47 protein-coding genes and 1 pseudogene (1 of these 48 running past the window's edge) are annotated in these 57,671 nt (G+C 48.2%); 30 read left to right on the forward strand and 18 right to left on the reverse strand.

Features of this window, described 5'->3' with window-relative positions; genetic code table 11:
* Window positions 1-173, reverse strand: partial view of a hypothetical protein gene (locus IY568_RS09430; protein ID WP_125564233.1) — the 5' portion only. 73 nt of this gene lie to the left of the window's left edge; the window shows 173 of its 246 coding nt (coding positions 1-173); the start codon lies at window positions 171-173; its stop codon lies off the left edge, out of view.
* 176 nt (window positions 174-349) lie between these two features.
* On the opposite strand from IY568_RS09430, the gene IY568_RS09435 reads away from it, so the two are divergent.
* From IY568_RS09435 to IY568_RS09445, 3 genes are all read left to right on the forward strand, one after another.
* The gene (locus tag IY568_RS09435) at window positions 350-1,420 is read left to right on the forward strand and encodes a hypothetical protein (protein ID WP_194867412.1); all 1,071 of its coding nucleotides are present in this window, start codon (window positions 350-352) and stop codon (window positions 1,418-1,420) included.
* Window positions 1,421-1,756: 336 nt separating this feature from the next.
* Window positions 1,757-3,973: a flavin monoamine oxidase family protein gene (locus IY568_RS09440; protein WP_194867413.1), complete on the forward strand. Its 2,217-nt coding sequence runs from the start codon at window positions 1,757-1,759 to the stop codon at window positions 3,971-3,973.
* An 8-nt stretch (window positions 3,974-3,981) separates the two neighbouring features.
* Entirely contained in the window at window positions 3,982-7,665 is a 3,684-nt protein-coding gene (locus IY568_RS09445) for a serine/threonine-protein kinase PknK (protein ID WP_194867414.1), read from the forward strand.
* A 45-nt stretch (window positions 7,666-7,710) separates the two neighbouring features.
* Here IY568_RS09445 and IY568_RS09450 read toward each other — a convergent pair whose 3' ends face one another.
* A complete protein-coding gene (locus IY568_RS09450; RefSeq protein ID WP_125564241.1) occupies window positions 7,711-9,039 on the reverse strand; it encodes an anti-phage deoxyguanosine triphosphatase in 1,329 nt (442 codons plus the stop codon).
* Between the two features lie 305 nt (window positions 9,040-9,344).
* On the opposite strand from IY568_RS09450, the gene IY568_RS09455 reads away from it, so the two are divergent.
* Window positions 9,345-10,166: a glucosaminidase domain-containing protein gene (locus IY568_RS09455; RefSeq protein WP_228553241.1), complete on the forward strand. Its 822-nt coding sequence runs from the start codon at window positions 9,345-9,347 to the stop codon at window positions 10,164-10,166.
* Window positions 10,156-10,812 carry a DUF2987 domain-containing protein gene (locus tag IY568_RS09460; protein ID WP_125564243.1) on the forward strand — a complete coding sequence of 219 codons (657 nt, stop codon included), beginning with the start codon at window positions 10,156-10,158 and terminating at the stop codon, window positions 10,810-10,812. The genes IY568_RS09455 and IY568_RS09460 overlap by 11 nt, the downstream gene beginning before the upstream one ends.
* An 89-nt stretch (window positions 10,813-10,901) precedes the next feature.
* Here the strand turns inward: IY568_RS09460 and htpX are convergent, their stop codons facing one another.
* Entirely contained in the window at window positions 10,902-11,762 is an 861-nt protein-coding gene (gene htpX, locus IY568_RS09465) for a protease HtpX (protein WP_125564244.1), read from the reverse strand.
* A 327-nt stretch (window positions 11,763-12,089) separates the two neighbouring features.
* Between htpX and IY568_RS09470 the strand changes: the two genes are divergently transcribed.
* Complete coding sequence (locus tag IY568_RS09470) at window positions 12,090-13,985, forward strand: DUF294 nucleotidyltransferase-like domain-containing protein (RefSeq protein ID WP_125564246.1); 1,896 nt, start codon at window positions 12,090-12,092, stop codon at window positions 13,983-13,985.
* On the forward strand, window positions 13,985-14,692 hold the full coding sequence (locus IY568_RS09475; protein WP_125564248.1) for a 3'-5' exonuclease: 708 nt from the start codon (window positions 13,985-13,987) through the stop codon (window positions 14,690-14,692). Before IY568_RS09470 ends, IY568_RS09475 begins: the two co-directional genes overlap by 1 nt.
* 110 nt (window positions 14,693-14,802) lie before the next feature.
* On the opposite strand, the gene IY568_RS09480 is transcribed toward IY568_RS09475, so the two are convergent.
* From IY568_RS09480 to IY568_RS09520, 9 genes are all read right to left on the reverse strand, one after another.
* Window positions 14,803-16,380, reverse strand: a complete 1,578-nt coding sequence (locus tag IY568_RS09480) for a BCCT family transporter (protein WP_194867415.1) — start codon at window positions 16,378-16,380, stop codon at window positions 14,803-14,805.
* A 400-nt stretch (window positions 16,381-16,780) separates the two neighbouring features.
* Window positions 16,781-17,443, reverse strand: coding sequence for a CoA transferase subunit B (locus tag IY568_RS09485; RefSeq protein WP_010381523.1), 663 nt, complete (start codon window positions 17,441-17,443; stop codon window positions 16,781-16,783).
* A 10-nt stretch (window positions 17,444-17,453) separates the two neighbouring features.
* Window positions 17,454-18,152, reverse strand: coding sequence for a CoA transferase subunit A (locus tag IY568_RS09490; RefSeq protein WP_010381521.1), 699 nt, complete (start codon window positions 18,150-18,152; stop codon window positions 17,454-17,456).
* Window positions 18,153-18,186: 34 nt separating this feature from the next.
* Window positions 18,187-19,095: a hydroxymethylglutaryl-CoA lyase gene (locus IY568_RS09495; RefSeq protein ID WP_058795634.1), complete on the reverse strand. Its 909-nt coding sequence runs from the start codon at window positions 19,093-19,095 to the stop codon at window positions 18,187-18,189.
* Between the two features lies 1 nt (window position 19,096).
* On the reverse strand, window positions 19,097-21,040 hold the full coding sequence (locus tag IY568_RS09500; protein ID WP_194867416.1) for an acetyl/propionyl/methylcrotonyl-CoA carboxylase subunit alpha: 1,944 nt from the start codon (window positions 21,038-21,040) through the stop codon (window positions 19,097-19,099).
* 10 nt (window positions 21,041-21,050) lie between these two features.
* Complete coding sequence (locus IY568_RS09505) at window positions 21,051-21,833, reverse strand: enoyl-CoA hydratase/isomerase family protein (RefSeq protein ID WP_194867417.1); 783 nt, start codon at window positions 21,831-21,833, stop codon at window positions 21,051-21,053.
* A gap of 9 nt (window positions 21,834-21,842) precedes the next feature.
* On the reverse strand, window positions 21,843-23,450 hold the full coding sequence (locus IY568_RS09510) for a carboxyl transferase domain-containing protein (protein WP_010381513.1): 1,608 nt from the start codon (window positions 23,448-23,450) through the stop codon (window positions 21,843-21,845).
* A 9-nt stretch (window positions 23,451-23,459) separates the two neighbouring features.
* Window positions 23,460-24,635, reverse strand: coding sequence for an isovaleryl-CoA dehydrogenase (locus tag IY568_RS09515; RefSeq protein WP_010381512.1), 1,176 nt, complete (start codon window positions 24,633-24,635; stop codon window positions 23,460-23,462).
* 78 nt (window positions 24,636-24,713) lie between these two features.
* Window positions 24,714-25,106, reverse strand: a complete 393-nt coding sequence (locus IY568_RS09520; protein ID WP_010381509.1) for a MerR family transcriptional regulator — start codon at window positions 25,104-25,106, stop codon at window positions 24,714-24,716.
* Between the two features lie 395 nt (window positions 25,107-25,501).
* Here IY568_RS09520 and IY568_RS09525 point away from each other — a divergent pair, with 395 nt between their 5' ends.
* From IY568_RS09525 to IY568_RS09560, 8 genes are all read left to right on the forward strand, one after another.
* A complete protein-coding gene (locus tag IY568_RS09525) occupies window positions 25,502-26,680 on the forward strand; it encodes an acetyl-CoA C-acyltransferase (protein ID WP_010381507.1) in 1,179 nt (392 codons plus the stop codon).
* Window positions 26,681-26,748: 68 nt separating this feature from the next.
* Window positions 26,749-28,239, forward strand: coding sequence for a CoA-acylating methylmalonate-semialdehyde dehydrogenase (locus IY568_RS09530; RefSeq protein WP_049866069.1), 1,491 nt, complete (start codon window positions 26,749-26,751; stop codon window positions 28,237-28,239).
* A gap of 132 nt (window positions 28,240-28,371) precedes the next feature.
* Complete coding sequence (locus tag IY568_RS09535) at window positions 28,372-29,529, forward strand: acyl-CoA dehydrogenase family protein (protein WP_194867418.1); 1,158 nt, start codon at window positions 28,372-28,374, stop codon at window positions 29,527-29,529.
* A 12-nt stretch (window positions 29,530-29,541) separates the two neighbouring features.
* Complete coding sequence (locus IY568_RS09540; RefSeq protein ID WP_125564260.1) at window positions 29,542-30,318, forward strand: enoyl-CoA hydratase; 777 nt, start codon at window positions 29,542-29,544, stop codon at window positions 30,316-30,318.
* The gene (locus IY568_RS09545) at window positions 30,318-31,457 is read left to right on the forward strand and encodes an enoyl-CoA hydratase/isomerase family protein (RefSeq protein WP_194867419.1); all 1,140 of its coding nucleotides are present in this window, start codon (window positions 30,318-30,320) and stop codon (window positions 31,455-31,457) included. The genes IY568_RS09540 and IY568_RS09545 overlap by 1 nt, the downstream gene beginning before the upstream one ends.
* Window positions 31,458-31,468: 11 nt before the next feature.
* Complete coding sequence (mmsB, locus tag IY568_RS09550; RefSeq protein ID WP_194867420.1) at window positions 31,469-32,359, forward strand: 3-hydroxyisobutyrate dehydrogenase; 891 nt, start codon at window positions 31,469-31,471, stop codon at window positions 32,357-32,359.
* Between the two features lie 21 nt (window positions 32,360-32,380).
* Complete coding sequence (locus tag IY568_RS09555; protein WP_049866073.1) at window positions 32,381-33,142, forward strand: SDR family oxidoreductase; 762 nt, start codon at window positions 32,381-32,383, stop codon at window positions 33,140-33,142.
* A 300-nt stretch (window positions 33,143-33,442) separates the two neighbouring features.
* A complete protein-coding gene (locus IY568_RS09560; protein WP_010381499.1) occupies window positions 33,443-34,051 on the forward strand; it encodes a MarC family protein in 609 nt (202 codons plus the stop codon).
* A 122-nt stretch (window positions 34,052-34,173) separates the two neighbouring features.
* Here the strand turns inward: IY568_RS09560 and IY568_RS09565 are convergent, their stop codons facing one another.
* Entirely contained in the window at window positions 34,174-34,692 is a 519-nt protein-coding gene (locus tag IY568_RS09565; RefSeq protein WP_125564265.1) for a DUF2062 domain-containing protein, read from the reverse strand.
* Window positions 34,693-34,716: 24 nt separating this feature from the next.
* Between IY568_RS09565 and IY568_RS09570 the strand changes: the two genes are divergently transcribed.
* The 7 genes and pseudogenes from IY568_RS09570 (at window position 34,717) to tcdA (ending at window position 42,099) form a co-directional block, all read left to right on the forward strand.
* Complete coding sequence (locus IY568_RS09570) at window positions 34,717-36,927, forward strand: DNA internalization-related competence protein ComEC/Rec2 (protein ID WP_228553254.1); 2,211 nt, start codon at window positions 34,717-34,719, stop codon at window positions 36,925-36,927.
* 63 nt (window positions 36,928-36,990) lie between these two features.
* A pseudogene (msbA, locus tag IY568_RS09575) lies at window positions 36,991-38,732 on the forward strand (lipid A export permease/ATP-binding protein MsbA).
* Window positions 38,729-39,712, forward strand: coding sequence for a tetraacyldisaccharide 4'-kinase (lpxK, locus tag IY568_RS09580; protein WP_194867422.1), 984 nt, complete (start codon window positions 38,729-38,731; stop codon window positions 39,710-39,712). Before msbA ends, lpxK begins: the two are co-directional and overlap by 4 nt.
* Entirely contained in the window at window positions 39,702-39,899 is a 198-nt protein-coding gene (locus IY568_RS09585; RefSeq protein WP_010381495.1) for a Trm112 family protein, read from the forward strand. The genes lpxK and IY568_RS09585 overlap by 11 nt, the downstream gene beginning before the upstream one ends.
* Window positions 39,887-40,651, forward strand: coding sequence for a 3-deoxy-manno-octulosonate cytidylyltransferase (gene kdsB / locus IY568_RS09590; RefSeq protein WP_194867423.1), 765 nt, complete (start codon window positions 39,887-39,889; stop codon window positions 40,649-40,651). Before IY568_RS09585 ends, kdsB begins: the two co-directional genes overlap by 13 nt.
* A complete protein-coding gene (locus tag IY568_RS09595; protein WP_194867424.1) occupies window positions 40,638-41,303 on the forward strand; it encodes a TIGR01621 family pseudouridine synthase in 666 nt (221 codons plus the stop codon). Before kdsB ends, IY568_RS09595 begins: the two co-directional genes overlap by 14 nt.
* Before the next feature lies 1 nt (window position 41,304).
* Window positions 41,305-42,099, forward strand: a complete 795-nt coding sequence (gene tcdA, locus IY568_RS09600; protein ID WP_125564276.1) for a tRNA cyclic N6-threonylcarbamoyladenosine(37) synthase TcdA — start codon at window positions 41,305-41,307, stop codon at window positions 42,097-42,099.
* A gap of 25 nt (window positions 42,100-42,124) precedes the next feature.
* Here the strand turns inward: tcdA and IY568_RS09605 are convergent, their stop codons facing one another.
* The 3 genes from IY568_RS09605 to IY568_RS09615 form a co-directional block, all read right to left on the reverse strand.
* Entirely contained in the window at window positions 42,125-42,529 is a 405-nt protein-coding gene (locus IY568_RS09605; RefSeq protein WP_194867425.1) for a SufE family protein, read from the reverse strand.
* A 2-nt stretch (window positions 42,530-42,531) separates the two neighbouring features.
* Complete coding sequence (locus IY568_RS09610; protein ID WP_194867426.1) at window positions 42,532-43,755, reverse strand: aminotransferase class V-fold PLP-dependent enzyme; 1,224 nt, start codon at window positions 43,753-43,755, stop codon at window positions 42,532-42,534.
* Window positions 43,756-43,887: 132 nt separating this feature from the next.
* Window positions 43,888-45,174 carry a citrate synthase gene (locus IY568_RS09615; protein ID WP_125564282.1) on the reverse strand — a complete coding sequence of 429 codons (1,287 nt, stop codon included), beginning with the start codon at window positions 45,172-45,174 and terminating at the stop codon, window positions 43,888-43,890.
* Between the two features lie 412 nt (window positions 45,175-45,586).
* On the opposite strand from IY568_RS09615, the gene sdhC reads away from it, so the two are divergent.
* The 8 genes from sdhC (at window position 45,587) to sucD (ending at window position 55,422) form a co-directional block, all read left to right on the forward strand.
* Entirely contained in the window at window positions 45,587-45,964 is a 378-nt protein-coding gene (gene sdhC, locus IY568_RS09620) for a succinate dehydrogenase, cytochrome b556 subunit (protein WP_081694265.1), read from the forward strand.
* Entirely contained in the window at window positions 45,955-46,302 is a 348-nt protein-coding gene (gene sdhD, locus IY568_RS09625; protein ID WP_125564284.1) for a succinate dehydrogenase, hydrophobic membrane anchor protein, read from the forward strand. Before sdhC ends, sdhD begins: the two co-directional genes overlap by 10 nt.
* Entirely contained in the window at window positions 46,303-48,075 is a 1,773-nt protein-coding gene (sdhA, locus tag IY568_RS09630; protein WP_010381483.1) for a succinate dehydrogenase flavoprotein subunit, read from the forward strand.
* Window positions 48,076-48,085: 10 nt separating this feature from the next.
* Entirely contained in the window at window positions 48,086-48,805 is a 720-nt protein-coding gene (locus IY568_RS09635; RefSeq protein WP_010381481.1) for a succinate dehydrogenase iron-sulfur subunit, read from the forward strand.
* Window positions 48,806-48,888: 83 nt separating this feature from the next.
* The gene (gene sucA / locus IY568_RS09640; protein WP_138536452.1) at window positions 48,889-51,702 is read left to right on the forward strand and encodes a 2-oxoglutarate dehydrogenase E1 component; all 2,814 of its coding nucleotides are present in this window, start codon (window positions 48,889-48,891) and stop codon (window positions 51,700-51,702) included.
* Between the two features lie 10 nt (window positions 51,703-51,712).
* Window positions 51,713-53,197: a 2-oxoglutarate dehydrogenase complex dihydrolipoyllysine-residue succinyltransferase gene (odhB, locus tag IY568_RS09645; RefSeq protein ID WP_194867427.1), complete on the forward strand. Its 1,485-nt coding sequence runs from the start codon at window positions 51,713-51,715 to the stop codon at window positions 53,195-53,197.
* A gap of 186 nt (window positions 53,198-53,383) precedes the next feature.
* On the forward strand, window positions 53,384-54,550 hold the full coding sequence (sucC, locus tag IY568_RS09650) for an ADP-forming succinate--CoA ligase subunit beta (protein WP_010381475.1): 1,167 nt from the start codon (window positions 53,384-53,386) through the stop codon (window positions 54,548-54,550).
* Window positions 54,550-55,422: a succinate--CoA ligase subunit alpha gene (sucD, locus tag IY568_RS09655; RefSeq protein ID WP_010381473.1), complete on the forward strand. Its 873-nt coding sequence runs from the start codon at window positions 54,550-54,552 to the stop codon at window positions 55,420-55,422. The genes sucC and sucD overlap by 1 nt, the downstream gene beginning before the upstream one ends.
* A gap of 429 nt (window positions 55,423-55,851) precedes the next feature.
* On the opposite strand, the gene IY568_RS09660 is transcribed toward sucD, so the two are convergent.
* A complete protein-coding gene (locus IY568_RS09660) occupies window positions 55,852-56,193 on the reverse strand; it encodes a hypothetical protein (protein WP_194867428.1) in 342 nt (113 codons plus the stop codon).
* A 196-nt stretch (window positions 56,194-56,389) separates the two neighbouring features.
* Window positions 56,390-57,460 carry a DUF3083 family protein gene (locus IY568_RS09665; protein ID WP_194867429.1) on the reverse strand — a complete coding sequence of 357 codons (1,071 nt, stop codon included), beginning with the start codon at window positions 57,458-57,460 and terminating at the stop codon, window positions 56,390-56,392.
* Window positions 57,461-57,671: the final 211 nt, after the last annotated feature.

The raw sequence follows: 57,671 nt of genomic DNA on the forward strand, positions 1-57,671 counted from the left end.
CCGTCTCTGTTCTCGGTCAGATCAGCCAAGCCGATACTGTCTTGCCCATTCCGCTCAAAAGGCCTGAAGTGCCTGTATATCTTCATAGTGAGCAAACCAACAATAAATGGCAGTACAACTACCGCCACGATTAATATCACCAAATACCAAGCTTCCGGTACCGTATTTCTCATTGTCTAAGCAACCTGATTAAAATAGGTACATTAGCAAAGAATCTCCTGGCCATAAAGCACTTCCACGTAATGGGTCGTAATGGCAAAAAAGTCAATTTTCGACTCTACTCTGATTGGGTGCTATTTGGCACCTACAACCACAGAGCAAAGCAAGTTACGCGTTAAGGAGCACAAACATGTCACATGTTACAATTAAAAGGGTCATGGGGTTTGGAGGGGAAACGCTGGCTGAGTATCGGGCTCAGCAGATGAAAGAGCCGCGCTGGCAATATGTTACTCAAGGTGTGTCCGATGCTGATTTGGATAACAACTTTGAGTTTTTAAACGGGGCAGTGCTTGACCGTAAAGTAGGCACACACCTATTGCAAACTACGACCGGATTGTTTGGCCCAATTCGGACAGGCACAATTGTTCACCTTGATCCAAATGCAGCGAACCAAGTGATTCAAAGCGACAGGGCACCACTTAACCCAGAGGGGGATCTCATCACGCGTCTTAACCAGCTTCACGATGTGCGCACCGGTAAGCCGCCAGGGGCCGACAATGCGTTGGCGGTAAGTGGTTTTTGGACTGCTGCGACGGACGGTGCGGGGATCGCTGGCCTGGACGGCGCCTCTAACGTGTTTGGTAGTACAGGCCAGCTTATACTCAACTCTGAATGTGCCGGCGAGCCGGTATCGCTTACATTTCCATTGTTGCGATTTGGCTCAACTGAACAAGAGCAATGCAATTACCTTGAGACGCTCGCTTACTATGGTGGAACGTTACTTCAGCCGGGCGAGCAGTTTGACTTAGGCTTCACGCAGGATTTGTGGGGCATTCAGTACGATCAGAAACTACCTGAGTATGTGACAGAGTATGAGTTTAGCCCAACTAAAGGTGGAGGCTTGTTTGTCGAGCATCATCCTTTCCCCCATATCTGGCTTCCGGCGACAGGCATCGACCCGGCCTTTAAAGAACCGACAGTTTCCAGAATATTGCTAGGTCGCAGGCTCAATTGCAGTCACGAAGATGGCTATTATCGCACCGTCACCAATGAGCAATACCACTTCACTGTGTTTGAGGTACCAAACGATGGGAGTGCGCTCGCTATTCGTCCTCAGTGCATCCACAACGATAGTTTCACGAAAGGGGCGCAAACCGTGTTCCTGGGTAATACCGCGGCGAATACTGTGGCACTGCGCCAGAGCATGCCCGTGACAGAGATGGTGGTGGGCAACACGCCTGTGTCTGGTCTGTCAGATTAACTGCCATATGTCGTACAGTACGAGGCCTGTTCTGGGCCCGTACTCCTTCCTGAAGTTAGTTTCTATTTAATGATCCTTCAACACACGCTAAATAAACTTGAATATTTTTAATGATAAAACTCATCCAATTATTGCATTTCTACCAATTTATAGACTAAACCAGAATAATGATGAAAATCATTCAATACATTTGGTGTTGCTCAAGCCTTTGCTTTATAAGATATTTTGTTCACTGTTAAGGTTGTTATACTATCGCTTATAAGGCGAATATTAACCTAAATCTTACTAGTCGCTGTCTGTTTCACTGGCAGTCAATTTCAAGAGAGGGAGACGTACATGAACAAAGATACCATTATTATCGGTGCAGGATTTACCGGCTTAGCGGCGGCAGCCGAGCTACAGAAAAACCAGCAAGATTTTGCGATTCTCGAGGCAAGTAATCGGCTCGGCGGGCGAAACTTCAGTTTTAAAATCACGCAGCACCTTGATACTCCCGGCGTGGAATATGAACACGGCTCTCAATATATCGGCGAGTCGCAGGAGCCTTTATGGTCTGTGGTTAAAGGGGAACCGTTTTATACCTGGCTGAAAACACACTATCCTGATTATGTACATCCGGATACTCCGGACACAGAGTACAATGAGGATACGTTACCTCCCTATATTGTAGACAACTTTGCTGAGAGACTTGATTTTCCAGAGCAAGTGTTAATTCTCAGAGATGAGAACAACGAGCCAAAGCGGTTTCCGTTCAATAAGTTCCAGACGCCATATTGTATTACCGGGTTACCCAGCGGTATCGGCAAACGCAGTGTTGCCGCGATAGGCCTGGTGTCACTTGATATCCTGTATATTGAATCATGTATCAACGTGGACCAGCCCTGGGCGTCAGACTTCAAGGGGTTATATACTGCTAAACAATTAGACTCCATTACACTCGAGCAATGGCTGCATGAAAAACCACGCCGTGGTTATATGACACCAACGGCGCTTGATTCCATAACCATCGCGGCTCAGGCCCTGCTATCAGTTAATCCAAGCGAAATATCAGCGTTATATTTCTTCTGGTATTGTGCGTGTAACGGCGGATTTTTCAATGAAGTCAACGATGCGAAAAACGGCCCCCAGCAATACTGGTTGCGATGTGGATTCGGAAAAGTCCTGGAATTTATGAGCAAAGATTTCAAGGATAGCATTCACTATGAGCAGGTGATTGAATCTGTTTCGGTGGATGAGCAGGCTGAATTTCCGGTTTGTTTGACCCTGTCTGATGGAGTCGTCCATCGCGCGAAAAAGCTTATTGTGGCTGTATCACCTCATACAGCAAACAAAATTCAGTGGCCAGCAGATTTAGACGAGTCCTACAAAGTACTCATGAATCAAAAGATGGGCAGAACTTTGAAGGCACAAGTATTCTATGAGACCAGTTGGTGGAATGACATAGATGGTACCGGGTGGCAGGGCTACTCAGGTGGTGCGTCATATCCGGTTTTGTGGACCATGGACAATACAGCCTGTGATGCGAATGGTCAGCCAAGACCTTGTTTAATGACCTTTACCATTGGCGATCAAATTACTGAGTTGGAAGCGTCTATCGCTAAATCTGGCAGTGACCCGGACGAGGCGTTAAAGCGCTTTTTGACTAAACACATTAGTTATCTGTTCACCGGTAAATATGATTATGAACCCGCAATGGAACCTATTGCCATCACGGCTAATCTGTGGGCCAAACAAACAGACAAAAGTGGTTTTGAAAAAGGCGCATTTATAGGAGGCGGACCAAATACGGTATTCGCGCCTGGCGTCCTGACTGAGCCTGTGCAAGATGGCAAGTCGGCGATGGCTTTTGCAAATACGCCATGGCGAGACCTTATCTATTTTACCTCCTCTGAGGTGGCACGTAACCTGCACCCAGAAACGCCGAATGCTATGGCGTTTATAAACCCTAAAGACGTTGATAAAGACTCGAAAGGGAAGTCTGAAAAGGCAGATAATCAGAGTCCGAATACGACTCTCGCTTTTGCGTCCAGCCAGCCTGAAAAAGCTGGGATAGTACCCATTTCACAGTACTCAGATAATCGACTCGACCTGGGTTATATGAACGGTGGCTTGTATGCAGGCCAATATGCGGCACAGCAGCGGATCCAGGGCGCCGGGTTTGAAGTACCAAAGCCTGATCCTATGTCTTCTTACAGCAAAAGCTGGAATGAAGTGAAAACACTCGCTTACGTATTTGTCCGAGGTATTGAGGCGTTCTTAGAGTTGGGGACTGCTTTGCATGTCATTTCCGACAGCCAGATTGACAGTTTGATATCAGCCATACTCGGTGATGAAACCAGGCAATGTGAGCTCAAGGGCGGCATTGGCACCCAGCTGAAGTTACGGGCAGCACAGTTGTTTAACAGCAATGATGAGATAGCTGTTGATGTGCTGGCTGAAGTGGCTCGCGTATCGCCGCAGGCGTATCAGGCTATTCTGGATGGATTCACCAGCGACGATCCGCGCCAGGTTGATTTCCTGAAGCGTTTATTTGGACAAAACCGCGAGTCGTAACCTTGTCAGTGTTTTCCAAACAAACAGTAAACTACCCATCCCGTATTGGCGATTATGTCATTCGAGGCATATTAGGCCGCGGCGGGATGGGGGTGGTATATGAAGCCTGGGATGAGGCAAACAATCGATTCGTTGCCTTGAAAACCATCCAGGGCACTGAGCCTGTGTCGCTTTATCGGTTCAAGCTGGAGTATCGACAAGTCGCGCAGATAGCACATCCAAACTTAGTGAGTCTGTTTGGCCTCACCTTTATAGAAGGGGCGTGTTATATCGTTATGGAGCTTATCAGAGGCTCCTTGCTCAGCCATTTTGTCGCGCAAAGTCACAGCGATACTATGCTTGACACCATAGTGGCCACGCGTACTTTGTCTGCGACTGACTCACCAATACCCAGTGCACCTGCGAGACAGGACTATATTGCGCCACTCAGGCTCGATGTGTTGAGTCTTGCCCATCAACTTGCCAGAGCTATATGTGCCTTGCATGGTGGGGGTGTACTGCACTTAGATATTAAGCCAAACAACATTATTCTCACCTCAGGTGGTGAGCTGAAACTGCTTGATTTCGGTGTTTCCCAGTTGAAAACCGCGCAACGGGGCCACACACCGCTGCAACAGTTGGGGACGCCAAAGTACATGGCACCTGAGTGTTTATCAGAGCAAGTACAGACAGCGGCAAGTGACTGGTATAGCTTTGCGGTGGTGATACTTGAACTGGTGACAGGGCGGAGCGCCAAAGAGCTGGTTATCTTACCAGATGACAAAGGAATGTTTGAGAAGCAGGTTTCTACGATCCTGCATCAACACCTGCATAAGGCGTTGATTGCTATCCTCGCCAGAGCTTTATCACCCGATCCGCACGACCGACCGACAGGAAAAGAGGTACTGGCGGCGTTTGATGCCAATGATGCCTTTTTAGCAACGACGGATGTATCCGATGAGACCAGAGTTTTTGTAGGCCGTGAAAAAGACCTGGAGATGCTGAATGAGGCGTTTTGTACACACACCGGAGGGCAGCACCAGCTAATATGCGTGGAGGGATCTCCAGGTATAGGAAAAACGAGCCTGGTAGAGCAGTTTCTAAGTTCATTAGACAACGTTGTGGTATTGCGAGGGCGATGTCATGAGCGAGAAACAGTGCCATTCAAAGCGTTGGACATGTTGATTGATGATTTTGCGCAATACCTGAGTGCAGTCCCTCCTCAGATACGGTGCAGATATATTGTCGATGGTTTTCAGTATTTGGCGATTTTATTTCCTGTGCTGCGTGGATTTGTTTCGCATGGAAAGTGCGATCCCAATATGGATGCGATGCATTGTCGTGCGCTGGCAATGAAAGCACTGGCAAATAGCTTGTCCTTGTTGGTGAATAAGCAGCAAGTCATTTTGTTCCTGGATGATATTCAATGGGGTGATGAAGATAGTGCACAATTGCTGGTCAGCTTTTTAGAGTATTTACCTGAAAAGTGTCCGTTTATTATTCTGAGTAAGCGTACCGAAGTTTCAGAAGAGAATCGATTTGCTGCTGTGCTCGAACGGTTTCAGCACGCACCAGACTGCCCTGTCACATTCGAGAGCATCACGGTAAATCCACTAACACCAATCCAAAGTACTGAAATGCTGGAGGCTTTACTTGAGGATAGTCAGGCTGCTAAGTCTGACAGTGCGCATGATATTGTGCGAATCAGTAGAGGTGTCCCTTTTTTAATGGAGCAGTTACTTCATTTTGGCCTGCAATCTGACATGGATGAGATAGATGGCCATGCGATCATACAGCTGCGACTCAATGAGTTGTCTCCCGAGTCGAGAGAAATCCTAAGTTTCGTTGCCATTGCGGGCCAACCTGTAAAGGCAGATACGATCCTCTCCATTGTAGGTGATATCCATATTGATGATTTTACCTTTACCTGTTTGCGCGCTCAGCGACTTTTAGTCGTGCAAGCTGGAGGCCATGTACAGTGCTTCCACGATCAAATTCGAGAATCAATATTGTCGATCGAGTGTAGTGCGCTTTTGAGGGTCAGAGCAGGCAAATTGGCTGCGGCATTAGCTGAAGATTGTAAATCGGATAATGCGTTTTTGGGACAACTGTTTTACCAGTCTGGCCAAACACAACGCGCTATTGATTGCATGATACATGCTGCCGACGAAGCTGAACTGGCGTTGGCTTTTGGTCGGGAGGCAGACATCTGTCATCAGGTGATTTCCTGGTTGCCAGATAGCAGGCAGGCAGAAGCGTATGGGTTAACTGAGCGAAGAGCCATCGCTTTATCCAGGGGCGGCTATGGGGTTCAGGCTGCAGAACTTTTTGCTGAACTGGCAAAAACAGACGGTCTCTGCGACTCAGAACGGGCCCGATTAAATGGCATGGCCGCCAGTCAGTTTATGTATGGTGGTCACATTGAAAAGGGTGAAGATCTCTTCAAACCGCTATTAAAAAAATGGCGATTACCTTATCCGGGTTCGACAAAAACAGCGATGCTTCGGATAATCTGGAGTATCGTGGTACTTGAAGTTAGGCGCAGGTGGCTTAAAAAGGAGAAATTAAGCGCTGAAGTCTCAGATCCGAAAATAGAGCTGGTCTTTTCTGTGGCGAACTCTTTAAGCAACTGGGATCCTATCAGGGGATTGTACTTTTCATTACTGAGCTTGCGTTTGGCCATTAATAAAAAGGATTTGAAACGGACGGTTCAAGGGTTAAATATCTACGCATTTGCCCTGTCTTATGGCGGTACGGCAAGACATAAGAAGATTAGCTCGCGGATTTTCGAGCAGGCCAGTCAGTTGGGAGAGAGCCTCACAGAACCCGAGTATAAAATGCACCGAACTCTCCTAGAGGGAGTGTCTCTTTCAATCCAGAGTGAATACCAGGCAAGTATCGAAATGATAATGCATGCCGAGGAGCAGTTTTCTACCAAAATTTTCGATGCGCAGAACAACGCTGTGATAGCGCGAACAACGGCGACACATATTTTTTGGTTAATGGGTCGTGTACACAAGATCGGTGAGTTGGTGCCACAATGGATCCTGGATGCAAAATCTCGGGGAGACCATTTCTCTTTGGTTGAGCTGAATATGTTTATGGGTGTTTATCATGCCGCTAATGGTGAGATGGAGCAAGGCAGGGGCATTATCAATGACGCGATAGCGTCATGGCCGCTTGCCGAGTTTACCTATCAGCATTGGGTTGCATCGAAAGCCTTAATTCAAATTGGTCTGATGACGGGGAACATCGAGGATACTTGGGTGAAATTGCGTGAAGATCTTCGTCAGGCAAAGCGTGCCGGCTTATTTGGCTCGATTTCTGTCAGGACGGACTACTTGTTCTTGCATGGCAGAGTGGCACTTGCTCGCGCACAACACGACCCGTCGATGGCATCCAAAATGCTTAAAGTTGCAGAACGGGATGCAAAGGGCCTGCTGAAAGAGATAGCACATTCAGCAAGAGGATATGGATACTGTTTACGTGCCGGGATTGCACGGATCAAAGGAGCGGAAAAAGCGTCTCTTGATGCGCTGGCCAGTGCAGAAAACCATTTTGCGAAAGCGCAAATGGAGCTACATCAGTTAATGATGAAACGCTGTGCGGTACAGAAACTGAGTAATAAGCGGACTATTGAGATAAATGAATATATTTCTGGTTTGGGTATAAAAGATCCCGCGCTATATCAGCGGATATTTTATCCAGAGTAGACGTTTGAATTTTTCAACAGTTTGGTTTTTTCTTTGCGAAGCGGCTCACATAGATGGGCCGCTTTTTATTGGGGATTGCATACCGGTGTTACCGAACAAACGCTGATAACAACGTCTTGCATACTCATCTGTCATGCCGGAAAGATAGTCGGCCAGTACACGCATTTGCGCTCTTTCATCGGAGGCTTGAGTGAAATGCGCCTGGGTTGTATAGGGCAGTAATCGCAACGGATCGCTCTGGAATGCACCAAATAAATCAATCAACATGTTTTGGCCGCTGAATTCAATTTGTTGCATTTTGGGGTCGCGTATAAGGCGAGAAAACACAAAGTGTTTGAGTACTCCCAGAATAGCTTCAAATTCGTCTGAGAGCTTCACGGTATGACGCAACAGCGGATCGCTGAATTCAGTATCCTGAATAGTCAGTTCGCAGTTGACGATAAACAAATTCACCAGCTCGCCAATCACATCTTTGCGTAGCGATTCATCGTGCGAGAATAGTCGTTCACTGATGCTGTCGAGATGCTCATCCAGCCATGGGGAATTGATTTTTTGCAACTCAGGCAGGGCGTATCGTTGCCACTCTCGCTCGCTCAGGGTCTCGGTGGCAATTGCATCTTCCAGATCATGCACCGCATAGGCGAAATCATCGGCGTATTCCATGATGGCGCTATCGAGCGATTTGAAGCGAGTCTTGGCTTTAAATTCATTGACTGGTACATGGCTTTGCAGCAAAGTTCGATCGTCTTCATTGAAGGGTAAGAGGATCCAATCCAGTACGTCTTTGTCACACTGATAAATGCCTTTGGCTGGTAGCCATTGTTGGGTATAGATAAAGCGTTGACTGGGATCGGGCTGTGGCATGCTAAGACATAGCTCATCGATCACTGCCGGATATTTTATAAACCCGAGTAAAGTTCGGCGGGTCAGATTCATACCATACCCTTTGGAGTAGGGCTCTAATTTAGTCACAATCCGTAGAGTTTGTGCATTGCCTTCAAAGCCGCCATGATCGCGCAATAGATAATTCAGCGCGATTTCTCCGCCGTGACCAAAAGGTGGGTGGCCAATATCATGTGCAAGGCAGATGGTTTCCATCAGGCTGGAGGAGGGAAGCCAGGCAAACTCGGGGTGCTGATTTCTGAGATGGCGAAGCAACCCTGTACCTATCTGAGAGACTTCGAGTGAGTGAGTCAGGCGGGTGCGGTAAAAGTCATTGACGCCGATACTCATAATCTGTGTTTTTGACTGCAGGCGCCTGAATGCCGCGGCATGAATGATCCGGGAGCGATCTGTCTGCCAGGCTGAGCGGTTGTCATTAGGGCGGTATTTTTTCTGATCCAGCTGTCTTTGTTGCCAGGGTGACTGACTCATAAGTGTCCTTTATTCAATGCGCTACTGTGCTCAGTATATCCACTGAACATGTCGGGATAAAAGAAAAAGTAATCAAAGCACTAGGTGAGTTTGTGTCCACCAGGTAGTGGTGGCCACGATAAAATGCAGAAATTCGCGTTTAGTGGTAAATTTTGGTATCATTGTTCGCTAATTTGAAAATGAAAGAGCAAAGTACAGCAGGGATATTCTGTTAGGGATTTTCAGAAAACCTGCGTAGTCATGCCTATATCATAGTGTTTTTTCGACACTTTGAGTTGGTAGTTGGTACTAGTGTGAGGAGAATCATGCGTTTACTAGTGAAGTTTATTATTGCCGCGATTTCAATATTCGCGATTTTGTATCCATTTATTGTCAAACCCCCAGCCCCCCCACAGCCTGAGCCCGAGCCGGAAGTCGTTGTGACTGAGCCGCAGGTTAAGGAAGTGGAACAGCCATTACATTCGGTGAAGCTACCAGAGTTTGGGAAAATCCGTGATATTGCCACCAAGAAGAAACAGTTCTTCGATTTTATTAAGCCTCATGTTGAAGCGGAGAATGAGCTGATCTTGCAACAACGTGCAAGCATAGAAATTGCGTTGATGATGCTGCAGTTTGAAGAGCCGCTCAGTGACATTCAGCAGCAAAGGATTGATCAGGTGTTTGAACTCTACAGAATAGAAGATGACACCATTTCCATAGAGAACCTTAAACGGGCGTTAACGCGGGTGGATATTATCCCTAAAGAGCTGGCGCTAATGCAGGCGGCTAATGAGTCTGCCTGGGGCACGTCACGATTTGCACGTATTGGGCTAAACTTTTTTGGTCAGTGGTGTTATCGAAAAGGGTGCGGCATGATCCCAAAACGCCGTAGTGACGAAGCCGTACACGAAGTGGCTGCGTTCCAGTCGGTTCGGGCATCGGTCAAATCTTATTTCAGAAATATCAATACGCACGATGCGTATAAGGAACTGAGGGCCACTCGTGCTCAGCTACGCGAGCAAAAAAAGCCGATAGAAGCAACGGCATTGACCGCAGGACTCTTGTCATATTCAGAGCGGGGCGTGCATTATATTGAAGAACTTAACGATATGATAAGACACAACAAGGCTTATTTTGATGAAGAGTAATTTACTGGCACTGCTGCTGGGACTGGCAAGTGTTGCCACTGACGTACAGGCACAAGAAGAGTTTGTGGTTTCGTATGACGGGTTTTATGACCGCCTCAAGGTGATTGAAAAGGGTGAGTTTGAATTTGCCCGGGTAAATTTTTATCTGGTAGACATTGCGACTTTGGCCCCGTGCGGGATTAAGTCAGGAAAAATTGTCACTGAAACCAGTGAACAGCCGCTCAACTATACGCAAGAAGCACAATTGTTGCTGCCCTTTAGTGAAAAACTCGATAAAGATAAAGCGGTTATTGTTGTTGAACCATTGGATCCACAACATGACTGTCAGATTAAATTTCAGATTGAGTCCGCGTACTTCACGAATACGCATCTGACCAAGCAGCGCTTATATCAGTTGCATCATGAGTTTGACGAGCTACTGTCTGACTTGTCAGGCTTTTTTGTCAGCAAGCTAATGGGCTTTTTGTTACCTGAGCAACAGGGGGTGAAGGTAACATTTGCCAGTGAGCCAAACTTGTCGGCACCCGGCGTGACCTGTGAAAAGCAGGTTTGTCAGTTCAAGGTAACCGATGACTGGGAAAATGATACTGCGCGCTTTAACACGCTAAGTGAAGTCGTGACGGTGACTCCCTGGATTGAAAAGTAGCTTGTCGGTTATCTGAATCGTTAGTCGAAATGGCACTTATACAAAAAAGGCTTCGCACTGCGAAGCCTTTTTCTTTCTCAGCCTGCTGTTTAGCGCAGCGCCTGAATACGTTGCTCCAGTGGTGGGTGAGAAGCAAACATCTCCGACAAACTCTTACCTGAGGCGATACCAAAGGCCATCATAGAACCTTCAAGTTGTGACTCATGGTTGTTGCGCAAACGTTCCAGTGCCGCACGCATTTTGTGTGCGCCGACCAGTTCTGCCGCGCCTTTGTCAGCAGCAAACTCTCGCTGACGGCTGAAGTAGGCAACGATCACTGATGCCAAAATACCGAACAGGATCTGGAAAATCATATCAAAAATGATGTAAGTCCAGCTTACGCCATTGTTTTCCTCGTCGCCATTGAGAAAGCCATCCACTAAGTTCGCCAGCACTTTGGCGATGAAAATCACAAAGGTATTCACGACACCCTGGATTAGGGTCAGCGTGACCATATCACCGTTAGCAACGTGGCATACTTCATGAGCCAGCACTGCTTCAGCTTCATCCTGAGTCATGTTGTGAAGTAGTCCAGTACTAACCGCTACCAGACTGTTGTTTTTACTAGGACCTGTTGCGAACGCATTGATTTCAGGGCTGTCGTAAATGGCAACTTCAGGCATTGCAATACCTGCTTGCTTTGCCTGATTGGCAACGGTTTGCACCAGCCAGTGCTCACTTTCATTGCGCGGTTGCTCAATGACGTAGGCACCCGTTGATTTTTTGGCAATCCATTTCGACATAAACAGCGAAATGAAGGCGCCACCAAAACCGAATACACCGGCAATAAGTAACATACCGCCGTAACTGCGGTTAGACAGACCTAACGCAGACATGACGATAGACAGGACAATCCCCAGCACTAGCATGACTGCCAGGTTGGTGATCAAAAATAGCACGATTCGTTTCATCTTAACCTCAAGCTTATACTCAACTCATTGTGTGCAGCCCACTTAAACCGGGATTAGTTTTGACAGGTGGACTGTTTATACTTGCTTACTTTTACCTACAGCGCCCTGTGGGATCCATTTCCTTCAACAAGACGGTTTATCATAGATTTAGTTGCAGTATGGTCAGCTTCCAAAGCACCTTGTGTATATGATGGCATACCCCCAGTATTACAAGTCACACTTTAAAAAATTCGTGTGACAGAATTTACGTGATGCGCAATGAACTGCCTTGCGTTCAATCAGGCAATTACCCACAATAATGATTATTAGCGTCACAAAAAAGTCATTATGCAAATCGAGCACTTTGAGATCATGCAGTTTTTGTCTGCACATCCGCCATTTAATGCGCTCACCAAGCGCGCATTGCAACAGCTTGCCAGCGAGGTCGAGGTAGGGTACTACCGTGCAGGCAGCGAAATTCTGCATTACGGGGAATCCATCTCTAACCTGTATGTGGTGCGGGCTGGGTCAGTTGAGGTATACCGCCGCAATGGCGAGTTATATAATCGAATTTCTGAAGGCGGTTTGTTTGGTCAGCGAGGCTTGTTAACAAACCGCAAAGTCCGTTTTCCGGTAATGGCGTTAGAAGATACCCTGGTTTATTGCATCCCTGTGGGGTTATTTGAGGCATTTTGTGATGAGCATGAGGCCTTTGCCGACTTTTTTGAAGCGGACGATAGCGGTGGATTGATCCAGGCTGTCTCCGAGCAGGCCGACAATAATGATCTGACTACCGCCAAAGTAAAAACATTATTACTCAGAGAGTTAGTGTCGGTTGAGTTGTCACGCTCAATTCGTGATGCGGCGAGGCTGATGACTGAGGAGCAAGTATCAGCACTGCTGATCTTCGACCCCAGTAAGCCTGTTAGTGACGATCCGGAAGATGATGACGGACAAATTGTGGGGATCCTGAGTGACAAAGACTTACGCATTAAAGTGGTGGCTGAGGGCTTAGATACCAACCAGCCTGTTGCCGCTATTATGACCCGTGAGCTCACAATAGTAGATTCCAATGCCTATGTGTTTGAGGCCATGATGATGATGCTCAGAGATAATCTGCATCATTTACCTGTGGTCCATAAACGCCGTCCCATTGGCGTGATAGCACTATCGGATATATTGCGTTATGAATCACAAAGTAGCTTACTGTTTGTCAAAGGAATTATGGAACAGCAAAGTGTTGAGGATCTGGCACATTATGCACAGTCGCTGGCCAGTGTCTTTGTGCGCCTGGTAAATGAAGACGCCAATTCACACATGGTTGGAACGGCAATGTCCGTGATTGGCCGCACTATAAAGCAACGGTTACTGGAACTGGCAGAGGACGAGCTGGGCACACCGCCTGTACCTTATTGTTTTATCGCGCTCGGATCGATGGCGCGTGATGAGCAGTTGATTGTCACGGATCAGGACAATGCCCTGATCCTCGATGATACTTTTGAGCCGGATAAGCATGATGGTTATTTTGCCGCGCTCGCTAAGTTTGTTTGTGATGGCCTTGCGCAATGTGGCTATAAGCTTTGCGATGGGGGCATTATGGCCACCAACCCGCAGTGGCGGTTACGGGCTAGTGAATGGCAAGCACAGTTTGAAGACTGGGTGGATAACCCGAAGCCTGAGGCGTTATTACACAGCTCGATATTTTTTGATCTCGATGGGGTCTATGGATGTACTCAATTAGCCAGCCGACTCAGTGAGCTGGTGGCTAAAAAAGCGAAAATCGCCCCTCGCTTTCTTGCCGCGATGGCAAACAATGCGCTGCGCAGAACGCCACCGCTTGGTTTTTTTAAAGACTTTGTGCTGGAACAAGATGGTGAACATAAGCACTCGCTGAACATCAAACGACGTGGTACCGCACCTCTATCTGATCTGGTACGTGTACATGCTCTGGCTATCGGTTCGCGCAAACAGAACTCGTTTGAACGACTGGAAGACATTAAAGAAGCTCAGCTATTACCACCTGGTAAGGTGGAAGATTTAGAGGCGGCGCTGGAGTATATCGCCACGATCCGCATTCGTCACCAGGCGAGAAAAATAGAACAGGGAAAACAACCAGACAATAACATTTTGCCTAAACGATTATCTGAGTTTGAACAGCGCAATCTCAAAGAAGCCTTTGCTGTACTGGATAAAGCCCAAAGCTATCTTAAAATACGTTATCAGAACAAGGCGATACTCAAGTAATGGCGATACAAGGCGATATTTTATCCTGGCCCAACCGTTTTGCGCATTTGGCTCGGCAAAGTAATGATGAAAGGTTGCGTGCGTTTTATAACGCAGGTGTTCAGTTACCCGACACACCAGTGTCTGAAGCGCGTTTTGTCGCGCTCGACTTCGAGACGACCGGGTTAAACCATGAAACTGATGACATAGTCAGCGTCGGCTTGGTGCCTTTTGATGCGCGCAGGGCCTATTGTCGTGACGCTAAACATTGGATCTTAAAGCCTGCAACGCCGCTGCATGAAGAGTCTGTAGTGGTGCATCAAATTACCCATTCTCAGGTTCGCGAAGCGCCGGATCTGGATACTATTCTTGAAGAATTACTGGTGAGCCTGGCAGGCAGAGTGATTGTGGTTCATTATCGACACATTGAACGTCCGTTCTTTAATCAGGCATTAATGCAGCGCCTGGGTGAAGGTATCGAATTTCCCTTGATTGATACTATGGCACTGGAGCATCGTATTGAAACCAACCGGTTAACCTGGTGGCAGCAAATTAAGCGCCAGTCTATCCCCTCAATCCGCCTCGCTGATAGCCGTAAACGTTATGGGTTACCTTACTATATTGCGCATCATGCGCTCAGCGATGCACTGGCAACCGCTGAGCTATTGCAGGCGCAATTGCAGCATCACTATACATTACAGACAGAGATCAAAACGCTATGGATGTAGTGGCTCAGTTTAGTGCTGCTGGCACTTCGTCAGCATACGTTACGGCAGAAACAAAAATGGCATGTAACTGAACATGCCATTTTGAAGTGTTGCGCTGGTGTCATATAGGATCAGGACTGAGTTTGCTCCGTGCGAAGGCCCAGGATCAGGCTCAGGCACATCAACAATAACACCAGAGTGAAAGGTAAGCCGGTCGAGATTGCACCAGCCTGCAGGGCTTCTATAGCCTCTGTACCGCCGATCCACAATAGCGCAGCAGCAATGGCACCTTCAACTGTTGCCCAGAACACGCGTTGCGGAATTGGGGCGTCAATCTTACCGCCAGCCGTAATACTGTCTATCACCAGAGAGCCCGAATCTGAAGAGGTGATAAAGAACACCAGTACCAGTACGATGGCGACAAACGACAAGACATCACCCAGTGGCAGTTGTTCAAACATTTCAAACATTGCCAGTGGTACCTGGGTCAGGCCATTTTCACCCAGTGAGCCAACGCCAGACATCACTTGGTCAATAGCGATACCACCGTATACCGACATCCATAATGTCGTCACCAGTGTTGGGATTAGCAATACGGCGATGATAAATTCACGAATAGTCCGGCCTTCAGAAACGCGGGCAATAAACATACCTACAAACGGAGACCAGGAGATCCACCAGGCCCAGTAAAATACCGTCCAGCCTTGATACCAGGCTTCATCTTCACGTCCGTGCGGATTACTCAGCGGAATGATATTCTCTGCATAAGCCATTATAGTGGTCGGGATGTTACCCAGTGCAACAGCAAACCCGGCGAGCATAACAAACAGCAATAAGGCAAAGGCAAGCAGCATATTGGTATTACTGAGTACTTTGACACCTCCTTCAATGCCCCGCACGACCGAAATGATAGCCAGCAAAGTGACGCCGGCGATGACAGTGATTTGCAAGCCCAGGCCGGCCTCTATCCCGAATACGTGCTGGATCCCGGCGCTTGCCTGCTGCGCGCCCAAACCGAGCGATGTTGCCAGACCAAACAAAGTCGCCAGCACCGCCAGAATGTCTATCACATGACCTGGCCAGCCCCAGGCTCTGTCGCCCAGCAGCGGATAGAATATAGAGCGAATAGACAGCGGGAGACCTTTATTATAGGCGAAGAAGGCTAACGAGAGCGCCACAACGGCATAGATAGCCCAGGGGTGTAAGCCCCAATGGTACATAGTCGCACCCATGGCAAGCTCTGCCGCTTCGGGTGTGTTTGCGGCCACATTGAGCGGGGTTTTGTACCAGCCCGTATAATAAGCTACTGGCTCGGCCACACCCCAGAACATTAATCCTATCCCCATACCGGCGGCAAACAGCATAGCCAGCCAGGAGACGGTGGTATATTGTGGTTTAGCGGCATCGCCACCAAGACGGATTTTACCGTAAGGAGACAGCACCAGTGCGAGACAAAATAAGACAAAAAAGTTGCCAGACCACATGAAAACAGCATCAAACGCACCGATAATTTTCCACTTTAGTCCGTCCAGTGTTGCCTTCGCTGATTCGGCATCGCTCACTAAAATTGCAATGAGAAAAAATAAAATCAGGCCGGCACTGACGCCAAAAACCGGGTTATGAACATCAAACCCCCATTTTTGGACGTTGTCCTGGCCCACTGTGTAGTCAGTATTATCAATACTGTACTTGTCGTGATTGTCTGCCATTGTTACCTCATGGTTGAGAAGTGAATGGCAAGGCAGGAATACCCGGCTTTGATGCAAACAGCATGCGATGGGCTTATGTTAGTTACAGCGGTAATGGTTGCCTGTTGCTTGCCATTACGATCGTCTTTTTAGTATCAAAAAAGCCGTTTCGATGTAATTAAGATAAACCAACCAAAACGAGGTCCTCTGGCCACCTTGCCCAGAAAGATCTTCGTCTATTAGTGTAAGCGTTAGAATATAAAAGTAAACGAATGTGCGCTTAACTGAATAAATTCACACCAATGCGAATGAAAAAGATAAAAAAAATCCCTCTTGCGAGGGATTTTGGGTAACTCAGCGCCTTTGGCACTGGGAATGAGGTCGGTACATGTTTGGTGTTTTCGTGTCAGACCGCGTGTGTTTAGCTGGCAAACTGCATTTCAGGAATGTCGCCATTCACAATAAGCTTACCCGCCGTTTTGCTGATAATTTCGTCTACACTAACACCCGGTGCGCGCTCTAGCAAATGGAACGCACCGTCTTTCACTTCAAGCACGGCTAAATCCGTGACGATCTTCTTCACACAGTTAACGCCCGTAAGCGGCAGAGTGCAAGACTCCAGTAACTTTGAATCGCCGTGCTTGCTGGCATGAGTCATGGTAACAACGATGTTCTGTGCACCTGCAACTAAGTCCATTGCCCCACCCATGCCTTTGATTAATTTCTTCGGGATCATCCACGAGGCAATATTGCCGTTCTGATCCACTTCAAATGCACCCAGTACCGTCAAGTCTACATGACCACCGCGGATCATGGCAAAGCTTTCGGCGCTATTAAAAATAGCCGCACCTGTGGCTGCTGTCACGGTTTCTTTACCCGCATTGATCATATCTGCGTCAACCTGGTCCTCTGTTGGGTAAGGACCCATACCCAAAAGACCGTTTTCTGATTGCAGCATCACTTCGATACCCTGAGGTACGTAGTTAGCAACCAGGGTAGGGATGCCAATGCCCAGATTCACGTAGTATCCGTCCTGAAGCTCCTGCGCCACGCGCATTGCAATTTGTTCACGAGTTAAAGCCATGGTGATCTCCTTACTTACGGGTTGTGACACGTTCGATGCGTTTTTCAAAGCTACCCTGAATCACGCGATTAACATAGATCCCCGGTGTGTGGATCTCACTCGGCGCCAGCTCGCCCGGCTCTACGATTTCTTCCACCTCGGCAACGGTAATTTTACCTGCTGTTGCAGCCATAGGGTTAAAGTTCATGGCGGTGTGGCGGAATACCAGGTTACCGTAGCGATCTGCTTTCCACGCTTTCACGATAGCAAATTCACCGGTAATGGACTCTTCCAGGATGTAAGGGCGGCCATCAAATTCTTTAACTTCTTTACCCTCGGCAATCGGTGTACCGTAACCCGTTGCGGTGTAAAAACCTGGGATACCTGCACCACCGGCACGCATCTTCTCTGCCAGCGTGCCCTGAGGCGTCAACTCAACGTCGATAATACCGTCTAATAGCTGTTGCTCAAAGAGGGCATTTTCGCCCACATAAGAGGCGATGATTTTTTTGATCTGACGGTCGTGTAGCAAAATGCCCAGACCAAAGTCGTCTACGCCGCAGTTATTAGATACGACAGTCAGTTCTTTAGTTTGTTTGCGTTTAATTTCAGCAATCAAGCCCTCAGGAATACCACATAATCCAAAGCCACCGGCAATAATGGTATCGCCGTCTTTGAGGCCCTCCATTGCTGCTTCATAGCTTGAAACTACTTTATCGAAACCGGCCATTAGCCCACTCCTAGTTGTTCGTTGTTCTCGGTTGTTATGACTGACAGCTGTTTTTCAACGCCAGTGACACCTTGCTTACTGGTGCTTTATCAAGCGCCTCACAAATCTGCCAGCCTGCTTTTGCCAGTCTTTCTAAATCAATTCCACTGTCAATGCCAAGTCCTTGCAGCAAGTAAACAACATCCTCAGTGGCAACATTTCCTGACGCGCCCTTAGCATAGGGACAACCACCCAAGCCGGCGACGGCCGAATCTATGGTGGCAATGCCCATTTCTAGTGCAGTATGGATGTTGGCTAATGCCTGGCCATAGGTATCATGAAAGTGCACGGCAAGACGCTCAGCCGGGATGTGTGACAGCAACAGAGTGAGCAGTTGCCTGACCTGATTGGCAGTTCCCACGCCAATGGTGTCGCCCAGGCTAATCTCATAGCAGCCCAATGCCAATAATTGTTTACACACCTCGAGCACCTGTTCTGGTTCGACCTCTCCCTGATACGGGCAGCCAACCACACAGCTTACATAGCCTCTGACTTTGATGTTGTTTTTTTGCGCAAGTTCAACGACCGGGCGGAAGCGCTCGATACTTTCTTCAATCGAACAGTTGATGTTTTTTTGTGTAAAGGCCTCACTGGCCGCAGTGAAAATCGCGAATTCGTCGACCTGATTGGTAAGTGCCAGTTCCGCTCCTTTCAGGTTGGGTGTGAGAGCGCTGATCTCCACCCCTTCACGGCGCACAAACCCCTGGATCACGTCACTGGAATCTGCCATTTGTGGCACCCATTTGGGTGACACAAATGCACCAGCCTCGATGTGTTTCAAACCGGCCTCTGCTAATGCATTGACCAGCGTGATTTTGGCTTCGGTCGATACACTGGACTCATTTTGCAGACCATCACGTGCACCGACCTCGACAATTTTAACCTGAGCAGGGTAATTCGCCATTTCAGGCCTCCTCAACAATGGCGAGCATTGCGCCGTGGCTGACCAGCTCACCCTCGTCAAAGCAGTAGCTTGTCAGTGTGCCATCAAATGGCGCATTCAGGGTGTATTCCATTTTCATCGCCTCGATAACGACAACTGGATCGCCCTTGTTCACATGAGCACCAACGCTTTGCAGGTGCTTCACAACTGTACCATTGAGTGGTGCAGCCAGAGGCGCTTCCTGGTGTTCATGCTCACTGACGTAGTGCTTAGATTTAAGTGCTACATCAAACTGATAAGGACCAAACATGACAGTGATGAGATCTTCGGTGATCACCACATCAGCAAGCAGACGCTTACCATCTAGGTTGGCAACCAGGCTGTGGCCATCAAGGCGCACATCCATGGTGTGATCCAGGTCCTGATAAAAGACCTGCCACTGCTCGCCCTTGGCTTCAGCGATGACCAGGTGGTCAGCAAATGGCAAGACCTGACGGCGCGGCTGATTGAGCTTAAAGCCTGACAGTTGCCACGGTGAGGTCACTTTTTCCGCTTGTTGATGTGCCAAGTAGGCTGCACTGGCCAGGCAAACCAACAAATCATTAGGCGCCTGAGATGCCGTTAGCGTATCGGTTTGAGTATCAATAAAGTGGGTATCTGGTGCGGTAGTGCTGAATGCTGGATGACCTGCGAGGTGGTGTAGGAAGGCAATATTGCTCTTCAGACCAGCCAGATGCACTTCAGCCAGTGCGCTGCGCAATTTTAACAACGCAGTGCGACGGTCCCGGCCGTGGACAATCAGTTTTGCGATCATTGGGTCATAAAACGGGCTGATCTCGTCACCTTGCTGTACGCCGGTGTCAATACGCACGCCATCTTTCGCTACGGGGAAACCCAGGTGTGACAATACGCCTGAGCAAGGCATAAAGTTCTCGTGCGGGTCTTCGGCATAGATACGCGCTTCGAAGCTGTGCCCACTGAGGCGAATTTCATCCTGAGTCAGTGGCAGTACTTCATTGTTGGCGACACGAATTTGCCATTCAACCAAATCCTGACCAGTCACCATTTCGGTCACTGGGTGTTCCACCTGAAGTCGTGTGTTCATCTCCATAAAGAAGAACTCATCACCACATAACAAAAATTCGACAGTTCCGGCACCTCGGTAGTTAATTGCCTGAGCACAGCGAACTGCGGCTTCACCCATTTCGCGACGCAGCTCTGCGCTGAGATCCGGCGCTGGGGCTTCTTCGATAACTTTCTGATGGCGACGCTGCAATGAGCAGTCGCGATCACCCAGATACACGCAGTTACCGTGGCTGTCTGCGAAAACTTGGACTTCAACATGACGCGGTTTATCAACAAATCGCTCTAACAGTACCAGATCGTTACCAAAGCTGGCTGCGGCTTCACGTTTTGCGCCTTCAAGAGAGCTAATAAACTCGCCTGCCTCACGCACCACGCGCATACCTTTACCGCCTCCACCGTAAGCGGCTTTAATCAGCACTGGGTAGCCGACTTTCTCGGCTTCCTGAGCGAGAAAATCAGTATCTTGCTGCTTGCCATAATAGCCTGGCACCAGCGGCACATTGGCCTCGGCCATAATCTCTTTGGCGCGGGTTTTTGATCCCATGGCTTCTATTGAAGAGGCCAGAGGGCCAACAAAGGCAATATTGGCCTGTTCACAGGCGTTGGCAAAGGCTTCGTTTTCAGATAAGAATCCGTAACCCGGATGAATACAGTCCGCGCCGGCGCGCTTGGCAACGTCCAGAATGCGTTCGGCCACCAGGTAAGAGTCTTTACTTGGCGCCGGACCGATGTGATAGGCCTCGTCAGCCTGTTGGACGTGCATCGCATTGGCATCGGCATCGGAGTATACGGCAACGGTGCTCAGACCCAGGCGTTTGGCGCTGCGCATGACGCGGCAGGCGATTTCGCCTCGGTTGGCTATCAGAATTTTCTTTAACATAGTGTACTCCTTACTTGCTGGCCGCGTTTTGCCAGCCGGGGGCACGTTTTTCAAAAAAGGCACTCAGACCTTCCTGTCCTTCTTCGCTTACCCGGATTTCTGCGATCCGCTTTGCGGTGTGGGCTATCAGCGTGTCATCGATGGTGTGGCCTGCGACTTCATCGATCAATGCCTTAGCGCTTTTCACCGCCACAGGACCATTGTTCAACAGGGTTTCAATGAAGTGAGATTCAGCACCGGCTAAATCTTCGGCAACCTCATGGATGAGGCCCATGCTCAGTGCTTTGTCTGCAGTAAAGATTTCTGCACTGAGGAAATAACGGCGCGCCTGACGCTCACCAATGGCTCGGATCACATAAGGGCTAATAACAGCCGGGATAAGGCCAAGTTTCACTTCGCTCAGGCAGAATTTAGCATCTGGCGTCGCAACGGCGATGTCACAGCATGCGATTAAACCCAGCGCACCACCGAATGCGGCGCCCTGAACAAGGCAAACTGTGGGGTGTGGACTGTTTGCCAGCACCTTCATCAGTTTGGCCAGCTCCATGGAGTCTGCAACATTCTCGTCGTAGTTATTGCCAGCCATAGACTTCATCCAGGCCAGATCGGCACCAGCAGAGAAGTGTTTTCCGTTGGTTTTAAGTATAAGTGCACGAATATCCAATTCGTTGGCATACTCAATGCTTTTGATTAATTCAGCAATGACTTCGGCATTGAAGGCATTGTGTTTTTCCGGGCGGCTGAGTTCCAGCACGGCCACCTTACTTTTAGTGATATTTAAGGTTACTGTCATAGGGCCTCCTTACATCCGGAAAATGCCGAATTTTGAATCCTGCTCAGGTGCGTTGGCGGCCGCTTCAAGTGCCAGACCAAGTACAGTGCGTGTATCAGCAGGATCTATGATGCCATCATCCCACAAGCGCGCGCTGGCGTAGTAGGGGTGACCTTGTTTTTCATATTGCTCAACAATGGGTTTTTTGAACTCGGCGACTTCTTCGTCGCTCATTGACTGGCCTTTACGTGCCAGACCATCCTGACGAACCTGAGTCAGTACGCCCGCAGCCTGCTCACCACCCATGACTGAGATACGGGCGTTTGGCCACATCCACATCATAGTGGGTTCATAAGCGCGGCCGCACATGCCGTAGTTACCCGCGCCATAAGAGCCGCCGATCAGAACAGTAAATTTCGGTACGTCAGCACAAGACACGGCCGTAACCATCTTGGCACCGTGTTTGGCGATGCCTTCAGCTTCATACTTCTGACCGACCATAAAGCCGGTGATGTTTTGCAAGAATAGCAGCGGGATATTGCGCTGAGCACAAAGCTGTATAAAATGTGCGCCTTTTTGTGCAGACTCAGAGAATAAAATGCCGTTGTTGGCGACGATACCAACCGGGTGACCATAAATCTCTGCAAAGCCGGTCACCAGGGTTTCACCAAAGTAACGTTTGAATTCATCAAATTGTGAGTCGTCAACAATACGGGCAATGACTTCTCGTACGTCAAACGGTTTCTTTAAGTCAGTGCCCACGATGCCGTAGATTTCACCAATATCGTATCTTGGTGCTTTAAAATCTTTTAAGACGGGGCGGACAGGACGTTGGTGGTTGAGGCGAGAAACACACTGGCGAGCGATAGACAGCGCGTGTTCGTCGTTTTCTGCGTAATGGTCAGCAACACCAGACACTTTACAGTGTACATCGGCACCACCCAGGTCCTCAGCACTCACTTCTTCACCGGTTGCCGCTTTTACGAGCGGGGGACCTGCGAGGAAAATCGTCCCTTGTTCCTTGACTATGATACTTTCATCGGCCATGGCGGGCACATAAGCACCACCGGCGGTACACAAGCCCATAACGACGGCAATTTGTGGGATGCCCTTAGCAGACATACGTGCCTGGTTATAGAAAATACGGCCAAAATGCAGCTTGTCCGGGAACACTTCATCCTGCTCTGGCAGGTTCGCACCGCCTGAGTCTACTAAATAGATGCAGGGTAGGTGACAACGTTCCGCGATTTCTTGTGCGCGAAGGTGCTTTTTCACTGTGAGTGGGAAATAGGTGCCGCCTTTGACTGTCGCATCGTTTGCGACAATCATGCACTCAATGCCTTTCACCCGGCCAATGCCAGCAACCACGCCAGCACAAGGGATGTCTTGTTCATATACGCCGTAGGCTGCGAATTGAGAAATTTCTAAAAAGGGAGAGCCTTCATCGAGCAAATGCTCGATTCTGTCGCGAACAAAGAGTTTGCCTCGACTCTGATGACGGGCGATCAGGGCTTCGCCGCCGCCCATTGATAATGTTGCGACCTTATCATTAAGATCGGCAACCAGAGACGCCATGGCGTCCTGGTTTGCCTTAAACTGCGGGTCATGACTATTAACATTTGAGTTTAGTACTGTCATGCTGCCTCCTTAGCGGCTCTCGGTGAACAGCTCGCGACCGATCAGCATACGGCGGATCTCAGAAGTACCGGCACCAATTTCATACAGTTTGGCATCACGCAATAAACGTCCGGTCGGATATTCGTTGATGTAGCCGTTGCCGCCAAGTAACTGGATTGCATCAAGTGCCATCTTGGTTGCCAGCTCTGCGGCATAAAGGATAACGCCAGCTGCATCTTTACGGGTTGTTTCGCCGCGGTCGCAGGCTTTGGCAACGGTATATACGTATGAGCGAGCCGCATTCATTTGTGTGTACATGTCAGCGATTTTGCCCTGTACAAGCTGGAACTCACCGATAGACTGATTGAACTGCTTCCGCTCGTGGATATAAGGCACAACTACATCCATACAGGCCTGCATTATTCCCAGTGGGCCACCGGCCAGTACAACGCGTTCATAATCCAGGCCGCTCATCAGGACCTTAACACCTTCATTATAGTTACCAAGAATGTTTTCTTCTGGCACTTCACAGTCTTCGAATACCAGTTCACAGGTGTTTGAACCACGCATGCCCAGTTTGTCGAGTTTCTGTGCGGTAGAGAACCCCGGGAAGTCACGCTCAACAATAAACGCCGTGATACCGCGTGGACCTGCGTCTAAGTCTGTTTTTGCATAGATGACGAATACATCGGCGTCGGGACCATTGGTGATCCACATCTTATTACCGTTCAGGATGAACTTATCGCCTTTTTTCTCGGCTTTGAGTTTCATGGAAACCACATCTGAGCCTGAGTTGGGTTCACTCATCGCCAGTGCACCTATGTGTTCACCTGAGATAAGTTTAGGCAGATATTTTTCTTTTTGTGCCTGATTACCATTGCGATTGATTTGGTTTACGCACAAGTTTGAGTGGGCGCCATAGCTTAATCCGATTGAGGCGCTGGCACGGCTGATCTCTTCCATCGCGATAACGTGTTCCAGATAGCCCATGTTTGCACCACCAAATTCTTCCGGTACTGTGATGCCCAACAGGCCCATGTCACCAAACTTTGGCCACATTTCATTGGGGAACGCATTTTCTTCGTCGGTTTTTTCTGCCAGTGGGGCAATTTCACTGCTGGCAAAGCTGTTCACGTGGTCACGGATCATGTCCGCCGTTTCGCCCAGGCCAAAGTTAAGTTCTTTATAAAGTGATACTGTGCTCATCTGTAGTTATCCTGTGTGAGAGTTATTCTTGATTAAGCACTCGCCGCGACTCGCATTAAATGCTACATTGCTCAATCACTATTCGTCTAAATTCTTTAAAGTATCCAGGCAGCGGCGTTCTGCTGTCACCAGCTCCATCAGGACAACTTTAATGTCGTCCATTTGCTGACTCAGATCGGCCTTTTTTTCTTCGATCAGTTGCAGCATAGTATGAAGCTGTTTGGCGCTTGATTTGTCAGCGTCGTAGAGCTCAAACAAGCGACCGGTTTCTGCCAGAGTAAAGCCTAAACGCTTGCCGCGCAGGATCAGTTTGAGGCGGACTTTGTCACGCTTTGAATAGATGCGGGTCTGGCCGTGACGATCAGGTGAAAGTAATCCCTGATCTTCATAAAACCGAATACTTCGGGTGGTAATATCAAACTCCTTGGCGAGTTCGCTGATTGAATAAGTTGGTTCTTGGTTGTCTTGCATCGTTTACGCACTTACATCAAAACTGATTTATCCAATATAAGTGAAGTTTACGTAAAGGTAAAGTATGGTGTTTGTTTCATCCGATAGTCGCATATCGAAGCCGCTCATACTGGTCTACTTTAGGTATTCGTTTAGCTTGCAGAAGACCCGCTGAGGCACTCCAGATCGTACGTCACAATGCAGTATAGTCGCTTGGTTCAGGACTGACTGGCGAGGAGGACGACACATCGATCCCACACCAGTGGCAACCTCGATGTGCAACTTAACTTTACACTTTCAGAGATCGCAATTTGCTTGATTTTAGATTTACGTTGGCGTAAACGTAAATATTAGGTATGCTCGACGTAAGAGATTACTAAAAGCAAGCAACTTGCTTGTAAACAGGAGTTTTTTTAATGAGTAACGAAGCTGTTGTCATTGTCGCCGCAAAACGTACCCCTATGGGTGGATTTATGGGCAGCCTTTCAGGTGCCAGCGCTACTGATTTAGGTGCAACCGCAATTAAAGCGGTTATGGCTGAGACTGGTTTGTCAGATGCCAGTATTGATGAAGTCATTATGGGCTGTGTATTGCCGGCTGGATTAGGCCAGGCACCTGCACGTCAGGCTATGTTGCATGCGGGATTAGCTCGCTCAACAGGCGCAACCACCATCAATAAAGTGTGTGGTTCAGGCCTTAAAGCTGCGATGTTCGCGCATGACTTAATTAAAGCAGGCAGCATCAATAATGCCATCGCAGGTGGTATGGAGAGCATGACTAATGCGCCTTACTTTATCCCTAAAGCGCGTGGTGGTATGCGTATGGGTCATGGTGAAATCAAAGATCACATGATGGCGGATGGCCTTGAAGACGCCTACGACAATAAAGCTATGGGTTGCTTCGCACAAGATACGGCTGATGAGTACGGCATTACGCGTGACAATATGGATGAGTTTGCGCTTAGCTCTTTGAGTAAAGCCAATGCAGCCATCGAAAATGGCAGTTTCGACAATGAAGTTGCAGCACATGTGATTTCGACTCGCAAAGGTGATGTTGAAGTGGCGATTGATGAGCAGCCAGGTAATGCGCGTCCGGACAAGATCCCGTCACTGCGCCCGGCGTTCAAAAAAGACGGCACTATTACCGCAGCAAACTCTTCTTCTATTTCAGACGGTGCGGCAGCACTCGTACTGATGAGTGAATCAGAAGCTAAGCGTCACGGTTTAACACCGCTGTGTAAAATTGCCGGTCATACAACGCATTCTCAAGCACCTGCTGAGTTTACAGTCGCACCAGTAGGTGCAATGAATAAACTGCTTGAACAAACTGGCTGGTCTAAAGATGACGTGGATCTGTGGGAAATCAACGAAGCATTTGCCATGGTGACTATGCTGGCAATCAGCGAGTTAGGCCTTGATCAAAGTAAAGTAAACGTGAACGGTGGTGCCTGTGCACTGGGTCACCCAATTGGTGCCAGTGGTGCACGTATCCTGGTAACGCTTATTCATGCACTACGCAATCGCGGTTTATCAAAAGGGATTGCCTCATTGTGTATCGGTGGTGGTGAAGCGGTGGCATTAGCCGTCGAAGTTTAAGTTAAGTATAGCGCCGCAACGACAATAATTAAGCGGCGCTTTTTCGTTTTATTTGGGGAGGAGTGCACATGCACCAGGTACCATTATACATCAACGGTGAATTTACCCAGTCTCAGTCTGACAAGTGGTTAGATGTCGTCAATCCGGCGAATCAGGAAGTTTTGGCGCAGGTGCCGTGTGCGACGCACGATGAAGTACAGGCTGCTATCACGTCAGCGCAAGAGGCATTCAAGACTTGGCGTAATGTGCCAGTAACTGAGCGTGCGCGCATTATGATGCGTTATGCTGCATTGCTCAAAGAGCACCAAGAAGAAATTGCGACCATTATCTGTCATGAACTTGGTAAGACCTTTGAAGATGCCAAGGGCGATGTATGGCGTGGTATTGAAGTTGTGGAGCAGGCTGCAAATGCACCGGCGCTGATGATGGGCGAAACGGTTGAGAACGTTGCCCGTAACATCGACACATATTCTTATATTCAACCGCTGGGAGTGTGTGCGGGTATTACGCCGTTCAACTTCCCGGCGATGATCCCACTGTGGATGTTCCCAATGGCGATTGTGTGTGGTAACACATTCGTATTAAAGCCATCTGAGCAAGACCCTCTGACGCCAATGCGTCTGGTAGAGCTGTTCGAAGAAGCAGGCGCACCAAAAGGGGTTCTGCAAGTTGTACACGGTGCAAAAGAGCAGGTTGACCAAATCCTGACAGCGCCTGAAGTACGCGCAATTTCTTTTGTTGGCTCATGCGGTGTAGGATCTTATATCTACAGTAAAGGCACTGAGAACCTGAAACGTGTTCAGGCCTGTGTAGGCGCGAAAAACCATATGGTGATCATGCCAGATGCCAGCCGCGAGCAAACCATTAACAACCTGGTGGGTGCATCTGTGGGTGCAGCGGGTCAGCGTTGCATGGGTATCTCCGTAGCGGTCTTCGTTGGTAAGTCCAAAGAGTGGATCGACGACTTAAAGGCCGGCCTTGAAAAAGTACGCCCGGGTGTGTGGAACGACCCAGAAGCGGCTTATGGCCCGCAAACCTCGGCTCAGGCCAAGGCACGTATTTTATCACTGATCGAAAGTGGTAAACAACAAGGTGCAACGTGTTTGCTAGATGGCTCAGACTTTACGGTTGAAGGCTATGAAAATGGCAACTGGGTTGGCCCAACGCTGTTCACTGATGTGACTCCAGAGATGGATATCTACAAGCAAGAGATTTTTGGCCCGGTACTAAACTGCGTCTGTGTTGATACGCTGGAAGAAGCCATTACGCTGGTTAATAACAGCCCATATGGTAACGGTACGTCCTTGTTTACTGCGAGTGGTGCAGCGGCACGTAAGTTCCAGCATGAAATCGAAGTCGGTCAGGTGGGGATCAATATTCCAATTCCTGTGCCATTGCCGTTCTTCTCATTCACCGGCTGGAAAAACTCTTTTTATGGTGATCAGCATACCTATGGTAAGCAAGGTGTGCGTTTCTACACCGAAACCAAGACCATCACATCGCGTTGGTTTGCTGATGAGGCCGTAACCGGCCCTAACATGAGCATTAACCTGCGATAACACCAATCAGTTACCCTTTCAGGCCCGGCTTTAGCCCGGGCCTTTCGTAGTAATACCTGAGACTCAGGTACATAAGAATAACGCCGGGCAGAATCGTCACTTCGCCCGACATGACAACAAGTGAGGTCTTTTATGGACTTTAATCTCAACGAAGATCAACAGGCATTCGCCGAAACCGCATATCAGTTTGCTATGAGTGAACTGGCACCCCATGCAGCTGAATGGGATCAGAAACACATTTTCCCTAAAGACGTTATCAAAAAAGCCGGTGAGCTGGGTTTTTGTGGCTTATACACACCGGAAGAAGCGGGTGGTCTGGGTCTGTCGCGTCTTGATTCAAGCATTATTTTTGAGCAATTGTCGATGGGCTGTACGGCAACTACGGCGATGCTGACTATACACAACATGGCGACCTGGATGATCGCCATCTTCGCAACCGATGCGGTCAAAGATCAATACATGGACCAGTTGGTGATGGGGGAGCTACTGGCTTCTTACTGCCTGACTGAACCTGGCTCGGGCTCTGATGCGGCGTCTTTGAAAACGAAAGCCGTGCTGGAAGGCGATGAGTATGTTCTGAATGGCTCGAAAATGTTTATCTCTGGTGCGGGTGAGACCGATGTGCTGGTTGTGATGGCCCGAACAGGTGAAGACGGTCCGAAAGGCATTTCGGCCTTTGTTGTTCCGGCAGATGCCAAGGGTGTCATCTATGGTAAAGCAGAAGAAAAAATGGGCTGGAACGCTCAGCCAACTCGTCTGGTTACATTTGAAGATGTACGCATTCCTGCAGCCAACCTGATGGGCAAAGAAGGCGAAGGGTTTAAGTTTGCCATGCAAGGCTTGGACGGTGGGCGTATCAACATTGCGACTTGTTCTATCGGCACTGCACAACAGGCGTTGAATACAGCCAAAGAATATATGCAGGAGCGTCAGCAATTTGGTAAGCCTCTGGCGGCTTTCCAGGCACTTCAATTTAAGATTGCCGACATGAACACAGAACTGGTTGCAGCGCGTCAGATGGTGCGCCTGGCAGCCTTTAAACTAGACAGCAACGACAGTGAAAAAACCACTTATTGTGCCATGGCAAAGCGCTTTGCCACCGATGTCGGTACTAAAGTTTGTGATGATGCATTACAAATTCATGGTGGTTATGGCTACATCAAAGAATACCCACTTGAGCGCCACCTGCGTGATGTACGTGTTCATCAAATCCTGGAAGGCACCAATGAGATCATGCGGGTGATCATTGCACGCCGAATTTTAGCCGAAGGCGCAGCAAGCGTATTGTAAAGGAGCATCATTATGTCAGCACAATTGAAACTCGAAAAACAAGGTCACATCGCGATAGTTACTATGTCGAACCCACCGGCTAACACCTGGACTCGCGACACTCTGGTAGGCCTCAAAGAGTTGGTGATCGAGCTTAATGCCGATAAAAACATTTATTCATTGGTGATCACCGGGGAAGGTGAAAAGTTCTTCTCAGCCGGTGCCGATCTGAATGTGTTCGCCGATGGCGACAAAGGAGTTGCGGCCGACATGTCTCGCGTATTTGGCGAAGCATTTGAAACGCTGAGTGACTTCCGTGGTGTGTCTATCGCCGCCATTAACGGTTTTGCGATGGGTGGCGGCCTGGAAGTTGCGCTGGCCTGTGACATCCGTATTGCAGAGACGCAGGCTCAAATGGCACTGCCAGAAGCCAAAGTGGGCTTACTGCCTTGTGCCGGTGGCACACAAAACCTATCTTGGCTGGTAGGTGAAGGCTGGGCTAAGCGCATGATTCTGTGTGGTGAACGCCTCAAAGCGGATAAAGCGCGGGAGATTGGACTGGTTGAAGAAGTGGTTGAGCAGGGCAAAGCGCTCGAAGCTGCGCTTGAGCTGGCTAAGAAAGTTGAAGACCAAAGCCCAGTGGCCGTTACCGCCTGTAAAGCTTTGATCCAAAAAGGTCGTACAGGCACCATCAACAGTGCTTTGCCGCTTGAGCGAGAACTGTTTGTGACTCTGTTCGACACACAAGATCAGAAAGAGGGCGTGAATGCCTTCCTGGAAAAACGTAAAGCAAACTGGGTGAATGGCTAATGGTGGAATTACAGTTACTGAACCAGGCAGATGCCCCTGTGGTATTTGAGTTGGCGCACTGTAATAACGGCATGAAGGTGGCAGTGGCCACCCTTAATGCGCCAAAAGCACTCAATGCACTTAACCTGGAAATGATCCGCCTAATCGAACCACAGCTCAAAGTGTGGGCTGAAGACGAGCAGGTAGCTATGGTATTGCTTAAAGGCGCGGGAGAGAAAGCGTTCTGTGCCGGTGGTGATGTGGTTAGCCTCTACAATGCAATGGCAGCGGAAGATGGTAATAATCATCTGGAAGTCTTCTTTGCTGAGGAATATCGCCTTGATTATCACATCCATAATTATGATAAACCGATCTTGCTGTGGGGCAATGGCATTATCATGGGTGGTGGCCTGGGCTTGATGGCCGGAGCCAGTCATCGTGTGGTGACTGAATCATCACGTATCGCTATGCCGGAGATCACCATTGGTTTATATCCGGATGTGGGCGGCAGCTATTTCCTCAACAAAATGCCGGCCGGTGTGGGCTTATTCCTGGGCCTGACTGGCGCCTCTATCAATGCCACTGATGCCAAATTTGTTGGTCTGGCGGATCATTATATGGACGGTGAGCGGCTGGATATGCTGCTGCACAACCTCAGTGAAGTCAACTGGGGTAAGACCAACGTACTCAATCATGAGAAATTGACTCAGCTACTTATTTCCCTCGATGAAGCGTCACACATTCCGCCGCGCAGCGAAATCAAGCCGCTGGCTGAGTCTTTTGCTAAATTGGCTGAGCTAGACACGCTGGATGCCCAGGTTGAGCACATTCTGGCCCTCGACAGCGCAGAGAATAAATGGCTGAGCAAGGCGCAAAAAGCGCTAAAACATGGTTCTCCACTTAGTGCTGTGTTAATCCAGGCACAACTAAATCGTGCCGAAGGGTTGTCACTCAAAGACTGTTTTCAACGCGAGCTGGCAATGTCGGTGCGTTGTGGTGAAGTGGGCGAGTTCCGTGAAGGTGTGCGTGCGCTGTTGATTGACAAAGACGGACAACCTCAATGGCAGTTTAAGACCATTGCTGACGTAGACAGCAAAGTGATAGACAGCTTTTTTGCACCACGCTGGGAAGAGAGCACGCATCCCCTGGCTGATCTGTAAGGAATAAACATATGGCAAAGATAGGATTTATTGGTTTAGGAAATATGGGTGGCCCAATGGCTGCCAATTTGGTGAAAGCCGGGCACCAGGTCACTGTGTTTGATCTCAGTGCTGAAGCAGTGGCAAACCTTGTATCTTTGGGCGCTGTGGCGGCAGACAAAGTCTCTGATGTTTGCGCTGGGGCCGATTTTATCGTGAGTATGCTACCTGCCAGCAAGCATGTGCGGATGATTTATACTGGCGAAGATGGCTTAATCAACTATCTTGAAAAGTCGACGCTGGTAATCGACTGCTCAACCATAGATGCAGAATCAGCGCAGTTTGTTGGTAATGCCCTGACTGACGCTGGCATTGCATTTGTTGATGCACCTGTTTCAGGTGGTGTCGCAGGTGCTGCCGCGGGTACATTGACTTTTATCGTTGGCGGTAATGACGAAGACTTCAATAAAGCGCAAACCGTGCTTAACGACATGGGGAAGAATATTTTCCATGCCGGAGCTGTGGGAGCAGGCCAGGTCGCTAAGATCTGTAATAATATGCTGCTATCAATACTCATGGCAGGCACCAGTGAGGCACTGCAAATGGGCGTTGACCACGGCCTTGATCCAAAAGTATTGAGTGAGATTATGCTCAACAGCTCGGGTCGCAACTGGACACTGGAGTTATATAACCCATGTCCGGACGTATTAGAGAATGTGCCTTCGTCAAATGGGTATAAACCTGGATTTATGGTTGATCTGATGGCCAAAGATCTGGGACTGGCGATGCAGGCGGCACAGCAAACAAACTCGGCTACGCCGATGGGGGCACTGGCAAAAAATCTCTACAACCTGATGCAGAATCAGGGCAGTGGCAGTGAAGATTTTAGTGCTATTTTTAAACTCTATTCACAAAAGCAGTAACAGAAGCAGGGTTGAAATATCATGGATATAAAGAATAAAGCGGTGGTGATCACCGGTGGTGCGCAGGGCTTGGGCTTTGCGATGGCAACGGAACTGGCAAAAATGGGTGCCAAGCTGGCACTGATTGATATGCAGGAAGAACAACTGCAAGAAGCAGCTACAGAGCTTAGAGCACTGGATGTTGAAGTAAAAACCTATGTGGCGAACGTAAGCCTGGAAAGCGACGTTGAGCAAGTGTTTAACGACATAGTCGCAGATCTCGGTAAGATCTCGGTGCTGGTTAACAACGCAGGCATTTTGCGTGATGGCCTGTTATTAAAAGCCAAAGACGGAGAAGTGACTGACAAGATGTCACTGCAACAGTTCCAGTCTGTATTAGATGTTAACTTAACCGGGGTATTCCTGTGTGGCCGTGAAGCGGCAACTAAGATGGTAGAAGGCCAGGAAGGCGGCGTTATCATTAATATGTCGAGTGTCGCACGGGCAGGTAACATGGGCCAGACCAACTACTCAGCCGCCAAAGCGGGTGTTGTTGCGATGACAACGTCCTGGGCTAAAGAACTTGGTCGCTATGGTATTCGTGTCGGTGCAATCGCACCTGGTGTGATCCGCACACAGATGACAGACGCCATGAAACCAGAAGCCAAAGAGCGACTGTTGAAGATGAAACCCGTTGGTCGTCTGGGTGAAGCGGGTGAGATAGCCCACACAGCGAAATACATCATTGAGAATGACTTTTTCACTGGTCGTGTAGTAGAAATTGACGGCGGGATCAGACTCTGATAAATTAATACTTAAGTATCGGTTTGCTTTTATTTTTGTCCTAAAACCAATACAAAAGAATTCGCATACTTATGTTCCTTTATCTTCGAAAGAAGAAAGTGTGTTGAATCAAGCGGCAGGCCACGCATACCTGCCGCTTTTTAGTTTGTGATAGTAACAAAGGGTGCCAGGACGCGCTCTATTCTCTCAACAGCTGCCCGTCGATTTTTGATTAATATCGGCAATTTTCATTCTATTTGGCTCACTTAGAGCTAAAATATCAAATGACTGGCTAGGTAGCCGCACAGATAAGGAACAGGTGTGATTGACTTTGTTGCGACGTTTATTTTCTTTTTTGCCGTTATCGATCCGATCGGGACTGTGCCTGTATTCATTGCCGTCACTCGTGGCTACGATGCTGCGGCAAAGCGTAAGATAGCCATGATTGCCAGCTTAGTTGCTGCTGTTTTACTGGTCTTTTTTGCGATTGCCGGAGAGCTTCTGCTTACAGCGATGGGCATACCTTTGCCGGCGTTTCAGATAGCCGGTGGTATTGTGCTGTTCCTGTTCGCATTGTCGATGATTTTTGGTGAAAGTAAACCAGACGAAGAAGTGAAATTAGTCCGGGATCACCATGAAACCGCAATCTTTCCGCTTGCAGTCCCGTCCATAGCCAGTCCTGGTGCCATACTGGCGTGTGTACTGCTAACAGAAAATGCCCGATTTAATTTGTTCGAGCAGGTACAAACCGTGGCGATGATGCTGGCGGTTATTTTGCTGACTTTACTGTTGATGTTGGTCGCTAGCAGTATCCACAAAGTAATAGGTAATGCCGGTGCCAGTGTAATAAGCCGTGTGATGGGGCTGATACTGGCGTCCGTGGCTGTGACCAATGCGCTGGCAGGTTTTGTGAGTTACTTTGATAAGTAATGCCAATCCAGATGAAGACATACCCAATTTGAGAGACTTCCTCTCTTTAAGAGCAACTTATGGGGATTGGTATAATAGTTCGCTGGAAAAGCAGCCAGTTGGCTGCTAAACCATAAAGAGGGTTATTGGCTGGATTGCTGGTTACGCTCAGCCCAGGCTTTATTCACTGAGCGGCGCCACAGAAAGTCGATAACAAAGAAGCCCAAAATCGCGGCCATACAGGCGCAGATCAACGAGCCGAGCATAAATGCGGGCCCTATGGTTGAGAGGCTCTCGACCAGCCAGTTCCAGCTGGCTTCAAAGTGAAACGGTTGCTCCTCCTGGCCCAAAGCGAACGCACCTACCTGATAAGATGCATAGAAAATAGGGGGCATAGTAAGGGGATTAGTGATCCATACCAACGCGATGGAAAGTGGCAAATTGACTCTGAAAGGAATCGCCAGGGCGGCTGCAAGGACCATTTGAAAAGGAACAGGGATGAAAGCGAAGAACAGGCCGACGGAGAAGGCCCCTCGCGCCGAGCGGCGATTTAAATGCCAAAGGTTTGCGTCATGTAACAAGCTGCCGAATATTTTCAGCGACTTTTGCTGTTTGATCTTATTGTGATCGGGTAGAAACCTTTGGATCGTCTTCTTTGGCATGTTAATCAACCATTTACATCAATATTGATCTGCTGCGGCCTGATCAGCGGGTGCCTGATCTCAGTATTCTATCTGGGTCAGTGGCAGTGGTTCGTCTGCTCAGGCGTGCTCCTTTTTCTCTGCGGGTATTTTAAGGCTTTTTCGAGTGTTTTGGCAGGTTTTATTTTAGGTATTTTTGTGACGATTTGTCACTATTGGTTGGTTTATGCGCCACCAATTGCTGAAAAAGTCTTAGAGCAGGAAATCGCAGTGGCCGGTGTCGTGAGTAAAGTGATAGGTGCAAGTGCGCGACCTTATGTCACGCTGGAGCTGAAACAATTGGGTCAATATCAAGTACCCTGGTACCGTAATATACGGGTCAATGCCTCGTTGAGCGGTGAACTGCCTGGTGAGTTAAATGAGGTTGTTCTGTCCGGAACCGCCGTTCTTAAGCCATTTCGTAGTCGAAAGAATTTTTCGGTATTTGATGCCGAGCTTTATGCTTTTCGTAGCCAGATATTTTACAAAGGCCGGGTTGTCGTATCTGAGGTGATAGTTAATGAAGATAAATCCTGGCGAGCGGCATATCGAGATTGGGTGGCGGGTGCGTTCGATGGCTTACATTTTGGTTGGTTCTATTATGTGTTGCTAACAGGCGATAAAAGCGCCATTGCGCAAGCGGACAAAGACCATTTTAAATCTCTGGGCCTGAGTCACTTGCTGGCTATTTCTGGTTTGCATGTAGCCATTGTTTTTGCATTGAGTTTTGCTCTTTGTAAGCTCTGTTTGTTGTTTATGTGGCCACGTTTATCTCAATGGCACAACTATCAGCTGGGCTACTTTATTTTTGCGCTAGGACTCAGTGGCGGGTATGTATGGCTAAGTGGATTGCAGGTGTCCGCGCAGCGTGCCTGGTTGATGGCTTTGCTGGGGGCATGTTGCTTTTTGTTTGCCCGGCAGCTCAGCCCCGCAAGAGTCTTGTTGTATGCATTAGCCGTTATCCTGATTGCGAATCCTTTTGCGGTACTTAACCTGGGCCTGTATTTTTCATTTCTGGCTGTTGTGACGATCTTTTTCGTGTTTCGAACTGTAATGCAGGGATCAGTGCGTGCGCCCAAAGTTAAGCTTTTGTGTTATTTGCAATGCGCGCTATTTGTTGCGTTGTTGCCTCTCACTCTCTATTCCTATCATGGGTTTAGTGCGAGCAGTATTTTGGTTAACCTGCTGGTTGTGCCTGTGTTGACTATGGTGATATTTCCGCTTTTGTTGTTGCACGTACTTGCTGCGTTGATCATGGACATGACTCTGTTGGGCCCATTGGATGCACTTTTGCATTCTGTGTATCATTGGGCAAATTCCTTTCCATATCACTGGCAGTCGACTGGGACCGTGAGCATTGAGTTGGTGACGTTAGGCTACCTGACACTGCTCCTATGCACGTGTGCCGTAACTCGGATATTTGCCTGGATCCCATTGTCTGCTGGGGTGATATTTAGCGTGCTTGAGCGTCCTCCCGACTGGCAGGTGGATGTCTTTGATGTTGGCCATGGCACTGCGGTATTGGTATCAACGCAGGGTAAAGGTATTTTGATTGACTTGGGTGCCAGTTATTTTTCTCGTTATTCATTGTTTGACAATGTGATCAAGCCTTACCTTGAGGCGCGTCGTATTGGATTACTGCATACAGTGATAAGCCATGATGACAGAGACCATAATGGCGGTTTAGCAGATTTATACCGTTATGATGGTGGCCGCTCGCTTGAGCAGTTTCATGGAGGAGATGGCAAGGCGCTGTGTACATTACAAACGGTGACAATAGACAATTTAACTATCGAGTCGCTCTGGCCGATAGCACCGATGAACACTGACAACAATAACTCCTGTGTGATCAGGGTTAGTGATGGTAATACCCACCTGTTATTGCCCGGGGATATAGAGCAGCTGGCTGAGCATGAATTGTTGGCATTAAAAGGTGAAAAAATCCCCGCAGATATACTGATAGCACCACATCACGGTAGCAACACGTCGTCCAGCATGGCGTTTGTCTCTGCTGTTGCTCCGAGGTGGGTGGTGTTTTCACGCGGATATTACTCACCATGGCGCTTGCCGCACGAGGAGGTTGTTAAGCGTTATCAGTCAATCAACAGTCGTATGCTGGATACGGCCATAAAAGGTCAGATACGATTCAAAATAACCGGGACAAAAGTCCAATTAGAAACCGCCCGGGACAGGAAAAGTTTTTGGTTCTTAAGATAATGCATTCAGTTTTGCCATCAGTACCGCTACAATACGCGGGTTATGACGTACCAGAGAGACACTATGCAACAATCCGCCAAGCAGATCTACAAGCGGCTTCTGAGTTACACCTTCGATTTTAAAGTGCCCGCCTTGTTTGCCATTATTGGCATGCTCGGTTACGCCGCAATGGACGCACTCTTTGTTCAGTTGATGCAGCCTTTTATCGATGATGGTCTGACAGAGCGCAACGCCGAAGTGTTAAAAATGGCACCCATTGTGGTGGTGCTACTGGTTATTGGACGGGGTATTTTCAATTACATGGCATCATACTGTCTGAGCTATGTGGGCTCTCAGGTGGTCAGAAAGCTACGTCAGTCCTTGTTTGAGCATATGTTATTTTTACCTGTCAGTTTTCATGATCAACACTCTAATGGCGAAATGATCTCGAAAATTACGTTTGATACTGAACAGGTTCAACAAGCCGTAACCCGAGCTTTGCAGGTGATGATCCGTGAAGGGGCCTTCGTGCTGTTTCTGCTGGTGGTGATGTTCAATGCCAGCTGGCAGTTGTCTTTGATATTCTTAGTCGTCATTCCCATTGTCGGCGTGATTGTTAATCTGGTCTCTAAGCGTTTTCGCAAGATCTCAAAAAACATTCAGGATGCCATGGGAGAGGTGACTCGAAGCTCTGAGCAAATGCTGGCGGGGCATAAAGTGATCCATGGTTTCGGTGGCCAGGATAAAGAGATTACTCACTTTGCCGATGTCAACAATCGCAACCGTCAGCAAAGGGTGAAGATGGATGCAACCAGGGCGCTGAGCGTTTCCGTGATCCAAATTATTGCAGCCAGCGCGATGGCGTTGATCCTCGCTATTATCGCGATGCCAGAAATGATCGACACGATTTCGTCGGGTACCTTTGTGTCTTTGACCACGTCGATGATGATGATGCTCAGACCGCTCAAGCAGCTGGCCAATGTGAATAGCGATTTGCAGCGGGGGATTGCTGCTGCCACCAGTATTTTTGAAATTCTGGACAAAGAGCAGGAAAAGAATAAAGGCGAGCTCGAAGCGGATAGCGTGAAAGGCGAGCTGGCAGTTTCTGGCGTGACATTCCATTATCCGGGCAAAGACGAGGCCGTTATAAAATCCTTATCTTTGCAAATTCCGGCAGGTCAGAGTATCGCGCTGGTGGGGCGCAGTGGCTCGGGCAAATCAACGTTGTCCAACCTGTTACCACGTTTTTATGACTGGGATGAGGGAGAGATCACCCTAGATGGTGTGAAACTTCAAGACTACACTTTGTCATCGCTGCGCAAACAGTTTGCGCTGGTGTCACAACAGGTGGTGCTATTCAACGATACCATTGCTAATAACATCATGTATGGTCTGGAGCGTCCTATACTCAGGAGGAGCTGGAGCAGGTGGCGAAACAGGCGCATGTCTGGGAATTTGTTAAAGACTTACCAGAGGGTTTGAATACTATGGTGGGTGAAAACGGTGTGATGCTCTCCGGCGGTCAGCGTCAGCGCATTGCCATCGCCCGTGCGATTGTTAAAAATGCTCCAATCTTGATTCTGGATGAAGCGACTTCGGCACTGGATACAGAGTCGGAACGCTTAATCCAGCAAGCGCTCGACAACCTGATGAAAGATAAAACCTCTATTGTGATAGCACACCGCCTGTCTACTATTGAGCATTCTGATTGTATCTACGTGCTCGATCAGGGACGTATTGTCGAGCAGGGTAAGCACCAGGCTCTGCTGGAGCAAAAGGGCATTTATGCAGCGCTCTGCCAGATGCAGTATGGTGAGCAGGCATGAATCGCCTGGAGCGCAGCTGGTATAAGCCCTTGGGGCTATTAAATATCATACTGCTACCTTTGTCAGGCCTATTTTGGCTACTGAGTTCACTGCGCAGGGCGTTGTTTAAGCTCGGCCTTAAAAGTGTCTATAAAGCACCTGTACCGGTGATCATCGTTGGTAATATCGGCATTGGTGGCAATGGTAAAACGCCATTCGTGTTGTGGCTGGTACCGTACCTTGAGTCTTTAGGTTTGAAAGTCGCGGTGATCAGCCGTGGCTATGGTGCGCAACCACCCAGTCTGCCATATCGGGTAACAGATAGCAGCAGCGCTACAGAAGCAGGTGACGAACCTTTATTGATATACAAGCGACTAGGCTGTCCGGTGATGATAGGTGGCGATCGCCAGGCGAGTATTGAAACGCTGATGCGTGAAGATAAACCGGATATTATCGTCAGTGACGATGGCCTGCAGCACTATCAGCTGGCCCGGGATATTGAGATTTGCATCGTTGATGCGCAGCGCCGCTTTGGCAACACTCTATTGCTACCGGCTGGTCCGCTGCGTGAAACGCCAAGCCGACTGAAGCACACCGACTTGGTCGTCTATAATGGAAAGTCAGACGGGATTGGCTATGAGCTGGTACGCAGTGGCTATTTCAGTGTTCGCGATAATCAGACAATTGAAAAAATAGCCGAACGGGGCATTGCTGTGAGTGCCATTGGTAATCCGCAACGCTTTGAGCAGTCCTTGCGCTCAGATGGGGTTGAGCTGCTCGATACACTGCATTTTGCCGATCACCACGCTTACAGTGAGTCTGACTTTGCGACCTGCGAGGACCTGGCTGTATTTATGACCGAAAAAGACGCAGTAAAATGCCAGTCATTCGGTAAAGAAAATTGGTATTATCTAAAGGTAGATGCAAAGCCAAGTGCTGAGCTTATACAACAACTTAATTCGTTATTAAAACAAAAAGGGATAGTCAACCATGGCCTTTGACACTAAATTACTCGAGATTATTGCCTGTCCGGTTTGCAAAGGAAAACTGAGATTTGACAAAGACAATCAGGAGCTGATCAGCACAGCTGCTAAACTGGCTTACCCGGTAAGAAACGACATTCCAGTACTACTGGAAAATGAAGCGCGCGAATTATCGCTCGAAGAGGTCGAAAAGTGGAATTCATAGTCGTTATTCCGGCGCGTTACGCTTCAACCCGCCTGCCGGGCAAACCGCTGGCTGATATTTGTGGTAAGCCCATGATCCAACATGTTTATGAGCAGGCCCAGAAGTCGGGGGCAAAAGCTGTTTATATCGCGACTGACAATACTCAGGTGTTTGAACGCGCTCGAACCTTTACTGAAAACGTATTGATGACGCGAGAAGATCATCAGTCGGGAACTGAGCGTCTTGCGGAGGTGGTTGAGCAGCTGGGATTGGATGATGACACCTTAGTGGTTAATGTTCAGGGAGACGAGCCTTTACTGGCCCCGGAAAACATCACTCAGGTGGCAACTTTACTGCATGAAGCACAGGAAGCGCCGATGGCCACACTCAGTGTGGACGTGACAGACGTACAAGAAGTGTTGAATCCGAATGCGGTCAAAGTGGTTCAGGACGCCCACCACAATGCTCTGTATTTTTCACGGGCTTCTATCCCGTTTCAGCGCGACAGCATGATGACGCTGGATGAGAGCAAAGTTCCACTGGCACATTTTCAACGCCATGTGGGTATCTATGCCTATCGTGCCGGTTTCATTAAAACCTATCTGGCTTTACCGGTTTCTCCCCTCGAAGGTCAGGAGTCACTAGAGCAGTTACGCGTGCTGTATCACGGTTATCGCATCAAAATTGCTAAGGCTTGCCGTCCAGTTTATGCCGGGGTTGATACGCCTGAAGATTTAAAGCGTGTCGTAGAGTATCTCAATGGCACCCTTTGAGGTCATTGCCAGCCACTCGGACTTTTTGGTGGCGCTTAAGCCCGCCGGGGTGAGTTTTCACAGTGAGCAGGAAAGCGGTTTTGTTGCTTTATTAGCTGAACAGCTAGGAGAATCGCTATACCCTGTACACAGACTCGATAAGGTGACTTCGGGCTTACTGGTGCTGGCTCGCTCCAGTCATGCAGCAGCCAGGCTGACTGAGCTGTTTACCAGTCGTACCGTGGATAAATTCTATCTTGCCCTGATTGACAGCAAACCTAAAAAGAAGCAAGGCTGGATTAAAGGCGATATGGCTAAGTCTCGGCGTGGCACTTATAAGTTATTAACGAGTCAGGACAACCCGGCCATCACGCGCTTTTACAGTGCCAGCATAGCACCGGGTCTCAGAGCTTGTTTACTCAAACCATACAGTGGCAAAACCCATCAGCTACGGGTGGCGTTAAAAAGCCTGTCTGCACCTATTCTGGGCGATGTCAGCTATGGGGGGAGTGAGGCCGACAGGGTCTATCTGCATGCCTACTGTTTAAGTTTTGAGTGGGATAACGAAAGAATGACATTTTATGCTTTGCCGCAAGGCGGGGCTCGGTTTGCTGAACTGGCAGACACAGAAGTAATGCAAAGCTGGGCGCAGCCCGGAAAGTTAGAGTGGTAATATGACGCAAGATACATCTTTAAGGTTTGGTGGCATTGGCCGCTTGTATGGTAATACAGAATTAACCTGGCTTGGCGAAGCCAGCTTCTGTGTGATAGGTATTGGCGGTGTAGGCAGCTGGGTGGCTGAATCACTGGCGCGCACCGGCATAGGTAAAATTACCCTCATTGATCTTGATGATATCTGTGTCACAAATGTCAATCGCCAGCTGCATGCAAAAACTGAGACCATAGGCCAGCCTAAAGTCGAAGCCATGCAGGCACGTTGTCAGTCCATCAACCCGGATTGTCAGGTCGATGTGATAGATGATTTTATCACGCTGGATAACATTAAAACGCATATCCAGGGTTTTGATTATGTTATTGACTGTATTGATGCCGTCAAAGAAAAAGCCGCTCTAATCGCTCACTGTAAGCGACAAAAAATTCCAGTGATCACCACTGGCGGTGCAGGTGGTCAGACTGATCCGAGCCAGATTTGCTATGGGGATGTGGCCAAAACGACACACGACCCTTTGCTTGCAAAAGTCCGATATCTGCTGCGCAAGCAATATAATTTTACAACTAACCCGAAACGCAAGTTTGCTGTTGATTGTGTGTATTCAACAGAGCAATTGGTTTACCCAACTGGTGATGGTAGCGTCTGTAAGGCCAAACAAATGGCTGATGGCAGTAAGAATATGGACTGTGCGACCGGGTTCGGCTCTGCAACTATGGTCACGGGCAGTTTTGGCTTTTTTGCTGCGGCAAAAGCGATCCGTAAGTATCTGGACAAGCGGGCGAGGGAAGTTGGTTAATTCGCAATGGGTTATTCAGGTGCTATTACAGCACCTGAAGTTGTTGATGAATACGTTCCACAATCGCGCGAACGCCATTACCACGAGAAGGGCTCAGGTGCTTGATTAGGCCAAGAGTGTTAAATAATTCATAGCCATCAATTTTCTTTGCTTCTTCTGGTAACTGGTTGTTATAGCAAGCAAGAATAATCGCAAGTAAGCCTTTCACTATACGTGTGTCGGAATCGGCGATGAGGACCAGCCTCTGTTGTTGCTCATCCAGATCCAGGTGCAACCAAACTTTACTTTCACAACCTTTCACCAGAGCAGCTTCCGTTTTAAGCGCATCAGGCATCGCTGGAAGTGCTTTGCCTAGTAGCATGATTTCGCGATATTTGCCCTGCCAGGCGCTGTGCTGAGCAAGGGTCTGCTCTATGTGTGATAAGTCCATAATTACTCTTCTAATAAGCTGATTGTGTCTTTCAGTGCCGCGATAAATCGACAGATGTCCTGATGATTATTATAAAACGCCAGGCTGACTCGGATAGTCCCCTCAATGCCCAAATGCGCCATCAGTGGTTGCGTGCAGTGATGGCCACTTCTGACGGCAATACCGTGGGTATTCAGTAGCGTTGCCAGGTCGTAATGATGTTCATTTTTATAACTAAAGCTGACTGTGCCGACATTGTGGGTGGTATCTCCCCAAATCCGGATCCCGTCAATGTCGCTCAGTTGTTCAACTAAAGTACGATAAAGCGCCTGTTCGTGCTGGAACAAAGAATCATGCTCAAGCGTCACCAGGTAATCCAGGGCTGCGCCAAAGCCGATCACACCAGCAATGTTGGGCGTGCCGGGCTCAAATTTTTCAGGTGCCGGGCGAAAGGTGGTGCCAGTAAAGCTGACTGTGTCTATCATTTCACCGCCGCTTTGATAGACGGGCAGGGCATTCAGCAGTTCATAGCGACCATACAGGCCACCGAGGCCTGTTGGCCCTAATGCCTTGTGAGCCGAAAAGACATAAAAATCGCAATCCAGTTGCTGCAGATCCGGGCGCAGGTGTAATAAAGACTGTGCGCCATCTATCACTGTAACAGTATCTAATTTCTTGCAGCAGCCTATCAATGCTGCCACGTCATTGATATTACCCAGTGCATTGGAGGCGTGACAGACGCTCAGTACTTTTGGTTTTAGGCTCGCAATCAGGGCTTTTGCTTGTTCTAGCTGGAGAATACCTTGCGCATCCACTGGCAACAACTCAATACGTGCACCTGTGCGCTGTGCTGCGAGTTGCCAGGGGACGATATTCGCATGATGCTCCAAAGGTGAAAGCAGGATCACAGCGCCTTTATTCAGACGTTCGCTGAGGCCGTAGGCGATTAAATTGAGCGAGGCTGTTGCGCCACTTGTCCAGACGATTTCTCTGCTTTGTACGTTCAGAAACTGCGCAATTTTGCCCCTCACAGCTTCGTAGGCGGTCGTTGCCTGCTCACTGAGGGTGTGTAAACCCCTGTGTACATTGGCGTTTTGAGACTGGTAAAATTCCTTTACAGCCTGGATCACCTGATGCGGCTTTTGGGTCGTTGCAGCAGAGTCTAAATAACACAATGGCTGGTCATCTAGTGACACCGCAAAAATGGGGAAATCATGCCGAAGTTGTGTGCAAGGGTTTTCGTTCAAAAGGGTCTCCTACTGCGCCTGAGCAGGCGGATTTTACCGGATTTATAGTGGCTTGCAAGTCTGTCTGATCGAGAGGCATAAAAAAGGGCTGCCACTGGCAACCCTATTTCAAAAGCGTAAGTTAAGCGAGGCTTATCTGTCGCCTTCTTTTTTGTAGTCGCGTGCAGTGTAACCTGTGTACAGCTGACGTGGACGACCAATTTTGTGGCCCGGCTGAGACAGCATTTCGTTCCAGTGTGAGATCCAGCCAACAGTACGAGACATAGCGAAGATCACAGTGAACATGCTGGTCGGAATACCGATTGCTTTCAGGATGATGCCTGAGTAGAAATCAACATTCGGGTACAGCTTCTTCTCAACAAAGTACGGGTCTTCCAGCGCGATCTGCTCAAGTTTCATTGCAACGTCAAGCAATGGATCCTGAATGTTCAGCTCTTTCAGTACTTCGTGGCAAGTTTGACGCATTACGGTCGCACGTGGGTCGAAGTTTTTGTATACGCGGTGACCAAAGCCCATCAGACGGAACGGGTCGTTCTTGTCTTTTGCTTTTGCAACGTATTCGTCGATACGGTCAACTGTGCCAATTTCTTCCAGCATGTTCAGACATGCTTCGTTTGCACCACCGTGCGCAGGACCCCAAAGTGAAGCGATACCAGCAGCGATACATGCGTAAGGGTTAGCACCTGAAGAGCCGGCAAGACGGACTGTTGAAGTAGACGCGTTCTGTTCGTGGTCAGCATGAAGCATGAAGATACGATCCATTGCTTTCGCCAGAACAGGGTTCACCTTATACTCTTCAGCCGGTACTGAGAACATCATGTGCAGGAAGTTTTCAGCGTAGCTCAGGTCGTTACGTGGGTAAACGAACGGCTGACCTGTGTTGTACTTGTATGCCATAGCAGCAATCGTTGGCAGCTTAGCAACCAATTTGATTGCACAACGCATACGCTGGTCAGCGTCTGAGATGTCCAGGTCGTCATGGTAGAATGACGACAATGCACCAACCACACCACAAAGCATTGCCATTGGGTGAGAATCTACACGGAAACCTTGGAAGAAAGACGCAATTTTCTCATGCAACATAGTGTTGTGCGTGATGTTCTTTGCAAATTCTTCAAGTTGCGCGTCGTTTGGTAATTCACCGTTTAGAAGCAGGTAGCACAGCTCAATGTAGTTAGATTGCTCTGCTAATTGCTCGATTGGGTAACCACGGTGTAGTAGTACACCCTTTGCACCATCGATATAAGTAATAGATGATTCGCAAGAGCCAGTCGACATAAAACCAGGGTCGTATGTGAAGAAGCCGTGAGCGCCAAGTGTGCGGACGTCAACTACGTCCTGGCCAGCAGTGCCAGAGTAGATCGGGAGTTCGATCGGATCATGACCATCGATATGGACTGTGGCTTTCTTATCTGCCATCTATTTATCTCCTATGAAATAACAATATTCTGATTGTTATGTTGTGATACTAATGTTAAGCAAATTCAGATCATTCTAACTTAAAATGGGGGTGGAAAGTCAATTTTTCTGAGAATTATGCAGAAATGTATGATAAATATTCTACGCAGTTTAAATATTATACCATCGGCTAATTCGCAAGCGTCTCAATCTAAACAAGAATTGTAAAAGGCCGCTTGGCCTTATATACTATCTACGGTTTTATACCGTGTCGTCTGTGGGTAAACCTATTTTTACATTGGCATTTTTCACTTTGTGAACCGCTCAGTGTTTAAACAGGTATATCTAGAGTGTGCCATTTGTGCGAGCAGCGCAAGTGGTTTTATAAAAACAAGTAGATGAGCTCCTTTGTGAGCAAGATGGGCAAGTAACTGTGAAAAAGCAAAGACCTGTAAATCTAGATCTTACGACTATTTCTATGCCACCTACGGCAAAAGCGTCGATTTTGCACCGTGTCACCGGTGTTGCGTTATTCTTCGCATTGACCTTTGTCATTTGGGCGTGGTCTGAGTCTCTTTCTTCTCCTGAAGGGTTTGAATTTGTTAAAGAGCTAATGACTGGCTTTATTGCAAAATTCATCGCGTGGGGCACCCTCACCGTATTGTCTTACCACATCATTGGCGGTGTACGTCACATGATCCAAGACATGGGTCACTGGGAAGAATTAGAATCGGGCAACACCAGTGCTAAAATCGCATTGGCGCTGTGGGTAATCGTAGCCATCCTGGCAGGAGTGTGGATATGGTCTTAAATCAAGCAACTCTGAAGCGCGACGGTGTGCAAGACTATGTGTCTCTGCGCACGACAGCACTAATCATCCTGGCTTATTCGGTGTTTATCGTTGGCTATTTCCTGCTAACGCCCGAAATCAGCTATGAAGCCTGGACAGGTTTATTTTCAAACCTGGCCGTTAAAGCGGCAACTTTCATCACATTGGTATGCATCATGGTCCACACTCGCATTGGCTTGTGGCAGGTTCTGACGGACTACGTTAAGTGTTCAACGATGCGTTCTGTGCTGGGCTTTGTACTTAATCTGATGGCACTGGCTTATGTTGCTGTTGGCCTGTTTGTATTGTGGGGTGTTTAAGTGAAATATAATGTTCGTGAATTTGACGCTGTTGTAGTTGGCGCCGGTGGTGCTGGCATGCGCGCAGCGCTTGCGATTTCTGAGTCAGGCAAAACTTGTGCATTGATCTCTAAAGTATTCCCTACACGTTCTCATACGGTATCTGCACAGGGTGGTATTACAGTTGCGCTGGGTAATTCCCATGAAGACAACTGGGAATGGCACATGTACGACACGGTAAAAGGTTCTGATTACATTGGTGATCAGGATGCGATCGAGTACATGACCAAAACGGGTCCTGAGGCGATCACTGAACTTGAAAACATGGGTCTGCCTTTCTCTCGTTTCGAGAACGGCCGTGTTTATCAACGTCCTTTCGGTGGTCAGTCTAAGAATTTTGGTGGTGAGCAGGCTGCACGTACTGCGGCTGCGGCAGACCGTACAGGTCACGCATTACTACACTGCTTGTACCAACAGAACGTTAAGAACAAGACTAACGTTTTCTCTGAGTGGTACGCGCTCGATCTGGTTAAAAATGACAAAGGCGACGTTGTTGGTGTAACTGCAATTGATATTGAAAGCGGCGAAGTCGTTTACTTCAAGTCAAAAGCTGTTGTATTGGCAACGGGTGGTGCAGGTCGTATCTATGCATCAACCACTAACGCGCACATTAACACTGGTGACGGTGTTGGTATGGCAGTTCGTGCTGGCATCTCTATGCAGGACATGGAAATGTGGCAGTTCCACCCAACCGGTATCGCTGGTGCGGGTACGCTTGTAACTGAAGGTTGTCGTGGTGAAGGTGGTTACCTTCTGAATAAAGACGGCGAGCGTTTCATGGAACGTTATGCGCCTAACGCGAAAGACCTTGCGGGTCGTGACGTTGTTGCTCGTGCGATGATGACTGAAATCCGTGAAGGCCGTGGTTGTGAAGGTCCTTGGGGTACACACATTAAGCTTAAGCTTGACCACCTTGGTGAAGAAATGCTTAACCTGCGTCTACCAGGCGTATGTGACCTGTCTAAGACATTTGCTCACGTTGACCCAGCTAAAGAGCCAATTCCTGTTATCCCAACCTGTCACTACATGATGGGTGGTGTACCGACCAACGTAAATGGTCAGGTACTGAACGTGAATGAAAACGGCGAAGAGCGCATCATCGAAGGTCTGTTCGCGGTTGGTGAAATCGCGTGTGTATCTGTACACGGTGCAAACCGTCTGGGTGGTAACTCACTGCTTGACCTGGTTGTATTTGGTCGTGCAGCAGGTAACTTCCTGGGTACTTACCTACAAGGCTTTGAGTCTACAGGTGACGCATCTTCTGACGATGTTGAGCAGGCATTTGCGCGCTTTAACCGTTGGGAGTCATCTGAGAAAGGTAAAGGCGAAGATCCGGTTCAGATCAAGAAAGATCTACAAGAATGTATGCAGCTTAACTTCTCGGTATTCCGTGAAGGTGACGCGATGGCTGACGGCCTTAAAGAACTTAAAGAGATCCGTGAGCGTCTTAAGTTTGCGCGTCTTGACGACAAGTCAACTGAGTTCAACACCCAGCGTATCGAGTGCTTAGAGCTTGATAACCTGATGGAAACAGCTTACTCAACAGCCGTTGCTGCTAACTTCCGTACAGAAAGCCGTGGTGCACATTCTCGCTTTGATTTCCCTGAGCGTGACGATGAGAACTGGCTGTGCCACTCTCTGCATCACCCAGAGTCAGACACGATGACTAAGCGTGAAGTAAACTTTGCGCCTAAGACACGTGAAGCATTCCCACCGAAAGCACGTACATACTAGGAGCTAAGCGATGGCAACTTTAGAATTATCTGTTTATCGTTACAACCCTGACGTAGATTCAGCACCTCGTATGCAAGATTACAAGCTGGAGGTTGAAGAAGGTCGCGACATGATGGTGCTAGATGCACTGTTAATGTTGAAAGAACAAGATCCAACATTGTCTTTCCGCCGTTCATGCCGTGAAGGTGTGTGTGGTTCAGACGGTGTAAACATGAATGGTAAAAATGGTCTGGCCTGTATCACGCCACTATCTGCATTGCAGAACAACGGCAAAGGCAAGATTATTGTTCGTCCTTTACCTGGTCTGCCAGTGATCCGTGACCTGGTTATCGACATGAGCCAGTTCTACACGCAATATGAAAAGGTAAAACCTTACCTGATCAACGACAAGCCAACCGGTGGTGAAGAGCGTCTTCAAAGCATTGAAGAGCGTGACAAGCTGGATGGACTGTACGAGTGTATTCTGTGCGCATGTTGTTCAACGTCATGTCCATCGTTCTGGTGGAACCCAGATAAATTTATCGGTCCAGCGGGCCTTCTTCACGCGTATCGTTTCCTGGCTGACAGCCGTGATACTGCAACAGAAGAGCGTCTGGCTGACCTTGATGACGCGTTCAGCGTCTTCCGCTGTCACAGTATCATGAACTGTGTAAGCGTTTGTCCGAAAGGCTTGAATCCTACTAAGGCGATCGGACACATTAAATCTATGTTGTTAAATCGTTCGGTTTAATACATATTTAAATCTACAGATGGCATGCTCAGCATGCCATCTTGTTTTCGTTTAAGTTTCTGCGCTAGAAAAAGGGCTAATAAATGCACGAAGGTGTGATGAAGGCATGGCTGGAATCTTCGCACTTATACGGCGGCAACGTTGCATATGTTGAAGATTTATATGAGGCGTATCTTGATGATGCGGCTTCAGTGCCAGAAGAATGGCGAGAAGTGTTTGATCAACTGCCAAAGGTAGAAGGCGTTGACGTTGATGTTAAGCATTCAGAGATCAAATCTCAGTTTGCGGACCTTGCTAAAAACAAACACAGAGAAGTAATCGTTTCTGCGGAAGGTGCGGCAGATGCAAAACAGGTTCGTGTTTTGCAGCTTATTAATGCATTCAGATTCAGAGGTCACCAAAACGCGAATTTAGATCCATTGGGTCTATGGCAGCGTGATCGAGTTCGTGAACTCGACCTGGCCTATCATGATTTAGACAATGCCGACCTGGAAAAAGAATATAACGTTGGCTCTTTTGCAAGTGGCAAAGAGACAATGAAACTAAAAGACTTATACAACGCATTGAAGACCACTTACTGTGGTTCTATCGGTGCAGAGTATATGCACATTACTTCAACAGAAGAAAAACGTTGGTTACAGCAGCGCATCGAATCTTCCTTCGCACAGCCTAAATACAACAAAGAAACTAAGCTTAGGATCCTTAAAGGCCTGACCGCCGCTGATGGTCTTGAAAAGTATCTGGGTGCTAAATTCCCTGGCGCAAAACGTTTCTCACTGGAAGGTGGTGATTCACTGGTTCCTATGCTGAAAGAACTGGTACATCGTGCCGGTGAAAGTGGTCAGGAAGAAGTCGTCATTGGTATGGCACACCGTGGTCGCCTGAACGTACTGGTCAACGTATTGGGTAAAAACCCACAAGTACTGTTTGACGAATTCGCGGGCAAATACGGCGAATCAGCGGGCTCTGGTGACGTAAAATATCACATGGGTTACTCTTCAGACTTCGCAACGCAGGGCGGCAACGTTCACATGGCGCTGGCGTTTAACCCGTCACACCTTGAGATCGTAAACCCGGTTGTCATGGGGTCGGTACGTGCACGTTTGGACCGTCTTAACTGTAAGAGCGGCTCTAAAGCACTGCCAATTACTATCCATGGTGACTCAGCTATCGCAGGTCAGGGTGTAGTACAAGAGACATTCAACATGTCTCAGACTCGCGCTTATGGTGTGGGTGGTTCAATCCGCATCGTGGTGAACAACCAGGTTGGTTTCACTACGTCAAACCAGGAAGATACGCGTTCAACTGAGTACTGTACTGACATAGCTAAGATGGTTCAGGCACCGATTTTCCACGTTAATGCTGATGACCCGGAAGCGGTTGCGTTCGTTACGCAAGTTGCCCTTGATTTCCGCAACAAGTTTAAGCGTGATGTGGTGATTGATCTGGTTTGTTACCGTCGTCATGGCCACAACGAAGCTGATGAGCCAAATGCAACTCAGCCGCTGATGTATCAGAAGATCAAAAAGCACCCTGTACCGCGTCAGATTTATGCTGACAGATTGGTCGCAGAAGGCGTTTTGAGCGCTGATGAAGCAAAAACGCTGGCAGATGACTACCGTAACGGTCTGGATAAAGGCCAGATTGTGGTTGAAGAAATTCAGCCAGAGACCAAGCACTCTTCAGATTGGTCAAAATATGTTGGTCATGACTGGGATACCGATTACGAGGCAAGTGTTCCTGTTGAAAAGCTCAAAGAGTTGAGTGAGAAAATCTCGACTTACCCGGCGGATCACAAAGCTCAGTCGCGCGTTAAGAAAATCTACGACGACCGTAAGACCATGGCCAGTGGCGAGAAGCTACTTGACTGGGGTATGGCTGAAACACTTGCTTATGCGACTTTGGTTGACCAGGGTACGGACATTCGTTTGACTGGTCAGGATTCAGGCCGTGGTACTTTCTTCCACCGTCATGCGGTTGTGCACAACCAGGCTGATGCTTCAACTTATCTGCCGTTACAAAACGTTCGTGACGATCAGGGTCTGTTTGAAGTATATGACTCAGTTCTGTCTGAAGAAGCTGTATTGGCGTTCGAATATGGTTACGCGACGGCAGAGCCAACTTCATTGGTACTATGGGAAGCACAATTCGGTGACTTCGCTAACGGTGCGCAGGTTGTATTCGACCAATTCCTAAGCTCAGGTGAGCAAAAGTGGGGGCGCCTGTGTGGTCTGACTTTATTACTGCCACATGGTTATGAAGGTCAGGGCCCTGAGCACAGCTCTGCGCGTCTTGAACGTTACCTACAACTGTGTGCGGACCATAACATGCAAGTGTGTGTACCAAGTACTCCTGCACAAGTTTATGCCATGTTACGTCGTCAGTCAGTACGTCCTCTGCGTCGTCCTCTGATTGTTATGACACCAAAATCTCTACTTCGTCACCCTCTGGCTGTGTCTAGCCTGGATGAGTTGTCTGAAGGTGTTTTCCACAACATGATCGATGAGATTGATGACATCAATCCTGAAAACGTCGAGCGCGTTGTGTTCTGTAGCGGTAAGGTTTATTACGAATTGCTACAGGAGCGTCGCAAGCAAGAGCTGAATAATGTCGCTATCGTTCGTGTGGAACAGCTATATCCGTTCCCGCACAAAGAGATGGACGAAATCATGGCTCGCTACCAGCACGTTAAAGACTTCGTATGGTGTCAGGAAGAGCCTCAAAACCAAGGTGCCTGGTACTGTTCACAACACCATTTCTGGGAAGCTATCCCAAGTGGTGCGAAGTTGACTTACGCCGGTCGTAAAGCTGCAGCAGCGCCTGCATGTGGCTACATGTCGACCCATACAAAAGAACAAAATGCGTTGATTGCTGACGCTTTAACTATTAAGAAATAAGGAATTAGAGATGACGACCGAAATTAAGGTTCCTGTTCTTCCTGAATCTGTTGCGGATGCAACAGTTGCCACATGGCACGTAAGCGTTGGTGACAAAGTAAGCCGTGACCAAAACCTGGTAGATATTGAAACAGATAAAGTTGTGCTAGAAGTGGTTGCACCGGAAGACGGTGTTATCGTCGCTATCTCTGAAGAAGAGGGCGCAACGGTTCTTGGTGAGCAAGTTATCGCACAGCTGGGCGCGTCAGATGCCGCTCCAGCGCAATCAAATGAACAAACAGCAGCGCCAGCAGCGGCGCCAGCAGCAGAAGGTAAAGAAGTGGACATTAAAGTACCTGTACTTCCTGAATCAGTAGCAGACGCTACAGTTGCAACTTGGCATGTACAACCAGGTGAAGCGGTAAGTCGCGACCAAAACCTGGTAGACATCGAAACAGACAAAGTTGTTCTTGAAGTTGTTGCACCTGAAGACGGTGTAATGGGCGAGCAACTGCACGCAGAAGGTGAAACCGTTCTGGGTGAGCAAGTGATTGGTAAACTGGTTGCCGGTGGCGCGCCAGCAGCAGCGCCAGCTGCACAAGCAGACGCTGCATCAGCAAGCGATGACAATGCAGATGTGCTAACGCCATCTGTGCGTCGTCTGATTGCTGAAAAAGGTCTTGATGCTTCACAAATCAAAGGCACTGGCAAAGGCGGTCGCATCACTAAAGAAGATGTTGATGCATTCCTGAAAGCGCCAGCGGCAAAACCAGCAGCAGCGCAAGCGGCGGCAGCACCTGCGGCGCCAGTGGGTGACCGTACTCAGAAGCGTGTTCCAATGACTCGTCTGCGTAAGACTATTGCGAACCGTCTGCTTGAAGCGAAGAACTCAACGGCGATGCTGACTACGTTCAACGAAGTCAACATGAAGCCTATCATGGACCTTCGCAAGCAGTACAAAGACGTATTTGAAGAGCGTCACGGTATCCGTCTTGGTTTCATGTCTTTCTACGTGAAAGCGGTTACAGAAGCACTGAAGCGTTTCCCTGAAGTAAACGCGTCTATCGACGGCGATGACATCGTTTACCACAACTACTTCGACATCAGCATCGCGGTATCTACACCACGTGGTCTGGTAACACCAGTACTACGTGACTGTGATAAGCTGTCTGTTGCAGAAATCGAAAAAGGCATCCGTGAGCTGGCACTTAAAGGCCGTGACGGTAAACTAACTGTTGACGACATGACTGGCGGTAACTTCACCATCACTAACGGTGGTGTATTTGGTTCACTACTGTCTACGCCTATCATCAACTTGCCACAGTCTTCAATCCTGGGTATGCACAAAATCCAGGAGCGTCCAATGGCGGTCAATGGCAAGGTTGAAATCCTGCCTATGATGTACCTGGCGCTATCTTACGATCACCGTCAAATCGATGGTAAAGAATCGGTTGGCTTCCTGGTTACAATTAAGGAACTTCTGGAAGATCCAACGCGTCTGCTTCTGGACGTTTAATCATCTAGATTAAAGATTAAGCTGTATGTGAGCATTATGTCCGCATACAGCTTTTTTTTTGCGCCATTAGTCTTACTGGGGTTTTCATACAAGGCCTTGAGATCTATACTATGGGCGCAATTTGGGATAGCTGATTATTTGCATAAATATTCAGCTTTTTTAGTATAAAAAATTGGATAAAGCATCATGAATTTGCATGAGTATCAGGCAAAACAACTTTTTGCCGAATATGGTTTACCTGTATCAGAGGGTTACGCTTGTGACACGCCTCAAGAGGCTGTAGAAGCTGCTGGTAAAATCGGTGGTGACAAGTGGGTTGTAAAATGTCAAGTACACGCTGGCGGCCGTGGTAAAGCGGGCGGTGTAAAACTAGCAGACAGCAAAGACGAGATCCGCGCATTTGCTGAAAACTGGTTAGGCAAAAACCTGGTAACCTACCAAACTGACGAGAAAGGTCAGCCAGTTGCTAAAATCTTAGTAGAAAGCTGCACTGATATTGCAAATGAGCTATACCTGGGTGCTGTTGTTGACCGTGCTTCACGTAAAATCGTGTTCATGGCATCAACTGAAGGTGGTGTTGAGATCGAAGAAGTTGCTCACAACACACCAGAACTAATTCACAAAGCTGAGATCGATCCACTAGTCGGTCCTCAGGCTTACCAAGGTCGTGAGCTTGCGTTCAAACTAGGTCTGAACCCAACTCAAGTTAAGCAGTTCACTAAGATCTTCATGGGTCTTGCTGACATGTTCATCAACCACGACTTTGCACTACTAGAGATCAACCCTCTGGTAATCACTGACGAAGGTAACCTGCACTGTCTTGACGGCAAGATCGGTGTAGACGGCAACGCATTGTTCCGTCAGCCTAAGATCCGTGAATTCCACGATCCTTCACAAGAAGACGCGCGTGAAGCTCACGCAGCAAGCTTCGAGCTGAACTACGTTGCACTAGACGGTAACGTAGGTTGTATGGTTAACGGTGCTGGCCTAGCGATGGGTACTATGGACATCGTAAACCTGCACGGCGGTAAGCCAGCTAACTTCCTTGACGTAGGTGGCGGCGCAACTAAAGAGCGTGTATCTGAAGCGTTCAAGATCATCCTTTCTGATGACAACGTTAAAGCTGTACTAGTTAACATCTTCGGCGGTATCGTTCGTTGTGACATGATCGCAGAAGGTATCATCGGTGCGGTTAAAGAAGTTGGCGTAAACGTACCAGTAGTTGTACGTCTTGAAGGTACTAACGCTGAAGCGGGTCGTGAAGTACTAGCTAACTCTGGCCTTGACATCATTGCAGCTGAGTCTCTAACTGACGCTGCTGAGAAAGTAGTTGCTGCTGCGGAGGGCAAATAATGTCTGTACTAATTAACAAAGATACTAAAGTAATCTGTCAGGGTTTCACTGGTGGCCAGGGTACTTTCCACTCTGAGCAAGCTATCCAGTACGGTACGCAAATGGTTGGTGGTGTTTCTCCTGGTAAAGGCGGCACAACTCACCTGGGTCTGCCAGTATTCAACACTGTACGTGAAGCGGTAGAGTCTACTGGTGCAACTGCATCTGTAATCTACGTACCAGCTGCATTCTGTAAAGACGCTATCCTTGAAGCGATCGATGCAGGTATCGAGCTAATCGTATGTATCACTGAAGGCATCCCAACACTTGATATGGTTGATGTTAAAGTGAAGCTGGAAGAAACTGGCGTTCGCATGATTGGTCCTAACTGCCCAGGTGTTATCACTCCGGGCGAGTGTAAGATCGGTATCATGCCTGGTCACATCCACCTTCCTGGTAAAGTAGGCATCGTATCCCGTTCAGGTACTTTGACTTATGAAGCGGTTAAGCAAACTACTGACGCTGGCTTCGGTCAGTCTACTTGTGTAGGTATCGGTGGTGACCCAATCCCAGGTACTAACTTCATCGACGTACTGGAAATGTTCCAGAACGATCCTAAGACTGAAGCAATCGTAATGATTGGTGAGATCGGTGGTACTGCTGAAGAAGAAGCGGCAGAATACATCAAGCACAACGTGACTAAGCCAGTTGTTTCTTACATTGCAGGTGTTACAGCGCCTCCAGGTAAGCGTATGGGTCACGCAGGTGCGATCATCGCAGGTGGTAAAGGTACAGCTGACGAGAAGTTCGCTGCACTAGAAGCTGCTGGTGTTAAGACCGTTCGCTCACTTGCTGAGATCGGTTCTGCACTGAAAGAAAAAGCAGGCTGGTAATCACTTTACCTGCTTTGTAAAAAGGCGCCTCAGGGCGCCTTTTTTGATCTAGCCTTTGACGCTAAGCAATACAAAGCGAAAAGCTAATCGTGACCTTCTTATACCAATTGCACTTTAATACTAATTTCACTTAACACCTGGTCTATTTGAAGGGGCAAATAGGGCGCTAACAGCGTTAAGAATTTCTCATTTATAACTTTATACCTTAAACATAGGTTCACAAATTTTTGCCTCGCCTACTTGGACGTAGGTGCCACAGCGATAGCAGGACGCGAGAACGGTGTTATCGACCCTATTTACTCGCCTCAAAATAATTCACTTAAATAAGCAAATAGGTATAAGCTCTATCACAATGTGCTTTTGCTACGCTACTTGGCTCGATGCTATTCGAGTAGTATGCCCAAATATAAGGACCACCCGCACCTTCATTCAGGTCACCACCTGCGTGTTTATAGCAATCAATTTTGTAGGTTCATTGTGATCAGTGGGTAAAAACAGGAGTTCAGTAATGGCGGGGTCCTGACCATCAATTTGCCAGTACATATAGATGTACTTTCCTTTGGCGCCACTGTTTAGGTCTATGGGAGACCATTCCCAGCCCGAGATTGAGTTTTTCTGAGGGGAGTCATAGGCTTTAACTAGAATTACGGTGACTGACTGTCCCGGTAGTTGTTGATATCCAGAATAAATATAATCGCCGCCAACACCTTGATCCAGGTCTGCGGTAAAAAGTTCCAGCTTTTTTAAATAGCGGCCCTGGCGTAGTGTCATTTTGAATTTTGAGATTTGGAATAGCCATTTTAATTCTCCTTGTGCAGTTTAGGTTTATAGTCCTTGGTGGGTTGGCCAAACTATAGTCACTAAAGGAGAGGTCAGGTATTACATCTCATTGGCAGGTTAAGTCCGTGACAAGCGCTGCAACAGTTGCTGGTAGAAAGCGGGGGAGAGACCCCCGCTGAAAAGAAGTTTAATCCTGATAACTGATATGCTGGAAGAAACGTACAATCACGTCTTGCTTTTCAGGGTTAATCGGCAGTTTACCGGTTAAACGACGGATCATGGTTTCGGCATTGTTCATAAACTTACCATAACCTACGTCTTTTTTATCTTTGTCGCTAGCCACTACCACGAAGTGCATGGTGTCGCACAGGTGTTCACCTGCCCAGATCGAGCGCACCTGGCCATCCAACGCCGAGGTATCAAAGCTGAGCTTTTGTAACTCGCGGTTTGCGTCTGATTTATCTATCTGGCTGCTGCGTACCAGTGGCAGGCGGCCGTCTGCGATAAAACCGACGTGGGTCAATTGTAGCTGGTCGCACAAAGTTAAAAAGCTGTCTTCGATGCTACGATAAAACTGCGCGTAGTCGCCCGGGCGCATCTGACTTTGATATTCAGTTTTAATTGCACGGGTGATAGGCACTGAAAACGACACATAGCTCATCTCTGAATGTTGCTCTGGTAAGCTACAGTTACGTGCCTGATAACGGGGATATAAACTGCGTAGCTTATATCCATAGCTTTCCCTGTGGCCTTTCACCTTAGCGAAAATATCATAGGTCAGATGCTGATGGTCGCGTACTTTATACGACAGGCCTTCTGGTTCATACTGCTCTTTTAAGTCGTCCAGCGCTTTTTTCACTTTGCTGTGAAAGCTGGCAGCGTTGGCACGCAGTTCGTCACCCGTAGCCAGGAATAACAAGCGGATTTTGCGCGCTTTATGAACCGCCTCGTAGTGTATCTTGTGACCTTCGTGATACTTAGGGTTGTAAAAGAACAGGATCTGCTTATCCGTTTGCAGGCTGTAGGCCTCATCGTGATAGCGAACAACTGGTAGCTTGTCATTAGCAATCACGTGGACGTTAAATAACTCGTGTTCGTCGCAAATGGCAAACAACTTTCGGGCCAGGCGTTGGTAACAGCTTTCTACGTCGTCAAAGCAATCGAAGAATGCGTCGCTGGGTTTAAACTCAGCCAGAATATAATGGTTGTTGCGTGCGTTCGTTGGAATATAAACGCGATGAAGATTCATTGATGCCATAGGTTTTTCCTTGCGATACCTCTGTTGTTGACGCCTATGATAGAGTGACCTTGTGACGAATATATTGCGCTAGAACAAAATTTGTCATAAAAATGACGCGCCATTTTACACTTGAATTGGTTGTTTTATACCCAGGTTTACGTAATTACGTGGTAAATCTGTTCTCGCCTCAGTTTTACGCTGTTCGTTGCGCGAACTTTTTGTAATAATG

The organism is Pseudoalteromonas sp. PPB1, assembly GCF_015356275.1.
Lineage (GTDB): Bacteria > Pseudomonadota > Gammaproteobacteria > Enterobacterales > Alteromonadaceae > Pseudoalteromonas > Pseudoalteromonas rubra_D.

Coding starts and splice junctions, on each gene's coding strand:
- IY568_RS09435 (WP_194867412.1), top strand. CDS start 350: ATGTCACATGTTACAATTAAAAGGGTCATGGGGTTTGGAGGGGAAACG.
- IY568_RS09440 (WP_194867413.1), top strand. CDS start 1,757: ATGAACAAAGATACCATTATTATCGGTGCAGGATTTACCGGCTTAGCG.
- IY568_RS09450 (WP_125564241.1), bottom strand. CDS start 9,039: ATGAGTCAGTCACCCTGGCAACAAAGACAGCTGGATCAGAAAAAATAC.
- IY568_RS09455 (WP_228553241.1), top strand. CDS start 9,345: ATGCGTTTACTAGTGAAGTTTATTATTGCCGCGATTTCAATATTCGCG.
- IY568_RS09460 (WP_125564243.1), top strand. CDS start 10,156: ATGAAGAGTAATTTACTGGCACTGCTGCTGGGACTGGCAAGTGTTGCC.
- htpX (WP_125564244.1), bottom strand. CDS start 11,762: ATGAAACGAATCGTGCTATTTTTGATCACCAACCTGGCAGTCATGCTA.
- IY568_RS09470 (WP_125564246.1), top strand. CDS start 12,090: ATGCAAATCGAGCACTTTGAGATCATGCAGTTTTTGTCTGCACATCCG.
- IY568_RS09475 (WP_125564248.1), top strand. CDS start 13,985: ATGGCGATACAAGGCGATATTTTATCCTGGCCCAACCGTTTTGCGCAT.
- IY568_RS09480 (WP_194867415.1), bottom strand. CDS start 16,380: ATGGCAGACAATCACGACAAGTACAGTATTGATAATACTGACTACACA.
- IY568_RS09485 (WP_010381523.1), bottom strand. CDS start 17,443: ATGGCTTTAACTCGTGAACAAATTGCAATGCGCGTGGCGCAGGAGCTT.
- IY568_RS09490 (WP_010381521.1), bottom strand. CDS start 18,152: ATGGCCGGTTTCGATAAAGTAGTTTCAAGCTATGAAGCAGCAATGGAG.
- IY568_RS09495 (WP_058795634.1), bottom strand. CDS start 19,095: ATGGCGAATTACCCTGCTCAGGTTAAAATTGTCGAGGTCGGTGCACGT.
- IY568_RS09500 (WP_194867416.1), bottom strand. CDS start 21,040: ATGTTAAAGAAAATTCTGATAGCCAACCGAGGCGAAATCGCCTGCCGC.
- IY568_RS09505 (WP_194867417.1), bottom strand. CDS start 21,833: ATGACAGTAACCTTAAATATCACTAAAAGTAAGGTGGCCGTGCTGGAA.
- IY568_RS09510 (WP_010381513.1), bottom strand. CDS start 23,450: ATGACAGTACTAAACTCAAATGTTAATAGTCATGACCCGCAGTTTAAG.
- IY568_RS09515 (WP_010381512.1), bottom strand. CDS start 24,635: ATGAGCACAGTATCACTTTATAAAGAACTTAACTTTGGCCTGGGCGAA.
- IY568_RS09520 (WP_010381509.1), bottom strand. CDS start 25,106: ATGCAAGACAACCAAGAACCAACTTATTCAATCAGCGAACTCGCCAAG.
- IY568_RS09525 (WP_010381507.1), top strand. CDS start 25,502: ATGAGTAACGAAGCTGTTGTCATTGTCGCCGCAAAACGTACCCCTATG.
- IY568_RS09530 (WP_049866069.1), top strand. CDS start 26,749: ATGCACCAGGTACCATTATACATCAACGGTGAATTTACCCAGTCTCAG.
- IY568_RS09535 (WP_194867418.1), top strand. CDS start 28,372: ATGGACTTTAATCTCAACGAAGATCAACAGGCATTCGCCGAAACCGCA.
- IY568_RS09540 (WP_125564260.1), top strand. CDS start 29,542: ATGTCAGCACAATTGAAACTCGAAAAACAAGGTCACATCGCGATAGTT.
- IY568_RS09545 (WP_194867419.1), top strand. CDS start 30,318: ATGGTGGAATTACAGTTACTGAACCAGGCAGATGCCCCTGTGGTATTT.
- mmsB (WP_194867420.1), top strand. CDS start 31,469: ATGGCAAAGATAGGATTTATTGGTTTAGGAAATATGGGTGGCCCAATG.
- IY568_RS09555 (WP_049866073.1), top strand. CDS start 32,381: ATGGATATAAAGAATAAAGCGGTGGTGATCACCGGTGGTGCGCAGGGC.
- IY568_RS09565 (WP_125564265.1), bottom strand. CDS start 34,692: ATGCCAAAGAAGACGATCCAAAGGTTTCTACCCGATCACAATAAGATC.
- lpxK (WP_194867422.1), top strand. CDS start 38,729: ATGAATCGCCTGGAGCGCAGCTGGTATAAGCCCTTGGGGCTATTAAAT.
- IY568_RS09585 (WP_010381495.1), top strand. CDS start 39,702: ATGGCCTTTGACACTAAATTACTCGAGATTATTGCCTGTCCGGTTTGC.
- IY568_RS09595 (WP_194867424.1), top strand. CDS start 40,638: ATGGCACCCTTTGAGGTCATTGCCAGCCACTCGGACTTTTTGGTGGCG.
- tcdA (WP_125564276.1), top strand. CDS start 41,305: ATGACGCAAGATACATCTTTAAGGTTTGGTGGCATTGGCCGCTTGTAT.
- IY568_RS09605 (WP_194867425.1), bottom strand. CDS start 42,529: ATGGACTTATCACACATAGAGCAGACCCTTGCTCAGCACAGCGCCTGG.
- IY568_RS09615 (WP_125564282.1), bottom strand. CDS start 45,174: ATGGCAGATAAGAAAGCCACAGTCCATATCGATGGTCATGATCCGATC.
- sdhD (WP_125564284.1), top strand. CDS start 45,955: ATGGTCTTAAATCAAGCAACTCTGAAGCGCGACGGTGTGCAAGACTAT.
- IY568_RS09635 (WP_010381481.1), top strand. CDS start 48,086: ATGGCAACTTTAGAATTATCTGTTTATCGTTACAACCCTGACGTAGAT.
- sucA (WP_138536452.1), top strand. CDS start 48,889: ATGCACGAAGGTGTGATGAAGGCATGGCTGGAATCTTCGCACTTATAC.
- odhB (WP_194867427.1), top strand. CDS start 51,713: ATGACGACCGAAATTAAGGTTCCTGTTCTTCCTGAATCTGTTGCGGAT.
- sucC (WP_010381475.1), top strand. CDS start 53,384: ATGAATTTGCATGAGTATCAGGCAAAACAACTTTTTGCCGAATATGGT.
- sucD (WP_010381473.1), top strand. CDS start 54,550: ATGTCTGTACTAATTAACAAAGATACTAAAGTAATCTGTCAGGGTTTC.
- IY568_RS09660 (WP_194867428.1), bottom strand. CDS start 56,193: ATGACACTACGCCAGGGCCGCTATTTAAAAAAGCTGGAACTTTTTACC.
- IY568_RS09665 (WP_194867429.1), bottom strand. CDS start 57,460: ATGGCATCAATGAATCTTCATCGCGTTTATATTCCAACGAACGCACGC.